This is a genomic window from Mixta mediterraneensis (assembly GCF_014946725.1).
Taxonomy (GTDB): domain Bacteria; phylum Pseudomonadota; class Gammaproteobacteria; order Enterobacterales; family Enterobacteriaceae; genus Pantoea; species Pantoea mediterraneensis.
This window is the reverse complement of record NZ_JACFXY010000012.1, coordinates 1-57,338: the sequence shown is the minus strand read 5'-3', so window position 1 is coordinate 57,338 and position 57,338 is coordinate 1. Positions and strand designations below refer to the sequence as shown.

Annotated in this window: 51 protein-coding genes, 4 tRNA genes, 2 other RNA genes, 5 pseudogenes and 1 other annotated feature (1 of these 63 running past the window's edge); of the genes and pseudogenes, 45 read left to right on the top strand and 17 right to left on the bottom strand. The window is 52.3% G+C overall.

What is annotated here, in order from left to right; genetic code table 11:
- Positions 1-213: the end of an IS21-like element helper ATPase IstB gene (istB, locus tag H2P46_RS18300; RefSeq protein ID WP_193403211.1), read on the top strand. 576 nt of this gene lie to the left of the window's left edge; only the last 213 of its 789 coding nucleotides appear in the window; its start codon lies beyond the left edge, outside the window; it ends in the stop codon at positions 211-213.
- 475 nt (positions 214-688) lie between these two features.
- Here the strand turns inward: istB (H2P46_RS18300) and xisR are convergent, their stop codons facing one another.
- Positions 689-970: an excisionase family protein gene (gene xisR / locus H2P46_RS18295; protein WP_193406296.1), complete on the bottom strand. Its 282-nt coding sequence runs from the start codon at positions 968-970 to the stop codon at positions 689-691.
- Positions 971-1,325: 355 nt separating this feature from the next.
- Here xisR and H2P46_RS18290 point away from each other — a divergent pair.
- Both H2P46_RS18290 and H2P46_RS18285 read left to right on the top strand, forming a co-directional pair.
- Positions 1,326-1,648: pseudogene (locus H2P46_RS18290) on the top strand (hypothetical protein).
- A gap of 71 nt (positions 1,649-1,719) precedes the next feature.
- Positions 1,720-2,325 (top strand): AlbA family DNA-binding domain-containing protein, encoded by a 606-nt coding sequence (locus H2P46_RS18285; protein WP_193406295.1) that lies wholly within the window; start codon positions 1,720-1,722, stop codon positions 2,323-2,325.
- Here H2P46_RS18285 and H2P46_RS18280 read toward each other — a convergent pair.
- Positions 2,262-3,067, bottom strand: a protein-coding gene (locus tag H2P46_RS18280) for an IS5 family transposase (RefSeq protein WP_193403474.1) whose coding sequence is annotated in 2 segments (ribosomal slippage) — positions 2,262-2,714 and positions 2,717-3,067 — 804 coding nt in all. Because the reading frame shifts where the segments join, the coding sequence is not laid out codon by codon here. The genes H2P46_RS18285 and H2P46_RS18280 overlap by 64 nt on opposite strands.
- Positions 3,068-3,161: 94 nt before the next feature.
- Positions 3,162-4,094, bottom strand: a complete 933-nt coding sequence (gene kdgK, locus H2P46_RS18275; RefSeq protein WP_193406294.1) for a 2-dehydro-3-deoxygluconokinase — start codon at positions 4,092-4,094, stop codon at positions 3,162-3,164.
- Between the two features lie 283 nt (positions 4,095-4,377).
- Here kdgK and pdeH point away from each other — a divergent pair, with 283 nt between their 5' ends.
- Together pdeH and H2P46_RS18265 are read left to right on the top strand one after the other, a co-directional pair.
- Positions 4,378-5,151 (top strand): cyclic-guanylate-specific phosphodiesterase, encoded by a 774-nt coding sequence (gene pdeH / locus H2P46_RS18270; protein WP_193406293.1) that lies wholly within the window; start codon positions 4,378-4,380, stop codon positions 5,149-5,151.
- 63 nt (positions 5,152-5,214) lie between these two features.
- Entirely contained in the window at positions 5,215-7,278 is a 2,064-nt protein-coding gene (locus H2P46_RS18265; RefSeq protein WP_193406292.1) for an AsmA family protein, read from the top strand.
- Here H2P46_RS18265 and ppiC read toward each other — a convergent pair whose 3' ends face one another.
- A complete protein-coding gene (gene ppiC / locus H2P46_RS18260) occupies positions 7,279-7,560 on the bottom strand; it encodes a peptidylprolyl isomerase PpiC (RefSeq protein ID WP_193406357.1) in 282 nt (93 codons plus the stop codon).
- Positions 7,561-7,735: 175 nt separating this feature from the next.
- On the opposite strand from ppiC, the gene rep reads away from it, so the two are divergent.
- Entirely contained in the window at positions 7,736-9,757 is a 2,022-nt protein-coding gene (gene rep, locus H2P46_RS18255) for a DNA helicase Rep (RefSeq protein WP_193406291.1), read from the top strand.
- Positions 9,758-9,821: 64 nt separating this feature from the next.
- Here the strand turns inward: rep and ppx are convergent, their stop codons facing one another.
- A complete protein-coding gene (gene ppx, locus H2P46_RS18250) occupies positions 9,822-11,306 on the bottom strand; it encodes an exopolyphosphatase (RefSeq protein WP_193406356.1) in 1,485 nt (494 codons plus the stop codon).
- A gap of 7 nt (positions 11,307-11,313) precedes the next feature.
- A complete protein-coding gene (gene rhlB, locus H2P46_RS18245; RefSeq protein ID WP_193406290.1) occupies positions 11,314-12,606 on the bottom strand; it encodes an ATP-dependent RNA helicase RhlB in 1,293 nt (430 codons plus the stop codon).
- A gap of 117 nt (positions 12,607-12,723) precedes the next feature.
- Between rhlB and trxA the strand changes: the two genes are divergently transcribed.
- From trxA to H2P46_RS18145, 20 genes and pseudogenes are all read left to right on the top strand, one after another.
- Complete coding sequence (trxA, locus tag H2P46_RS18240) at positions 12,724-13,056, top strand: thioredoxin TrxA (protein WP_003851963.1); 333 nt, start codon at positions 12,724-12,726, stop codon at positions 13,054-13,056.
- A gap of 345 nt (positions 13,057-13,401) precedes the next feature.
- Positions 13,402-14,661: a transcription termination factor Rho gene (rho, locus tag H2P46_RS18235; protein ID WP_193406289.1), complete on the top strand. Its 1,260-nt coding sequence runs from the start codon at positions 13,402-13,404 to the stop codon at positions 14,659-14,661.
- Between the two features lie 281 nt (positions 14,662-14,942).
- Positions 14,943-16,028 carry a UDP-N-acetylglucosamine--undecaprenyl-phosphate N-acetylglucosaminephosphotransferase gene (gene wecA, locus H2P46_RS18230; RefSeq protein ID WP_193406288.1) on the top strand — a complete coding sequence of 362 codons (1,086 nt, stop codon included), beginning with the start codon at positions 14,943-14,945 and terminating at the stop codon, positions 16,026-16,028.
- A 27-nt stretch (positions 16,029-16,055) separates the two neighbouring features.
- Positions 16,056-17,105, top strand: a complete 1,050-nt coding sequence (wzzE, locus tag H2P46_RS18225) for an ECA polysaccharide chain length modulation protein (protein ID WP_193406287.1) — start codon at positions 16,056-16,058, stop codon at positions 17,103-17,105.
- Between the two features lie 10 nt (positions 17,106-17,115).
- Positions 17,116-18,246 carry a non-hydrolyzing UDP-N-acetylglucosamine 2-epimerase gene (wecB, locus tag H2P46_RS18220; RefSeq protein WP_193406286.1) on the top strand — a complete coding sequence of 377 codons (1,131 nt, stop codon included), beginning with the start codon at positions 17,116-17,118 and terminating at the stop codon, positions 18,244-18,246.
- Complete coding sequence (gene wecC / locus H2P46_RS18215) at positions 18,243-19,502, top strand: UDP-N-acetyl-D-mannosamine dehydrogenase (RefSeq protein ID WP_193406285.1); 1,260 nt, start codon at positions 18,243-18,245, stop codon at positions 19,500-19,502. Before wecB ends, wecC begins: the two co-directional genes overlap by 4 nt.
- A pseudogene (rfbB, locus tag H2P46_RS18210) lies at positions 19,499-20,567 on the top strand (dTDP-glucose 4,6-dehydratase). Before wecC ends, rfbB begins: the two are co-directional and overlap by 4 nt.
- 18 nt (positions 20,568-20,585) lie before the next feature.
- Complete coding sequence (gene rfbA, locus H2P46_RS18205; RefSeq protein ID WP_193406284.1) at positions 20,586-21,467, top strand: glucose-1-phosphate thymidylyltransferase RfbA; 882 nt, start codon at positions 20,586-20,588, stop codon at positions 21,465-21,467.
- Positions 21,445-22,152 (top strand): dTDP-4-amino-4,6-dideoxy-D-galactose acyltransferase, encoded by a 708-nt coding sequence (gene rffC, locus H2P46_RS18200; RefSeq protein ID WP_193406283.1) that lies wholly within the window; start codon positions 21,445-21,447, stop codon positions 22,150-22,152. Before rfbA ends, rffC begins: the two co-directional genes overlap by 23 nt.
- The gene (gene rffA, locus H2P46_RS18195; protein ID WP_193406282.1) at positions 22,139-23,269 is read left to right on the top strand and encodes a dTDP-4-amino-4,6-dideoxygalactose transaminase; all 1,131 of its coding nucleotides are present in this window, start codon (positions 22,139-22,141) and stop codon (positions 23,267-23,269) included. The genes rffC and rffA overlap by 14 nt, the downstream gene beginning before the upstream one ends.
- Entirely contained in the window at positions 23,269-24,519 is a 1,251-nt protein-coding gene (gene wzxE / locus H2P46_RS18190; RefSeq protein WP_193406281.1) for a lipid III flippase WzxE, read from the top strand. The genes rffA and wzxE overlap by 1 nt, the downstream gene beginning before the upstream one ends.
- Entirely contained in the window at positions 24,516-25,583 is a 1,068-nt protein-coding gene (gene wecF / locus H2P46_RS18185) for a TDP-N-acetylfucosamine:lipid II N-acetylfucosaminyltransferase (protein WP_193406280.1), read from the top strand. The genes wzxE and wecF overlap by 4 nt, the downstream gene beginning before the upstream one ends.
- Entirely contained in the window at positions 25,580-26,923 is a 1,344-nt protein-coding gene (gene wzyE / locus H2P46_RS18180; protein ID WP_193406279.1) for an ECA oligosaccharide polymerase, read from the top strand. The genes wecF and wzyE overlap by 4 nt, the downstream gene beginning before the upstream one ends.
- A 37-nt stretch (positions 26,924-26,960) precedes the next feature.
- Positions 26,961-27,701: a lipopolysaccharide N-acetylmannosaminouronosyltransferase gene (gene wecG, locus H2P46_RS18175; protein WP_193406278.1), complete on the top strand. Its 741-nt coding sequence runs from the start codon at positions 26,961-26,963 to the stop codon at positions 27,699-27,701.
- Between the two features lie 158 nt (positions 27,702-27,859).
- Positions 27,860-27,936: transfer RNA gene (locus tag H2P46_RS18170), tRNA-Arg, on the top strand.
- Positions 27,937-28,038: 102 nt separating this feature from the next.
- Positions 28,039-28,114: transfer RNA gene (locus H2P46_RS18165), tRNA-His, on the top strand.
- Between the two features lie 16 nt (positions 28,115-28,130).
- A tRNA-Leu gene (locus H2P46_RS18160) sits at positions 28,131-28,217 on the top strand.
- A gap of 21 nt (positions 28,218-28,238) precedes the next feature.
- A tRNA-Pro gene (locus H2P46_RS18155) sits at positions 28,239-28,315 on the top strand.
- Between the two features lie 33 nt (positions 28,316-28,348).
- Positions 28,349-28,478, top strand: a non-coding RNA gene (locus tag H2P46_RS18150) — RtT sRNA.
- Positions 28,479-28,511: 33 nt separating this feature from the next.
- Positions 28,512-28,641: non-coding RNA, RtT sRNA (locus H2P46_RS18145), on the top strand.
- A gap of 539 nt (positions 28,642-29,180) precedes the next feature.
- On the opposite strand, the gene hemY is transcribed toward H2P46_RS18145, so the two are convergent.
- From hemY to hemC, 4 genes are read right to left on the bottom strand one after another with little or no spacing between them, the layout of a single operon-like run.
- On the bottom strand, positions 29,181-30,377 hold the full coding sequence (hemY, locus tag H2P46_RS18140) for a protoheme IX biogenesis protein HemY (protein ID WP_193406277.1): 1,197 nt from the start codon (positions 30,375-30,377) through the stop codon (positions 29,181-29,183).
- Between the two features lie 2 nt (positions 30,378-30,379).
- Positions 30,380-31,513 (bottom strand): uroporphyrinogen-III C-methyltransferase, encoded by a 1,134-nt coding sequence (gene hemX, locus H2P46_RS18135; protein WP_193406276.1) that lies wholly within the window; start codon positions 31,511-31,513, stop codon positions 30,380-30,382.
- 24 nt (positions 31,514-31,537) lie between these two features.
- Complete coding sequence (gene hemD, locus H2P46_RS18130; RefSeq protein WP_193406275.1) at positions 31,538-32,278, bottom strand: uroporphyrinogen-III synthase; 741 nt, start codon at positions 32,276-32,278, stop codon at positions 31,538-31,540.
- Positions 32,275-33,216 (bottom strand): hydroxymethylbilane synthase, encoded by a 942-nt coding sequence (gene hemC / locus H2P46_RS18125; protein ID WP_193406274.1) that lies wholly within the window; start codon positions 33,214-33,216, stop codon positions 32,275-32,277. Before hemC ends, hemD begins: the two co-directional genes overlap by 4 nt.
- Before the next feature lie 314 nt (positions 33,217-33,530).
- On the opposite strand from hemC, the gene H2P46_RS18120 reads away from it, so the two are divergent.
- From H2P46_RS18120 to H2P46_RS18080, 10 genes are all read left to right on the top strand, one after another.
- Positions 33,531-36,089, top strand: a complete 2,559-nt coding sequence (locus H2P46_RS18120; protein ID WP_193406273.1) for a class I adenylate cyclase — start codon at positions 33,531-33,533, stop codon at positions 36,087-36,089.
- Between the two features lie 147 nt (positions 36,090-36,236).
- The gene (lptM, locus tag H2P46_RS18115; protein WP_193406272.1) at positions 36,237-36,437 is read left to right on the top strand and encodes an LPS translocon maturation chaperone LptM; all 201 of its coding nucleotides are present in this window, start codon (positions 36,237-36,239) and stop codon (positions 36,435-36,437) included.
- Positions 36,438-36,466: 29 nt separating this feature from the next.
- Entirely contained in the window at positions 36,467-37,291 is an 825-nt protein-coding gene (dapF, locus tag H2P46_RS18110) for a diaminopimelate epimerase (protein WP_193406271.1), read from the top strand.
- Positions 37,288-37,992 carry a DUF484 domain-containing protein gene (locus tag H2P46_RS18105; RefSeq protein ID WP_193406270.1) on the top strand — a complete coding sequence of 235 codons (705 nt, stop codon included), beginning with the start codon at positions 37,288-37,290 and terminating at the stop codon, positions 37,990-37,992. Before dapF ends, H2P46_RS18105 begins: the two co-directional genes overlap by 4 nt.
- The gene (gene xerC, locus H2P46_RS18100) at positions 37,989-38,894 is read left to right on the top strand and encodes a tyrosine recombinase XerC (RefSeq protein WP_193406269.1); all 906 of its coding nucleotides are present in this window, start codon (positions 37,989-37,991) and stop codon (positions 38,892-38,894) included. The genes H2P46_RS18105 and xerC overlap by 4 nt, the downstream gene beginning before the upstream one ends.
- Complete coding sequence (gene yigB / locus H2P46_RS18095) at positions 38,891-39,607, top strand: 5-amino-6-(5-phospho-D-ribitylamino)uracil phosphatase YigB (protein ID WP_193406268.1); 717 nt, start codon at positions 38,891-38,893, stop codon at positions 39,605-39,607. The genes xerC and yigB overlap by 4 nt, the downstream gene beginning before the upstream one ends.
- 54 nt (positions 39,608-39,661) lie before the next feature.
- Complete coding sequence (gene uvrD / locus H2P46_RS18090; RefSeq protein ID WP_193406267.1) at positions 39,662-41,824, top strand: DNA helicase II; 2,163 nt, start codon at positions 39,662-39,664, stop codon at positions 41,822-41,824.
- A gap of 66 nt (positions 41,825-41,890) precedes the next feature.
- Positions 41,891-41,947: a YsgD/CorL family protein gene (ysgD, locus tag H2P46_RS23465; protein ID WP_419776112.1), complete on the top strand. Its 57-nt coding sequence runs from the start codon at positions 41,891-41,893 to the stop codon at positions 41,945-41,947.
- A 187-nt stretch (positions 41,948-42,134) separates the two neighbouring features.
- A complete protein-coding gene (gene corA, locus H2P46_RS18085; protein ID WP_193406266.1) occupies positions 42,135-43,088 on the top strand; it encodes a magnesium/cobalt transporter CorA in 954 nt (317 codons plus the stop codon).
- A gap of 98 nt (positions 43,089-43,186) precedes the next feature.
- Complete coding sequence (locus tag H2P46_RS18080; protein ID WP_193406265.1) at positions 43,187-44,245, top strand: AbrB family transcriptional regulator; 1,059 nt, start codon at positions 43,187-43,189, stop codon at positions 44,243-44,245.
- Here H2P46_RS18080 and rarD read toward each other — a convergent pair.
- Positions 44,210-44,815: pseudogene (gene rarD / locus H2P46_RS18075) on the bottom strand (EamA family transporter RarD); the annotation flags it as partial. The gene H2P46_RS18080 and the pseudogene rarD overlap by 36 nt on opposite strands.
- 49 nt (positions 44,816-44,864) lie before the next feature.
- Here rarD and tnpA point away from each other — a divergent pair.
- From tnpA to H2P46_RS18055, 4 genes are all read left to right on the top strand, one after another.
- Positions 44,865-45,500: an IS66-like element accessory protein TnpA gene (gene tnpA, locus H2P46_RS18070; protein ID WP_193406264.1), complete on the top strand. Its 636-nt coding sequence runs from the start codon at positions 44,865-44,867 to the stop codon at positions 45,498-45,500.
- Positions 45,497-45,844, top strand: a complete 348-nt coding sequence (gene tnpB, locus H2P46_RS18065; RefSeq protein ID WP_193403484.1) for an IS66 family insertion sequence element accessory protein TnpB — start codon at positions 45,497-45,499, stop codon at positions 45,842-45,844. The genes tnpA and tnpB overlap by 4 nt, the downstream gene beginning before the upstream one ends.
- 19 nt (positions 45,845-45,863) lie before the next feature.
- Positions 45,864-47,435: an IS66 family transposase gene (gene tnpC, locus H2P46_RS18060; RefSeq protein ID WP_193406263.1), complete on the top strand. Its 1,572-nt coding sequence runs from the start codon at positions 45,864-45,866 to the stop codon at positions 47,433-47,435.
- Positions 47,436-47,527: 92 nt separating this feature from the next.
- A complete protein-coding gene (locus tag H2P46_RS18055; protein WP_163789992.1) occupies positions 47,528-47,749 on the top strand; it encodes a hypothetical protein in 222 nt (73 codons plus the stop codon).
- 56 nt (positions 47,750-47,805) lie between these two features.
- Here H2P46_RS18055 and H2P46_RS18050 read toward each other — a convergent pair whose 3' ends face one another.
- Positions 47,806-48,177, bottom strand: a complete 372-nt coding sequence (locus H2P46_RS18050) for a hypothetical protein (protein WP_193406262.1) — start codon at positions 48,175-48,177, stop codon at positions 47,806-47,808.
- A 56-nt stretch (positions 48,178-48,233) separates the two neighbouring features.
- Here H2P46_RS18050 and H2P46_RS18045 point away from each other — a divergent pair.
- Together H2P46_RS18045 and H2P46_RS18040 are read left to right on the top strand one after the other, a co-directional pair.
- A protein-coding gene (locus H2P46_RS18045) for an IS3 family transposase (RefSeq protein WP_420846548.1) occupies positions 48,234-49,447 on the top strand; the annotation gives its coding sequence in 2 pieces (ribosomal slippage) (positions 48,234-48,522 and positions 48,522-49,447; 1,215 coding nt in all).
- Positions 48,515-48,631 (top strand) — a sequence feature (AL1L pseudoknot). Its footprint overlaps the gene before it by 117 nt.
- 37 nt (positions 49,448-49,484) lie before the next feature.
- Positions 49,485-49,793, top strand: a pseudogene (locus H2P46_RS18040) (IS1 family transposase); the annotation flags it as partial.
- A 788-nt stretch (positions 49,794-50,581) separates the two neighbouring features.
- Here the strand turns inward: H2P46_RS18040 and istB (H2P46_RS18035) are convergent.
- Genes istB (H2P46_RS18035) through H2P46_RS18025 form a run of 3 tightly spaced genes read right to left on the bottom strand, consistent with a single transcriptional unit; the run spans position 50,582 to position 53,140 of the window.
- Positions 50,582-51,370, bottom strand: a complete 789-nt coding sequence (gene istB / locus H2P46_RS18035; RefSeq protein ID WP_193404138.1) for an IS21-like element helper ATPase IstB — start codon at positions 51,368-51,370, stop codon at positions 50,582-50,584.
- Entirely contained in the window at positions 51,367-52,395 is a 1,029-nt protein-coding gene (istA, locus tag H2P46_RS18030) for an IS21 family transposase (protein WP_193403210.1), read from the bottom strand. The genes istB (H2P46_RS18035) and istA overlap by 4 nt, the downstream gene beginning before the upstream one ends.
- 25 nt (positions 52,396-52,420) lie before the next feature.
- The gene (locus tag H2P46_RS18025) at positions 52,421-53,140 is read right to left on the bottom strand and encodes a RepB family plasmid replication initiator protein (RefSeq protein WP_238939033.1); all 720 of its coding nucleotides are present in this window, start codon (positions 53,138-53,140) and stop codon (positions 52,421-52,423) included.
- 232 nt (positions 53,141-53,372) lie between these two features.
- Here H2P46_RS18025 and H2P46_RS18020 point away from each other — a divergent pair, with 232 nt between their 5' ends.
- The 3 genes from H2P46_RS18020 to H2P46_RS18010 are packed head-to-tail and all read left to right on the top strand — an operon-like array spanning position 53,373 to position 55,354.
- Positions 53,373-53,750 (top strand): S24 family peptidase, encoded by a 378-nt coding sequence (locus tag H2P46_RS18020; RefSeq protein WP_191919462.1) that lies wholly within the window; start codon positions 53,373-53,375, stop codon positions 53,748-53,750.
- 57 nt (positions 53,751-53,807) lie between these two features.
- A complete protein-coding gene (gene umuC / locus H2P46_RS18015) occupies positions 53,808-55,067 on the top strand; it encodes a translesion error-prone DNA polymerase V subunit UmuC (RefSeq protein ID WP_193406260.1) in 1,260 nt (419 codons plus the stop codon).
- A 29-nt stretch (positions 55,068-55,096) separates the two neighbouring features.
- Positions 55,097-55,354 (top strand): DNA polymerase III subunit theta, encoded by a 258-nt coding sequence (locus H2P46_RS18010; RefSeq protein ID WP_193406259.1) that lies wholly within the window; start codon positions 55,097-55,099, stop codon positions 55,352-55,354.
- Positions 55,355-55,359: 5 nt separating this feature from the next.
- Here H2P46_RS18010 and H2P46_RS18005 read toward each other — a convergent pair whose 3' ends face one another.
- Positions 55,360-56,679: a DUF1173 family protein gene (locus H2P46_RS18005; RefSeq protein WP_193406258.1), complete on the bottom strand. Its 1,320-nt coding sequence runs from the start codon at positions 56,677-56,679 to the stop codon at positions 55,360-55,362.
- A gap of 89 nt (positions 56,680-56,768) precedes the next feature.
- Positions 56,769-57,212: pseudogene (locus tag H2P46_RS18000) on the bottom strand (recombinase family protein); the annotation flags it as partial.
- Positions 57,213-57,338: the final 126 nt, after the last annotated feature.

Sequence of the window (57,338 nt, the reverse complement as noted above, 5' to 3'; positions counted from 1 at the left end):
TATGAGTCAGGCAGCGTGATCCTGACCAGCAACCTGCCGTTTACGCAGTGGTCCGGAACGTTTGGTGATGACGAGACACTGACGGCAGCGATGCTGGATCGGCTGCTTCACCATGCGCATATCGCCCAAATCAGCGGCCAAAGCTATCGACTGAAAGATAAGCTGAAAAGCGGTCAACTCCAGAAGAAAACGAAAGCAACAACGCTCGAATGATTCAAAGGGGGTGGGTCAGTTTTACTTTGGCAGGGTGGGTCAGAATTCGATCGGTATTGACATGATGATAATACGATCTCCTCCGTTAGCGCGCACGAATGATGCGTACTTTTCCTGCGCACCATCATGCGTACTTGAATCTGCGTACCTCTAATTACCTTTACATGCCGCGTCAAGGAATCGGCTTGAGTGCCTTGGCCTCTATGGCATTCATGCACACACTATCATTAACAAAGTAAAGGTGAATAAAAGTAAATGTGGGCTAAACGCACAACTGCGTTCGCGGATTCAGGGTGAGAACTAGTTGTTATGCTGGAAGCCGTTTTGGAAACCTCAGAATGGAAACCGGCTGTTTTGGTGGATACCGAAGTGGATGCTGCGCTGGTGGATACTTAGCAATTTAGCCGTAAGGGCATAGTAGGTAAGAATCTCTGCCTGTGTTGCCAACCTGCCAAGTGATTTTTAAGTCTCTACTTCATCCCACCTTTCTACCTTTTCGTTTCGCTCTAACCTCCTCATAAGGTTTCGATACAGGCAGCTTATCAATCCACAGATCGATTTCTTTCCAGTTATACATGCATGAACTATTTGGCGTTGGCTCACCTATGGGAGAGAAGTGCTTGTAATGCTTGCCTTCAAACCAAGAATTCTCACGAGCTCTTTTTATAGTTCCTTTCTTCAACCCGGTAATACCCATTAATACATGCTCAGTCACCCACTTCGCTGGCGTGAGAAAGATAGTTGGTTCGTCGCACATTCAGTAAACCCTTGAAGATAACAAGAACAACTTGTTTATGAGTTGAAACTTCTACGCTATGTAAGAAGGGTGCGAAGGTCAACAAATCGCCCCGCCCGTTCAGGGAATTATTTTAGCGCACCGCATTGATATGAATAGATCCCCTTTCGCACACGCATCATACACATACAAAAACATGTCGTTCAGTTGGTTCAGTTTGCAAAGATGGTTGTTTTAAAAGGATTAATTTTAAAAAAGTGAACCAACAAAACCACGAATTGAACCAACAAACCATGCCAGTTGAACCAACATAAGCAAGTGTCTTACACTGTCTTACGATGTTAAAATGCTCACTTTACTATGATACTGGTGGCCAATGAGCAAATCCCTTTCCGTTACCTTCCGTGTACCTGCTGAATTAAGCGAGGCTTTTACCGGTGCTGTGAGTGCTGCTGGTGGAGATAAAACCGCTTGGCTGCTTCAGCACTAATTGGCGGTAAGCAGGGCATACCCCCTTTGCCATATGACGAGCCTTCTGTGATTCGTATTGTCGAAGAGGCTATCGCTCAAGGGTTCGATAATGGGCGAATTATTGCAGAACGACTTAATGAAGCTGGATATCAGACTAGGGCAGGAAAGGCATGGGACAAGGATATTTATAGTGTCTGGAAGAGAAGACAGAATGCTGAATCTAGGTGAATAATAGTTCTAAGATTATTAGACTGGTAGTCTTCGCGTGATTTGATAACTCTTTCTTATGCCGGTGTGAAATGTCTAAGCCAATTGATGATCCCTACTTTCAGTCCTTACTCAGAGAGCTCACTTCTCTTCCTAAAGAAACCGAATGGGCTGGGTTCAAAAGTAACTCCATAAGGGCTGAGGATTTGGGCGAATATATTTCCGCTCTTGCTAACTCAGCAGCCCTTGAAGGTAAGACAAAAGCATATATGGTGTGGGGAGTCGATGACGAGACTCACCAAGTCAGTGGGACCGATTTTAAGCCATCCATAGAGAGGCATAAACAACAAGAGCTTGAAAGCTGGTTATTGCAAAACCTTGAGCCAAAGATTGATTTTACCTTTAACGAATTCCTTTCTATCGAACAAAAGCCCGTAGTTATCCTAGAAATACCAGCAGCGCAGCATACTCCTGTAAGATTTCTTGGTGTTGAATATATCCGCATTGGTTCTTATAAAAAACCCTTAGGAAAGCATGCTGAAAAGGAGCGATCTCTTTGGCGTGTTTTTGACAGAAAGCCATGGGAATTTCGCATTGCTAAGGAAAAATGCGGTATTGATGAGGTATTAAGAACCTATCCCAAAAGGATTTTATTCCAGACAATGATGCTGCAAGCAAAATGCAGCATCGCCTCGTAGTTTTCGACTTTCTTCTCCCATCGCGTCAGTATGCGGCGAAAGCGATTCATCCAGCTATGCGTTCTTTCCACAACCCAACGATGAGCCCTGAACTCGCTGTTTTTAATTGCCTCAGACTCCTCTTTCCCCGACTGGATATGAGGTTCATAACGACGAGCTTTCAAACAAATTTCCACCCATTCAGCCTCATAGCCTTTGTCCATACACAGATGCAGCCTGCGACCCGGCCTGCCGGTCTGTAGCGCGTCCAGCGTATCTTCAACCAGTTTTATGTCGTGGGTATTTGCCCCTGCGACAGCCAGCGAGAGCGGAAGCCCGTTCCCGTCGGTCATCAGGCTCCGCTTTACTCCCTGCTTCCCCCTGTCAGTCGGGTTGCGACCTGTTTTTTTGAGCCTGCAAGGGGCGATTTTGTCATGCAGCCATCCATCGACAACCATGACCAGTCAATGGCATCCCGCTTCTCGCAGGCAAGCAGCCCGTTTTGCCAGAAGCGTTCAAATACTCCAGCATCCCGCCATTCCTGAAAGCGGCGGTGGGCTGAGCTGGATGAGCAAATATCCGTGGCATTCAGGGCATTCCATTGGCAACCGGTTCTGAGCACAAAGAAAATGGCGTTCATTGCGGCACGATTATCAACACGTCTACGATGCGTGCCCAGCGGATGGTGGGTTTTATGTTCCGGGAGAAGTGGAGCCATTTTCTCCCAGAGTTCATCGCTGATCTGCCACTTGTTGCCCGCCATACTTCGCCCTCAAAAATTGCCATTATTTACGATCTGACAATTCCTTTTGGGATAGGTTCTAAGTAAAAAACGCCCCAGTAACTGGGGCGCTATATTATTTCGGCATAGCGTCCAGAGGAATAATGGCCCCGCGATGCTGAATCACCGTACTGGCGATAAGGTGACCGCGATCAGCGGCTGCTTCTGGCGATGCGCCCGTCAGACGTAGAGAGAGATACCCGGCGCTAAACGAGTCACCTGCCGCAGTGGTATCGATGATTTTTTCTTTTGCCAGGCGCACGGCTGCTACATCAATTAATGAATTATCATCAATGGCCACCAGACAAGATTCCGCGCCGCGCTTGATAACGATTTCGCTGACACCCGCTGCCCGTGTACGCGCGATCACCTCACTAAGCGGTTGCTCGCCCCACAGAAAATGCTCATCATCTAACGTCAAAAAAGCCATATCGGTACAGTTCAGCATGTTGCGATAAGCCGTCTGCGTTTCGGTTTTGTCGAACCACAAATGTGGACGATAGTTATTATCGAAAATGATCTTGCCGCCGTTAGCGCGACAACGCGCCAGCAATGCCATTAGCTTGTCACGGCTGGAAACGGGCAGAATCGCCAGACTGATGCCACTTAAATACAGATAATCGTAACGTTCTAGCTGCTGGCAAATCCTGTCACTCTCGGGGCTATCGAGCCAGTAACGGGCGGCGGCGTCGCTGCGCCAGTACCAGAAAGTGCGTTCGCCATGCGGGTCCGTTTCAATGACATACAACCCCGGCATTTTATTATCCAGCCGCTGAATCAGCCCGGTTTTGACTTTTTCCTGTTGCCAGGCAGCGATCATTTTATCGCTGAAGGTATCCGTACCCAGCGCGGTGACGTAATCCACGCTTAGTTGAGTGTCATCAACCTGGCGAGCCATGTATACCGCTGTGTTTAGCGTGTCGCCGCCAAAACCGCGCTTAATGTTTTCACCCTTTTCGGACAGTTCAATCATGCATTCGCCAATAATGGCGATTTTTTTTTGCGTCATGGTTTTCGGCCTATAGTGGAATATCGCCCTAGTCTTACGTCTGGTATGGCAGACGTCAATGATTTTAAAACGCCGTTTTAATTCCACTTAAGTCGTGATAGCACTCCTATCGGCCTGATAAAGCGAACAAGTTTCGGCTTGTTTTAGCGATTATCTCGGTAACCTTATTGGTACACTCAACGATTTATTATCGCTAAAAGATAAATAAAGTTATCCCGATTACGACCGATAATTGCCGCTGGGTTGCCGCATCCAGGCGCTTGCCCCCAACCAGGAAAATATCATGGTGATGAAGAGCATAAGTCCCAGGCTCCCTTCTTCGACTGACTACAATCCCTCGCAGAAAACGCGCCTTTTCTGGCAGCAGTGCCAGCGATTTTACACTTTTCAGCCGATATATCAGGTATCGGGACGGTTGCTGGCTATTGAACTGCTGGCCGCGATAACACACCCGTCCGCGCCGAAAAAGAAGCTGTCGTCGGAAAACTATTTCGCCGCACTTAATATTACGCAACGGCTGCATGTGATGCATGAGCAGCTGGAGTTATTAACCCAGTGGTCGGCCTTTTTTGAGCGAACAAATATTGTTGCGTCAGTAAATATTGATAGCCCTTCGCTGCTGTCGATTCAAAAACATCCATCAATCCGCCGCCTGATCGCACGTTTGCCGTGGGTGCGATTTGAGCTGACCGAACACCACGTGTTGCCGCAGAAAGAGATTGTGGCGCAGATGCCAGAGCTGGGCCCGCTGTGGCTGGATGATTTCGGTTGTGGTATGGCGAATTTCTCCGCGCTGACCGAGCTGAAGTACGATTATATTAAGCTGTCGCGCGAGCTGTTTATTTTGCTGCGTAAAACAGATGAAGGGCGCAGCTTGTTTTCCATGCTGCTGGCGTTAATCAACCATTATTGCAACGGGGTCATTGTCGAAGGGGTTGAAACGGAGGAAGAGTGGCAGCAAGTGCAATCCTCTCCAGCCATCGCGGCACAAGGGTATTTCTTTTCAAAGCCGGTTCCTTTTTCTGAGTTAAATCATCTTTCTGTCCAGCTTCTCTGATGTCGTTCCTCGCTGTCTCGTCTATCTTTAACGGAGACCGTGGCAGGGTAAGGAGAAAGCGAAATGACGCGTACGGGAAAAATTGTTAGCTGGATCGTCGGGATTTTTTTGTTGCTGGTTGTGGTGATTATCGTAGTGATTGCCACCTTTGACTGGAATCGTCTGAAGCCAACCAACAACCAGAAAGTCTCGACTGAACTGAATCGTCCTTTTGCCATTCGTGGTGATTTGGGCGTGGCCTGGGAGCGCAACCGCGAAGAACCTGGCTGGCGTAGCTGGGTGCCATGGCCGCATCTGCATGCGCAGGACATTATGTTGGGCAACCCGCCCGAAATTCCCGATGTGACTATGGTTCATTTACAGCGCGTGGACGCCACACTGGCACCGTTAGCCCTGCTGCATAAAGAAGTTTTTATCCCGTGGATTAAACTGGAGCAGCCCAATGCGCGCCTGATCCAAACAGCGGATAAGAAGAATAACTGGACGTTTAATCTTGCCAACAGCGGCAGTCAAAAAGATGAAAACGCTGCGCCGTCAGCATGGTCATTCCGCCTTGATAATATTTTGTTCGATCAGGGACAAATTCGTTATCGCGACGCCATTAACAAAGCGGACGTTACGGTGAAGATTAATCCGCTGGGTAAGCCGGTGCCTTATGCACAGATAGCCGGTGGCGACGATAAGCAAAAGGGCGCGGGTGATTTCGTCTTTGGCTGGCAGGCGAAGGGCACTTACAAAAATGAACGGTTGGATGGCGAGGGCAAAATTGGCGGCATGTTGTCGCTGCGCAGCCAGACGACTCCTTTCCCGATTCAGGCGGATGTACGCAACGGTACTACGCGTGTACAGATAACGGGCGGATTAACCGATCCCATGAACCTGGGCGGGCTGGATGTGCGCTTGCGCTTTTCTGGCGATACGCTGGCTAACCTGTACGGTTTAACCGGTGTGCTGCTGCCGGACACGCCGCCGTACGAAACAGATGGTCATCTGATTGCTAAATTCGCGGGTGAGAAGGGGCCGGTATTCCAGTATGAAAAATTCAACGGCCATATTGGCGACAGCGATATTCACGGGTCGCTGACGTACACCCAGGGTAAGCCGCGCCCTGGACTGAAGGGCGAACTGACATCAAACCAGCTACGAATGGCCGATCTGGGTCCGCTGATTGGCGTGAAGTCGGGTAAAGGCAGCGAGAAAACCGAGCAGGCTAAAGCACGACGCGGCGATAAATCAACGCAGCCAGCCGATCGCGTATTGCCGCATGACAAGTTCGATACTAAAAACTGGGACGTGATGGATGCCGATGTGAAGTTCAGCGGCAAGCGTATTGAGCACAGTAATTCGCTGCCGTTAAGCGATCTTTATACCCATTTGCAGCTTAAGAACGGTGACCTGCTGTTAGATCCGCTGCGCTTTGGCATTGCGGGCGGTAATCTGAATAGCACCATTCATCTGGCAGGCGATCATTCGCCGATGCGCGGTCGTGCAGATATTCACGCACGTAAACTGCGTCTGCGCCAGTTGTTCCCTGACGTTGAGGCCATGCAAAACAGCCTGGGGCAACTGAATGGGGATGCCAGCCTCACCGGCAAGGGTAATTCAGTGGCAGATTTACTGGCGACCAGCAATGGGCAGCTAAAACTGCTGATGAATGATGGTTTGATTAGCCGCAACCTGATGGAGATTGCCGGTCTGAATGTCGGTAACTACGTGGTTGGTAAACTGTTTGGCGACGATCAAGTACAGATTAACTGCGCGGCTACCGACATTAAACTGCAAAACGGCTTAGCAACGCCCAATCTGTTTGTCTTTGATACCGAGAACGCGGTGATCAATATTAGCGGTAACGCTAATTTCGCCAGTGAACGCATGGATCTTTCTATTAATCCAGAAAGTAAGGGCGTCCGCATCATCACGCTGCGATCGCCGCTCTATGTGCGTGGCACGTTCAAAAATCCAGACGCTGGTGTGAAAAGCGGGCCGCTGATTGCACGCGGCGCTGCGGCGGTGGCGTTAGGTGCCGTTGTGGCGCCTGCTGCTGCGCTGCTGGCACTGATTTCACCGAGCGATAACGAAGATAATCAGTGCAGCAATATTTTGCAGCAGATGAAAAATAAGAAGTGATCAGGTGCGGTAAAGCACTTTAATGATGTGATAACCAAACGCGGTTTTCACCGGTCCATAAGGCGTTAACAGTGGGCAGGTGAAAACCGCTTTATCAAAAGCCGGGACCATCTGTCCCTGGCGGAACTCACCTAAATCACCGCCATTTCGCCCGGAGGGGCAGGTTGAGTGTTTCTTTGCCAGTTGTTGGAAATTGCCGCCTTTTTCCAGTTTCGCCAATAACGCTTTAGCCAGCGCTTCCTCTTTCACGAGGATGTGTAAAGCCGCTGCGGTTTTCGCCATGTCGGTGTCTCGTTGTGTATAATCGTCGCCCATTATAACCCTATCTTTCGACCTGTAGGGGCGTGGGTTGCCTCTCCCGTGACTTATTAACGTCAGTTGCCAGAGCCTGTCTGGCTGCCGTCGTTCGAAAGCAGGTGTGATACCTTTTTCTCTGCCAACTGAGTGAATTTCCGTTATGCGTCTAAACCCCGGCCAACAACGTGCTGTCGAATTTGTCACCGGCCCCTGCCTGGTGCTGGCGGGTGCGGGATCGGGAAAAACCCGCGTCATTACCAATAAAATTGCGCACCTGATCCGGGAATGTGGTTATCAGGCACGTCATATTGCGGCGGTGACCTTTACCAATAAAGCCTCGCGTGAAATGAAGGAGCGTGTGGCGCAAACGCTGGGCCGCAAAGAAGCTCGTGGCTTGATGATTTCCACTTTCCATACTCTGGGTCTGGAGATCATTAAACGCGAAACGGCCGCGCTGGGCATCAAATCGAACTTTTCGCTGTTTGACGATCAGGATCAACTTGCCTTGCTTAAAGAGTTGACCAAACAGTGGCTGGAGGAAGATAAGTCCCAGCTGCAGCTGCTGATCTCTACTATCTCAGGCTGGAAAAACGATCTTGTCGATCCGCCACGTTCTGCTGCGCTGGCGCGTTCCGAACGCGATAATATTTTTGCCCATTGCTATGCCCTGTATGATCAACATCTGAAAGCCTGCAACATCCTGGATTTTGATGATTTAATTTTGTTGCCGACGCTACTGCTGCAGCGCAATGCGGAAGTGCGCGAACGCTGGCAGCAGCGTATTCGTTATCTGCTGGTCGATGAGTATCAGGATACCAATACCAGCCAGTATGAACTGGTCAAGCTGTTGGTCGGCGCGCGTGCGCGCTTTACCGTGGTGGGCGATGACGATCAGTCAATCTATTCGTGGCGCGGCGCACGACCACAAAATTTGGTGCTGTTAAAAGACGATTTTCCGGCGCTGGAAGTTGTCAAACTTGAACAGAATTACCGTTCATCACAGCGCATTCTCAAAGCGGCCAACATTCTGATCGCCAATAACCCGCACGTGTTTGAAAAGCGCTTGTTTTCCGAACTGGGTCCAGGAAATCAGCTAAAGGTGCTGACTGCGAATAACGAAGAGCATGAAGCGGAGCGCGTTGCGGGTGAGTTGATCGCGCATCACTTTATCCACAAGACAGCTTACAAAGATTACGCCATTCTTTATCGCGGCAATCATCAGTCACGCGTATTTGAAAAGCAGCTGATGCAGAACCGCATTCCGTATCGTATTTCGGGTGGTACTTCATTTTTCTCGCGCCCGGAAATCAAAGATTTACTGGCCTATTTACGCGTATTAACTAACCCCGATGATGACAGCGCGTTTCTGCGCATTGTTAATACGCCACGTCGCGAGATTGGTCCGGCTACGCTGCAAAAATTGGGCGAATGGGCCAGTCTTCGTAACAAAAGTCTGTTTAACGCCAGCTTTGACGTTGGGCTGGGGCAAACGCTGAACGGACGTGGACTGGAGCATTTGCAACGCTTTACGCATTGGCTGAATGAGATCATTCAACTTACCGGGCGCGAACCCGTCAATGCGGTGCGTGACCTGATTCGCGGTATTGATTATGAAAGCTGGCTGTTTGAAACATCTGGCAGTCCAAAAGCCGCTGAAATGCGCATGAAAAATGTTAATACGCTGTTCCAGTGGATGACCGAAATGCTGGAAGGTACCGATCTGGATGAGCCGATGACGCTGGCTCAGGTGGTGACGCGTTTTACCCTGCGCGACATGATGGAACGTGGTGAGAACGATGAAGAACTGGATCAGGTTCAGCTGATGACGCTCCATGCCTCAAAAGGGCTGGAGTTTCCGTATGTTTACCTGGTCGGCATGGAAGAAGGTTTACTGCCGCATCAGAGCAGCATCGATGAGAATAATATCGAAGAAGAACGGCGTCTTGCCTATGTAGGCATCACGCGGGCGCAGAAAGAGCTGACCTTTACCCAGTGTCGCGAGCGGCGTCAATACGGTGAGCTGGTACGGCCGGAGGTAAGCCGCTTTTTACTTGAGCTGCCGCAGGACGATGTGGTGTGGGAAACCGAGCGCAAAGCAGTGAGCGCCGAGGAGCGCATGAAAACGGGTCAGAGCCGCGTAGCCGGATTACGGGCAATGCTGGAAAAAGCAAAGAAAGCGTAAGGTGAGTTTATCGGACGATGGGCGTTGGGCATAGGCAGCCATCAGTAGAAACAGCGGGTTCGACTCAGGAAAGGGTGAGGAGCCAGTGAACATAGGATTGATAGTGGCTCTCTTGCTCAAGCAATTCAGCCCGCAACGGGTGTATATCCAGCCAGCCAGCCGGTAACGTCACATGCAGCGCATCATCATCCGCCTGCAATCGCACCGCGGGTAACGTATCGTCGCGTCGACGACTCGAAAAAATAATCGCTAACCGCAGTAAACGACACATACGCTCTGCTAAACGTGGCGGCACGGCGTTTTGCTGAGTCAGCAATGCCAGATCAATACTGCCGCTTTGATTTTGCAGCAGGCAGGCCAACAGTTTTTTCTGAGCGGGCGTAAAGCCGGGAAGGTCGAGATGACGAACGAGGTAAGCTGCGTGTTGAGGAGCCTGACGGAAATCGACGCTCAGGCCGATTTCATGAATGGCGCAGGCGCTAAGCAGTAAATCACGACAGCGCTGATTGAGTTTCCATGGCGTGCTGACCTGACGGAAAAAACTTTCCGCCAGCTGACGTACGCGCCCGGCCTGCTCAATGTCAATACTGAAGCGGCGTTGAACATTTTGCAGCGTACGAGTGCGAATATCGCGATCGATCGGCAAATGTAGCATACCGTAAACCAGCCCTTCCCGTAGCGCGCCGCCTGCCAACGTCATGCTTTCGATACGCAGTTCCTGGAAAATAGCGATCAAAATAGACAGGCCGCTGGGGAAAACCAATGCGCGTTCCAGCGTCAGGCCTTCAATCTCCAGCTCTTCTAACTTGCCACACTGAATGGCACGCTGTTTTAGCTGCTGAAGTTTACTCAGGGTGATGCGCTCATCCATCCCTTGTGCCACCATGATTTCCTGTAGCGCCTGAACGGTGCCCGACGCGCCTACGCAGGCTTGCCAGCCTTGTTCGCACAGTTGTGCCGCAACGGGCTGAATCATTTCGCGTGCCGCCTGTTCAGCCTGTGCAAAATTTTCTTTTGCCAGATGGCGATCGCTGAAAAAACGCTCCAGCCAGGTCACGCAACCCATCGGCAAGCTGAACAGCACTGTGGCGTGAGAGCCGTCGCCAGTCGCTAATTCGGTGCTGCCGCCACCAATATCCACAACTAAACGCCGATCGGAACCGCCAGTCGTATGCGCCACGCCCTGATAAATCAGGCGAGCTTCTTCTTCGCCGCTGATGACGTTGATGTCACAACCGAGAATTTGCTGCGCAGTTTCAAGGAACTGTTGTGCGTTGGCCGCAAGACGCAGCGTGGCGGTTGCCACGACGCGAATTTGATCAAAGGGAATATCCTGCAGCTGTTCAGAAAACAGCTTGAGACACTGCCAGCCGCGCGTCATCGCTTCGGCTGACAACTGGTTACTCTTATCCAGACCTGCAGCAAGGCGCACCTTGCGCTTAATTTTCGCGACGGTCTGAATACTGCCAGACACTTCGCGCACCACCAACATATGAAAGCTGTTAGAACCTAAATCAATCGCAGCATAAAGTGACGATGCGCTTAGCATGGTGAGCTTAACTCGAACGTTTACGGTTGTTGTTACGTGGCGCGCCGCGACGGTTGCTATTGTTGCCGCCACGACGAGGTCCGTTGCCCGAACGGCTACGCGCCAGACGTTTTGGCGGTGGCAATTCGCTCAGCAGTGCATTGCTGTTGTATTTGCTGACCGGAATATTGTAACCAATATATTCTTCAATGCCGGGCAGGTTCAGCGCATATTCTTCGCACGCCAGGCTGATGGAATGACCACTGGCACCGGCACGTCCGGTTCGGCCAATGCGGTGAACGTAGTCTTCGCGATCGTCCGGCAGGTCGTAGTTAAAGACGTGGGTGACAGCAGGAATATGCAGGCCACGTGCGGCAACATCGGTAGCAACCAGAATATCGACATCACCTTTGGTGAAGTCATCAAGGATACGCAATCGTTTTTTCTGTGCTACATCACCGGTTAATAAACCGACGCGATGACCATCGGCGGCCAAATGGCCCCAAATATCTTCACAGCGATGTTTGGTGTTAGCGAAAATGATTGCGCGATCGGGCCACTCTTCTTCCAGCAAGGTTTGCAGAAGACGCATTTTCTCTTCGTTAGACGGATAGAAAAGCTCTTCTTTGATGCGGTGTCCGGTTTTTTGCTCGGGTTCCACTTCGACATATTCGGCGTTGTTCATGTGCTCAAACGCCAGTTCACGCACGCGATAGGAAAGGGTGGCAGAAAACAGCATGCTCAGACGCTGGGTAGCAGCCGGCATACGGCGGAACAGCCAGCGAATATCTTTAATAAAGCCGAGATCGAACATGCGATCGGCCTCGTCCAGCACCATTACCTGAATAGCGCCGAGGTTAACGTGATTCTGTTTCGCGTAGTCGATTAAGCGACCGGTGGTGGCGATCAGAATATCAACGCCATTTTCCAGCACTTTAAGCTGTTTGTCATAGCCATCGCCGCCATAAGCCAGGCCGAGCTTCAGCCCGGTTGAGGAGGCCAGGGGTTCTGCGTCGGCATGGATTTGCACCGCGAGTTCACGCGTTGGTGCCAGAATTAATGCGCGTGGCTGATTGACCTGACGACCTTCCGCCGCAGGGTTTGAGAGAAGATGATGAAACGTTGACGTCAGAAACGCCATCGTTTTGCCGGTACCGGTTTGCGCCTGACCTGCGACATCACGCCCTGAAAGCGTAAAAGGCAGTGCTAACGCCTGAATCGGCGTACAGTTATGAAAGCCTTTCTTATCAAGGGCTTCCACCACCAGAGGGTGCAGGGCGAAGTCGGAAAACTTCTGGTCGGTTAAGTTTGTTTTGCTCATAGTGTGGTAGAATATCAGCTTATTATCGCTTTACGAAAGCGTATCCTATGAAATAAAGTCAACCTACATTGGTATATTTTACGCCAATTCGCCAGGCATAATCTTGTGGAGTAAAACATGAGCAGCGATAAAATCGTTCACCTGACCGATGACAGTTTCGACACCGACGTGCTAAAAGCTGACGGCGTTACACTGGTAGATTTCTGGGCTGAATGGTGTGGTCCTTGCAAAATGATCGCCCCGATTCTTGATGAAGTCGCAGAAGAGTACGATGGTAAACTGACCATTGCTAAGCTGAACATCGACGACAATCCAGGCACCGCGCCGAAATACGGTATTCGTGGTATTCCGACGCTGCTACTGTTTAAAAACGGTGAAGTCGCCGCGACCAAAGTGGGCGCTTTGTCCAAAGGTCAACTGAAAGAGTTCCTGAACGCCAACCTGGCCTAATCGGGGCCGAACGTTCAGCACGGGCGAATTTTTTCCCTGCCGCTGGACGTTCGCTTTCAGGTGTGCTAATTTACCAAAGCTGCATTACGCACTTACCTTGTAGTTAGCATCTAAAAGTTTTCCTTTGTTGAACCCTGTCGCACTGTACCTATAACAGCGGTTCTGCAATCTGACGGTTAGCTCCAACTTAGGCATCGCAATCGACCGTCTCCTCGCTTCCAGTCGCCATCCCTGACGATGATCGTCGAGAAGAGTCGAAAAGAGCCATTAACAGGCATGGATTATTTGCCATACTACTCACGACAAACATTCCGAGTATTACCCCGAGTTTAAGAACCCATCACTATGAATCTTACCGAATTAAAGAACACGCCGGTTTCTGAGCTGATTACCCTCGGCGAAAATATGGGGCTGGAAAACCAGGCTCGCATGCGCAAGCAGGACATTATTTTCTCAATCCTGAAGCAGCACGCGAAAAGCGGCGAAGACATCTTTGGTGATGGCGTGCTGGAGATATTGCAGGATGGATTTGGTTTCCTCCGCTCTGGAGACAGCTCCTACCTCGCCGGTCCCGATGATATTTACGTTTCTCCCAGCCAAATCCGCCGCTTTAACCTCCGCACTGGTGACACCATTTCTGGCAAGATCCGCCCGCCAAAAGAAGGTGAGCGTTACTTTGCCTTGCTGAAGGTTAACGAAGTCAACTATGACAAGCCGGAGAACGCGCGCAACAAGATTCTGTTCGAAAACCTCACGCCGCTGCATGCTAACAACCGTTTGCGTATGGAGCGGGGTAATGGCTCAACTGAAGACCTGACCGCGCGCGTCCTGGATCTGGCTTCGCCAATCGGTCGCGGTCAGCGTGGTCTGATTGTGGCGCCACCGAAAGCCGGTAAAACCATGCTGCTGCAGAATATTGCGCAGAGCCTGGCGTATAATTACCCGGATTGCGTACTGATGGTGCTGCTGATTGACGAGCGTCCTGAAGAAGTTACTGAGATGCAGCGTCTGGTTAAAGGTGAAGTGATTGCTTCCACCTTTGATGAACCGGCTTCCCGTCACGTTCAGGTTGCTGAAATGGTGATCGAGAAGGCCAAGCGCCTGGTCGAACACAAAAAAGATGTGATTATTCTGCTCGACTCCATTACGCGTCTGGCGCGTGCTTACAACACCGTAGTTCCTGCTTCCGGTAAGGTATTGACCGGTGGTGTGGATGCCAACGCCTTGCACCGTCCGAAGCGTTTCTTCGGTGCAGCCCGTAATGTGGAAGAGGGCGGCAGCCTGACTATCATCGCGACCGCGCTGGTTGATACCGGTTCGAAGATGGACGAGGTTATTTACGAAGAGTTTAAAGGCACCGGTAACATGGAGCTGCATCTCTCACGTAAAATTGCTGAAAAACGCGTCTTCCCGGCGATTGATTACAACCGTTCCGGTACGCGTAAAGAAGAGCTGCTGACCACGCAGGAAGAGCTGCAGAAGATGTGGATTCTGCGTAAGATTATTCACCCAATGGGCGAAATCGACGCAATGGAATTCCTCATCAACAAGCTGGCAATGACCAAAACCAATGATGAATTTTTCGACATGATGAAGCGTTCCTGATCTCGTCAAAAGTCATCTGACCGATTGTTTCAGCTTTTTTAGTTGAAATGAGCAGGAAATCGCACCTACGCCACGTCTTAACGTGGCGTTTTTCATTTCTGAGCTATAGGATTGAACTCTGACAGGAGTATTGATAATGACTGTGGTAGTGGTGGTGAATTATTGAACATTCACACACTTCTTGATGCAGAATTCGGATTCTGGCGCAGCGGTAGCAGTAGATTTTCGCGTATCGTTGTCCAAGATGTTAGCTGAGAGCGTTTAACGTGAATTTACTCACTATGAGTACTGAGCTTGGTTTAATTTTTCTCTTTTCTTTAATATTCCTCTTTTTTGCTCGTAAAGCAGCTAAAAAAATTGGTTTGGTTGACATGCCCAATTCGCGTAAACGCCATCACGGAGCGATTCCGTTGGTTGGTGGCATTTCTGTTTACGCCGGCATCTGTTTTACCTTCGCGATTACCAATTATTATTTGCCGCATGCGCTACTCTTTTTGGGCTGCGCGGGGGTTTTGGTGTTAGTGGGTGCACTGGACGATCGCTTTGATATTAGCGTCAAAATTCGCGCTGTCGTGCAGGCCATTGTTGCGGTGGTAATGATCGTTGGAGCCAAACTTTATCTGCTCAGCCTTGGCTTTATTATCGGTCCGGTGGAGTTGATTGTTGGGCCGTTTGGCTACGTCCTGACCCTGTTCGCCGTGTGGGCAGCGATTAACGCTTTTAATATGGTGGACGGCATTGACGGGCTGCTTGGCGGCCTTTCCTCCGTCACCTTTGCCGCGATGGGCATTATTCTCTATTTTGACGGCCAAACCAGTCTCGCCATGTGGTGCTTTGCGATGATTGCCGCCACGTTGCCTTATATCCTGCTCAATCTCGGTTTCCTCGGTCGTCGCTATAAAGTGTTTATGGGCGATGCAGGCAGTACGATGATCGGTTTCACCATCATCTGGATTTTGCTGGAGACGACCCAGGGATTGAGTCATCCAATCACGCCGGTTACCGCGCTGTGGCTAATCGCTATTCCTCTGATGGATATGGTCGCGATTATGTATCGCCGTTTGCGTAAAGGCATGAGCCCTTTTTCTGCCGATCGTCAGCATATTCATCATTTAATTATGCGTGCCGGGTTTTGCTCACGACAGGCATTTATGCTAATCACCATTGCTGCGGCGATTTTCGCTGGGATTGGTGTCCTGGGTGAATATCTTGCCTTTATCCCCGAATGGGTGATGCTGGTGCTGTTTCTGCTTGCTTTTATGGTTTACGGCTACTGCCTGAAACATGCGTGGCGTGTTGCGCGACGCATCCGGCGCATTAAACGTCGTATCCATAGCGCCCGAGACGCGAAGAAAAAATTACCCTGATAAGATCTTATAAAGGATACCCCTGTTATGCCCTCTGACGTTGTGGAGAACGAACTGGATATTCGCGGCCTGTGCTGCTGTTTATGGCGTGGAAAGCGTTGGATTGTCGGTTTTGCGCTGCTGTTTGCCGTGGTGGCCTGGCTGGCAACGCTATTGATGAAGCAGGTATGGAGCACCACAGCGATTACCGATCGCCCAACGGTAAACATGCTGGGTTCGTACTATGCCCAACAGCAGTTTCTTGGCAATCTCGATGTGCGCAATAACGCGCTTACGCTGAGCGCGCCTTCGCCCACCGTAATGGATGAGGTGTATCAGGAATTCACCATGCAGCTGTCATCGTGGGATACACGCCGCGAGTTTTGGCAGCAAACCAACTATTATAAAAGCCGCAAAACCGGTAATGCGCATAACGATGCGGCCCTGCTGGACGATCTGATCGGTAATATCCAGTTCACGCCTGGCGATACAGCGCGTAACACGTTTGATAACGTCAAACTGAAAGCCGAAACGGCCAGCGATGCCAATAACCTGCTGCGACAGTACATTGCTTACGCCAGCGAACGGGCAGCACGTCATTTAAACGCGGAGCTCAAAGGTGCCTGGCAGGCACGTGGCGCGCAGTTACAGGCACAGGTCAAACGTCAGGAAGATGTGGCAAACGCACAGTTCCAACGCCAGCAGCGCCGTTTACAGCAGGCATTAAAGATCGCCAGCCAGCAAGGAATTCATGAAAAGCAGCCGCGTGAAGCCGGAGAAAATCTGGCAGACAGCGATCTGTTTTTGCTGGGTCAACCGATGCTGCAAGGCCAGTTAGAGACATTGCAGGCGACCGGTCCGACTTACGATATAAGTTATGATCAGAACAGAGCCATGCTCACAACATTGCAGGCCGGTCTGACGCTGAACAATAAATTCCAGACCTATCGCTATTTGCGCACGCCGGAAGAACCTGTCTCGCGTGACAGCCCGCGTCGTCTGTTCATGATGATCATGTGGGGCGCCGTTGGCGCGTTGGTGGGTGCTGGTGTGGCGTTAGCGCGCCGTCCGCGTCCGATGTTAGAACCGCGTCATTGAGAGAAACAGTGTGAAAGTTCTGACAGTATTTGGTACTCGCCCAGAGGCCATCAAAATGGCGCCACTGGTGAAAGCACTGGCGCAAGATCCGGCCTTTGAATCCCGCCTGTGTGTGACAGCGCAGCACCGTGAAATGCTCGATCAGGTGCTGCGCCTGTTTAAGCTGCAGCCTGATTACGATCTCAACATCATGCGTCCTGAACAGGGTTTAACCGAGATCACCTGTCGCATTTTGCAGGGCATGAAAACCGTTTTACTCGACTTCAAACCCGATGTCGTCCTGGTTCATGGCGATACCACCACCACGCTGGCGGCGAGCCTTGCCGCGTTTTATCAGCAAATTCCTGTGGGTCATGTTGAAGCCGGTCTACGCACTGGCGACCTGTCATCACCGTGGCCGGAAGAAGCTAACCGCAAGCTGACAGGGCATCTTGCCAGCCTGCACTTCACTCCCACTTTGCGTTCCCGCCAGAATTTGCTGCGGGAAAACCTGGCGGATGCACGTATCTTTGTTACCGGCAATACGGTCATCGACGCGCTGTTGTGGGTGCGCGATCGGATCCTGGATGACAGCGATCTCAATGCCCAGCTGGCAGCGTCCTATCCGTTTCTCGACAACAGCAAAAAGCTCATCCTGGTCACCGGCCATCGCCGAGAAAGCTTCGGTGATGGCTTTGAACGCATCTGTAGTGCGCTGGCGCAAATCGCCCGCCAGCACCCCGATGCGCAAATTGTCTATCCGGTACATCTCAACCCTAACGTCAGCGAACCGGTAAAGCGCATTCTCAGCGGCATCGAAAACATCGTCCTGATCGAGCCGCAAGAATATTTACCGTTCGTCTGGTTGATGAACCGTGCCTGGCTGATTCTTACCGATTCTGGTGGCATTCAGGAAGAGGCGCCGTCGCTGGGTAAACCGGTGTTGGTGATGCGCGATACGACTGAACGTCCGGAAGCAATAGAAGCAGGAACGGTGAGACTGGTCGGCACCGATACTGAAAAAATCGTCAATGAAGTAAGTCAGTTGCTAACGGATGAAGCCGCCTGGCAGGCAATGAGCCACGCTCACAATCCTTATGGTGATGGCGAAGCCTGCAGACGCATTTTGCAAGCCTTACAAGATAGCAGAGTTGATTTATGAGTTTTGAAACCATTTCCGTGATTGGGCTGGGTTATATTGGGCTGCCCACCGCTGCCGTTTTTGCTTCAAAAGGAAAAAAGGTGGTGGGCGTAGATGTCAACGCGCGCGCTGTCGAAACCATCAACCGTGGAGCGATTCACATTGTCGAACCCGATTTAGACAGTGTGGTGCATGACGCCGTGACGCGAGGCGATTTGCGTGCAACCACGCAGCCGGAGGCCGCGGATGCTTTTCTGATCGCAGTCCCAACGCCATTTATGGCCGACCATCAACCCGATTTACGCTTCGTCAAAGCGGCGGCCGAATCGATCGCCCCGGTGCTGAAAAAAGGCGATCTGGTGATTCTGGAATCCACTTCGCCGGTTGGCAGCACCGAGCAAATGGCTGAATGGCTGTCGGCGGTCCGCCCTGATTTGCGCTTTCCCCAGCAGGATGATGCGCCGGATGTTTTTATCGCGTATTGCCCAGAGCGGGTATTGCCCGGTCAGGTGATGGTGGAACTGATAAATAACGATCGGGTGATTGGTGGCATGACGCCCGCCTGTTCCGCGCGCGCCAGCGAGCTATACCGCCTATTCTTAAAAGGCGACTGCGTTGAAACCAATGCACGCACCGCAGAAATGTGCAAGCTCACCGAAAACAGTTTTCGTGACGTTAATATCGCCTTTGCTAATGAATTATCGCTGATTTGTGCAGATCAGGGAATTAACGTCTGGGAATTAATCGCCTTAGCGAATCGCCATCCACGCGTCAATATTCTCCAGCCTGGCCCTGGCGTAGGCGGGCACTGTATCGCCGTCGATCCCTGGTTCATTGTGGCGCAAAATCCTGAACTGGCACGCCTGATTCGTACCGCGCGTGAGGTTAATGATGCCAAGCCGCATTGGGTGCTGGATCAGGTTAAAAAAGCATTGGCGGAGTGCCTGACCCAAACTGGCAAGCGTGCCAGCGAGTTAACCATCGCCTGTTTTGGTCTGGCATTTAAACCCAATATTGATGATCTACGCGAAAGCCCGGCGATGGGTGTCGCCCAGCTGATTGCTGAATGGCATAGCGGTAAAACCTGGGTAGTAGAGCCAAATATCAGCCAGATCCCTTCCACGCTGAACAAACACGCTAGGCTGGTCCCCTGTGAGCAAGCCATTGCTGAGGCCGATCTGCTGGTGATGTTAGTCGATCACCGTGAATTCCGCGCCATCGATGCGGCGCAGGTTACACAAGGCTGGATTGTGGATACTAAAGGCGTGTGGCGATGAAACAGTTTCTGATTACTGGCGGTGCCGGATTTATCGGCTCAGCACTGGTGCGTTATCTGATCAACGAAACCGATCATCGCGTATTGGTGGTAGATAAGCTCAGCTATGCGGGCAATCTTGCATCGCTGGCAAGCGTCTCTCAGAATACGCGTTTCGCTTTTGAACAGGTGGATATTTGCGATCGTCCAGAGCTGGATCGGGTATTGAAGCACTATAAGCCCGACTGCATTATGCATCTGGCGGCAGAAAGTCATGTTGACCGCTCAATTGATGGGCCGATTGCTTTTATAGAAACCAATATTGTAGGCGCTTATCAGCTGCTTGAAGCCGCGCGTTCTTACTGGAATACGATGGCGGACGAACGGAAAAAATCCTTTATTTTCCATCATATTTCTACTGATGAGGTCTTTGGCGATCTTCATGACGAGGCGTCATTTTACCGAAACCACGCCTTATGCGCCAAGCAGCCCCTATTCCGCAACTAAAGCCAGCAGCGATCATTTGGTTCGCGCCTGGCTGCGTACTTACGGCTTGCCCGTGGTCGTCACCAATTGTTCAAACAATTACGGCCCCTGCCACTTTCCTGAAAAATTGATTCCGCTCACCATCATCAATGCGCTGGCAGGTAAAGCCTTACCGGTTTATGGCAACGGGCAACAAGTTCGCGACTGGCTGTATGTTGAAGATCATGCGCGCGCGCTTTACGCCGTGGTAAACAGTGGCAAAGTGGGCGAAACCTACAATATCGGTGGCCACAATGAGCGCAAGAATATTGAGGTAATAGAAACGATTTGCGCGTTGCTGGAAGAGCTGGCCGCAGATCGTAAACCCGCCGGCCTGACAAATTATCGCGACCTGATCACCTATGTTGCCGATCGCCCTGGTCACGACCAGCGCTATGCCATTGATGCCAGTAAAATTGCCCGTGAGCTAGGCTGGACGCCACAGGAAACGTTTGAAAGCGGCCTGCGCAAAACGGTTATCTGGTATCTCGATAATCCCAACTGGTGGCAGGCAATTCTTGATGACCGCTATCATGGTGAGCGCCTCGGCTTGTCGCAATAACCCGCGTAAGGAGCAGAGATGAAAGGCATCATTTTGGCAGGCGGATCGGGCACGCGTTTACATCCGATTACGCGGGCCGTTTCGAAACAACTGCTGCCGGTTTACGACAAGCCGATGATTTATTATCCGCTGTCTGTGCTGATGCTGGCGGGGATCCGCGACATTCTGTTAATTACCACGCCGAACGATCGCACTCAATTTGAGTGTTTACTGGGCGATGGCAGTGAATTTGGCCTTCAGCTGACTTATGCGGTACAGCCCAGCCCGGATGGCTTAGCGCAGGCGTTTATTATTGGCGAATCGTTTATTGGCAACGATAGCTGCTGCCTGGTTCTTGGCGATAATCTCTATTTTGGTCAGGGGTTTAGTCCTAAACTGAAGAAAGTGGCGCAGCGCAATCAGGGCGCAACGGTATTTGGCTATCAGGTTATGGATCCCGAACGTTTTGGTGTGGTGGAGTTTGACGAAAACTTCAATGCACTGTCGATTGAAGAGAAGCCGAAGCAACCAAAATCACGCTGGGCGGTTACCGGCCTGTATTTTTATGATCGCCAGGTGGTTGAATTTGCGAAACAGGTTAAACCTTCTGAGCGCGGTGAGCTGGAAATCACCGCTAACAACCAAATGTACCTTGAGCGCGGAGCATTATCGGTTGAACTGCTAGGTCGCGGCTTTGCCTGGCTTGATACCGGAACTCATGACAGCCTGGTTGAAGCCAGCATGTTTGTACAGACGGTTGAGAAGCGTCAGGGTTTTAAAATCGCCTGTCTGGAAGAAATAGCCTGGCGCAATGGCTGGTTAAGTGACGATCAGCTTCGTGCCGCCGGTGAGACCTTAATCAAAACTGGCTATGGCCAGTATTTACTGGATTTGTTACATGCCCGTCCTCGTCAATATTAATCCGCAAGCCTGGGAAAGCCAGTTTTTCGGTGTTGACACCGTACGGCTGGATCTCAATGGCGAATTGCCGCTGGCAACGGCGGTGCAACATCCCTGCGCGCTGCTGCAAATGAAAGTACCTGCTGAGCAAACCGGGGTGCTGGACTCGCTCAGCCAGCATGGCTTCCAGCTGGTGGAAGGTGAGGCGGATTTAGCGCTCAATATCAAACGTACCGAACGCCAAACCGGTGTACGGATCGCGCGGGAATCACAAATCCCCGCTCTGCGCGACGCGGCTAGCCGGGCCTTTAGCCAAAGTCGTTTTCGTGCGCCCTGGTATGCTGCTAAAGACAGCGGCCGATTTTATGCGCAATGGATTGAAAATGCGGTACGCGGTACTTTCGATAATCAGTGCCTGATTGCCAGCGATGAAACCGGCGCATTGCAAGGATTTGTCTCGCTGCGTGAAGTTGAGGGCGCTGCGCGCATCGGCCTGCTGGCGGTGCTGCCAGATGCACAGGGTAACGGCATAGGCCAGCGTTTGATGCTTGCAGCGGCTGACTGGGGCCGGGTGCGACGGCTGGAGCAGCTGCGCGTCGCGACACAACTCAGCAATCTTACGGCGATGCGCCTCTATTTACGCAGCGGTGCGCGGCTGGAAAGTACCGCGTACTGGTTCTACAGGAAAGGTTATGATTCCATTTAATGCGCCCCCGATTGTGGGCACCGAAATCGACTATATGCAATCGGCAATGAGCAGCGGCAAACTGTGCGGCGATGGCGGTTTTACGCGTCGCTGTCAGCAATGGATGGAGCAACGTTTCGGGAGTAAAAAGGTCTTGCTGACGCCATCCTGCACTGCCTCGCTGGAAATGGCGGCGCTGTTGATCGATATTCAGCCTGGCGATGAAGTGATCATGCCAAGTTACACCTTCGTCTCTACCGCCAATGCGTTTGTGCTGCGTGGTGCAAAAATTGTATTTATTGACGTTCGCCACGATACGTTAAACATAGATGAAAGACTGATCGAAGCGGCCATTACTGATAAAACGCGCGCGATTGTGCCGGTGCATTATGCGGGCGTGGCCTGCGAAATGGACACGATTATGGCGCTGGCAGCGAAGTATGATCTGTTCGTGATAGAAGATGCGGCGCAGGGCGTGATGTCGGGTTATAAAGGCCGTGCGCTTGGCAGTATCGGGCATATTGGCTGTTTCAGTTTTCATGAAACTAAAAATTACACGGCAGGCGGTGAAGGCGGAGCAACGCTTATCAATGACGCCAGTTTGATCGATCGCGCAGAAATTATCCGTGAAAAAGGCACCAATCGCAGCCAGTTCTTCCGGGGACAGGTGGACAAATATACCTGGCGTGACATGGGATCCAGCTATTTAATGGCTGATTTACAGGCGGCGTATCTTTGGGCGCAGCTGGAAGCCGCCGACCGCATTAATCAGCAACGCTTGCGCTTGTGGCAACGTTATTACGACGCGTTACAACCGCTGGCAGCGAAAGGTCGTATCACGCTGCCAACCATCCCAGCCGACTGTAAACATAATGCGCATATGTTCTATTTAAAACTGCGCGATCAACACGATCGTCAGGCGCTGATCGACTGGATGAAAGAGGCAGAAATTCTTACCGTCTTTCACTATATTCCGCTGCACAGTTCACCCGCAGGGCAGCGTTTTTCACGCTTTTTCGGCGAGGACCGTTTTACCACGTCAGAGAGCGAATGCCTGCTGCGGCTCCCGCTGTTTTATAACCTGTCGGACAATAACCAAAGTACGGTTATCAGTTCCTTACTGAGCTTCTTTTCCTGATGTCCTTAGCCAAAGCCTCGGTGTGGACGGCATCGTCCACGCTGATAAAAATTATTGCGGGCTTGCTGGTGATTAAACTGCTGGCGGTGAGCTTTGGCCCGGAAGGCGTTGGACAGGCAGGAAACTTCCGTCAGTTAATTACCGTATTAGGCGTGCTCGCGGGCGCTGGCATTTTCAATGGTGTGACAACGTATGTGGCACAGTCACAGCAGCATCCAGAACGGCTACGTGCGGTAGTCGGCACCGCGTCGGCGATGGTCACCGGGTTCTCTACGCTGCTGGCGCTGGTGTTTTTGCTGGCCGCAGCGCCAGTCAGCGAAGCGCTGTTTGGTCATGTTCGTTATCAGGCGGTGATCCGCGCTGTCGCGTTTTTACAGCTCGGCATTGCCTGGGCTAATCTGACGCTGGCGCTGCTTAAAGGTTATCGCGATGCTCGCGGCAATGCGCTGGCACTGATCTTTGGTAGCGTAATCGGCGTGGCTGGCTATGTGTTGTGCTGGTGGCTGGGCGGGTATCAAGGCGCGCTGACTGGACTGGCGCTGGTGCCCGCGCTCGTGTTGCTACCGGCGATAGTGGTGCTGAAGCAGCGTATACCGCTGCCGCTGAGCTGGCTACGTCCGCAATGGCAACCGGATATTGCACGTAATCTGGCAAAATACACCGTAATGGCACTGATTACCGCCATTACATTGCCCGTCGCCTGGGTGATGATGCGTAATTTACTGGCAACGCAGGAAGGCTGGTCGCAAGTTGGCTTGTGGCAAGGTGTTATCAGCATTTCTGACGCTTATCTACAGTTTATTACCGCGACCTTTAGCGTCTGGTTATTGCCTACGCTGGCACGTCTGGAGCATAAGCGCGACATTGCCCGGGAAATTGCTCGTGCATTGCGCTTTGTATTGCCTGCCGTAGCCGCCGCCAGTTTCTGTGTCTGGCTGTTACGTGATGTGGCCATTGATCTGCTATTTTCTGATGCCTTTCGCGGTATGCGCGATCTGTTTGTCTGGCAGCTGTGTGGTGACGTGTTTAAAGTGGGCGCGTACGTTTTTGGCTATCTGGTGATCGCCAAAGCCTCGCTGCGTTTATATGTTTTGACGGAAATCAGCCAGTTCATCTTGCTAACGCTCTTTTCCCGTTGGCTCATTCCACAACATGGCGTTACGGGGGCTGCGCAAGCTTATATGTTCACCTATGTGTGCTATTTCGCCCTTTGCTGTGGCGCTTTCATTATTTATTGTCGGAAAAAATGACTTTGATTCACGTTTTGGGATCCGATATTCCCCATCACAATATAACGGTGCTGCGCTTTTTCAACGACATAATGAGCGTTGAGCAGCCGTCCGCATCGCTGCGTCATTTTATGGTCGTCACGCAGCAGCCGGAAAATATGCAGATGTTTAGCGCGTTGTATATCGAAACGTTCAGCAGTAAGAAAGCGCTGGCACAAGCGCTTATCCAACGGGCGAAATGTCGTCAGCAACGTTTTTTCTGCCATGGTCAGTTTAATCCGTGGATCTGGCTGGCGCTGTTAAGTGGTAAAGTGCGTCGCTCGCAGATTTTCTGGCATGTCTGGGGGGCCGATCTGTATGAGGATTCGCGCAGCCTAAAGTTTCGTCTGTTTTATCTGTTGCGTCGCATCGCGCAGGGCAGAGTCGCGCGGGTGTTTGCCACGCGCGGCGATTTACACCAATACCAGCAACGCCACGGCAGCGTTCCGGCATCGCTACTCTATTTTCCAACTAAAATGCCGGCTGCGGTGTTAAAAGCCGAACCGGAAGAGAATTTTACGATTCTGCTCGGTAATTCAGGTGATGCCAGCAACCGCCACACAGAAGGTCTAAACGCTATCCGCCAGCAGTTTGGCACGCAGGTACAGGTTGTGGTGCCGCTGGGGTATCCGCCGAATAATGATGCCTATATTGAACGCGTTAAAACGGCGGCGGAGGCACTGTTTCCGGCCGGGCAAGTGCGGTTATTGCGCGATAATCTGGCGTTTAAGGATTATTTAGCACTGCTTACACGCTGCCATTTAGGCTATTTTATGTTCGAACGCCAGCAAGGCATCGGCACTCTGTGTCTGCTCATTCAGGCTGGCGTGCCGTTTGTTATCAGTCGCAAAAACCCTTTTTGGCGGGATGTCGCTGAACAGCAACTTCCGGTACTGTTCAGCGAAGATGCGCTCAACACAGCCGTGGTGGCGGAGGCGCGGCGCCAGCTTGCGGACTGTGATAAACATACCATCGCTTTTTTTGCCCCAGGTTATCTGGCGGGGTGGCGGGCAGCGTTACGCCTTTGCGAAGAGGAACCGTCATGAACCTGACGCAGTTTAGCGGTCTGCTGGTGGTTTATCTGCTGTCACTCGGCTTTATTCTGACCTTAACCTGGCGGGAATTTAAGCGGGTGCGGTTTAACTTCCATCTGTTCTTTACCCTGTTATTTTTACTGACTTTTTATTTCGGTTTTCCGCTAACGTGTATATTGGTTTTTCGCTTTAATACCGAAGTGGTGCCGCCGGAATTTCTGTTGCAGGCGTTACTCTCAGCAGGCGCTTTCTACGCTATCTATTACATTGGCTATAAGGTGCGGCTCAAGCCGATCAACGCGCCACCTGCTAAACCCTGGTTACAGGTAAATCGGGTAGAAGCACATTTAACCTGCCTGATTCTGGCGTTAGTCGCATTGGGTACTGTCACGGTATTTTTCCTGCACAATGGATTTTTGCTGTTCAGGCTTACCGCGTATAACCAAATTTTTTCCAGTGAAGTATCCGGCGTAGCGCTCAAGCGCTTCTTTTATTTCTTTATTCCGGCGATGCTTATTCCCTATTTCCTGCGCCCTTCACAGCGCAACTGGCTGCTTTTCCTGATAGTGACCGTCGCGTTTGGCTTGCTGACTTACGCGCTAGTGGGCGGGACGCGTGCTAACATCATCATCGCTTTTGCGCTGTTTTTATTTATCGGCATTACCCGCGGCTGGATTACTTTATGGATGCTGGCAGCGGCGGGCGTGATGGCAATTTGCGGTATGTTTTGGCTGGCATTGCGGCGTTATAACCTTGACGTCATGGGCAATGAGGCGTTCTACACTTTTCTTTATCTGACGCGCGATACCTTCTCTCCGTGGGAAAATCTGGCGTTGCTGCTGGATAACTATCACAAGATAGAATTTCAGTTTCTGGCGCCATTATGGCGCGATTTCTATGTATTTATCCCGAGTTGGCTATGGCCAGAACGCCCGGCCACAGTGCTGAACAGCGCCAATTACTTTACCTGGGAAGTGCTTAATAACCATTCCGGGTTGGCAATTTCGCCAACGTTGATCGGCTCGCTGCTGGTGATGGGCGGCGTTTGGGCGATTCCGCTGGGTGCCATTGCGGTCGGTATGATTATTAAAGCCTTTGATGCGCTGTACACGCGAGGCTGCAACGAAACGAATCGCTACAGCGGCGCTATTTTGCAAAGCTTCTGCTTTGGTGCCGTGTTCAATATGATTGTACTGGCGCGCGAAGGACTGGATGCCTTTGGTTCGCGCGTGGTGTTTTTCTGCATTATTTTTGCTGCCTGTTTGGGCGTCGCAAAATTACTTTTTTGGTTACTGGATCGTGCTGGGTTAATTCGCAGCCGGGACGGGCGAGTATTACAACGTTCGTCCTGATTAGCCTTTGGGATTGAGGAAAAAAGATAAAACGACTATGACAAAGTTACCTGACACGCCGCAGTACTCTATTCGCGGCGTCGCGCTGTATGGTTTCGACAGCATGGCGTCGTTTGTTGATTTTCTCATGCCGGAAGAGGGCGTGCGTAGCGGCACATTAGTGGCGATTAATGCGGAAAAAATGCTCACTGCTGAGCATGATGAGCGGTTACGGACGCTATTGCAGCAAGCCGAATTTAACTATCCTGACGGCATCAGTATTGTGCGTTCAATCCACAAGAAATACCCAAACGCGGCGGTAGCGCGTATTGCCGGTGCGGATTTGTGGGAAGCATTAATGGAACGAGCCGGTCGCGAAGGCACACCCGTGTTCTTAATCGGCGGGCGACAAGCGGTACTGGATGAAACCTGCGACAAACTGCGTCGCCAGTGGAATGTGAATATTGTTGGCGCTCAGGATGGCTACTTTGCCCCTGCCGACCGTGAAGCGCTTTTTATGCGCGTTGCAGCCAGTGGCGCCCGGCTGGTGACGGTCGCGCTGGGATCGCCGCGTCAGGAATTGTTGATGCAGGATTGTCGGCAACACTGGCCGCATGCACTCTATATGGGCGTAGGCGGCACCTATGACGTTTTTACCGGGCGTGTGAAGCGTGCACCAAAAATATGGCAAAAATTAGGGCTGGAGTGGCTGTATCGTCTAATGACACAGCCGAGCCGCTGGCGCAGGCAGTTAAAGCTAGTGAAATATCTTCGCTATCACTGGCGGGGGGATCTCTGATATTGCTGATAAATGCTGCGTTTTTTTCAGCGCAAGTGAGATAAGCGCTGTATTTGTCGACGAAATGCACAAAGCGTAATCAAACGCGTTTTTTTATTTAAAAAGCACTAGACACGATGGGCGCTTATCTCTAGTATGCACATCCGCAACGGCGCTACGCGCCCGTAGCTCAGCTGGATAGAGCGCTGCCCTCCGGAGGCAGAGGTCTCAGGTTCGAATCCTGTCGGGCGCGCCATTGAGTTTGTGCGCAAGAGCTGCGGTGGTTTTATTACCGAGTTAGTAAGCAGTAAAGAATTAAATGCTGTAAGTTTTTTTACTTGCAACATTCAGTACAGTGGTGGCTATAGCTCAGTTGGTAGAGCCCTGGATTGTGATTCCAGTTGTCGTGGGTTCGAGTCCCATTAGCCACCCCAGATTTTGCTGGGATACGCGAAGGTGGCGGAATTGGTAGACGCGCTAGCTTCAGGTGTTAGTGTCTTAACGGACGTGAGGGTTCAAGTCCCTCTCTTCGCACCAGGCAAAACAAATTAAAAAAATCGGCGAGTAGCGCAGCTTGGTAGCGCATCTGGTTTGGGACCAGAGGGTCGGAGGTTCGAATCCTCTCTCGCCGACCAATTTTAGAAACCTGCCTGAAAAGGCAGGTTTTTTTTCGCCTGAAGTCAATGAGGACGAGAACCTCCGAAGGAGGTTTGAGCCGAGCGAAGCGAGACAACGTTGCTTCAGCAACGGCCCGCAGGGCGCTTCTCAGCGAGAAGCGTCATCCTCTCTCGCCGACCAATTTTAGAAACCTGCCTGAAAAGGCAGGTTTTTTTTCGCCTGAAGTCAATGAGGATGAGAACCTCCGAAGGAGGTTTGAGCCGAGCGAAGCGAGACAACGTTGCTTCAGCAACGGCCCGCAGGGCGCCTCTCAGCGAGAAGCGTCATCCTCTCTCGCCGACTAGTTTTAGGAATTGTTCTGAAAAGGCAGTTTTTCGGTCAGGTAAAATCTTAACAGATACTGTTGTTGATGTGAGACGATTAACCTATTGATTAAAATAGATTATTACAGGATTTATCAGGCTTGTCGTAAAATAGCGACAGTGATCTTCCTCTTCGTCGCTTAACACCGACACATGTCTGCGATGCGCGGTCTTATATATATTAAGCAACTTACTGAAAATAAATTTTTTTTAAGTCTAGTGCTACAATGGCACGCTTTATGCAATAATCTAACCGTAGATGCTCATTCCATTTCTTATGTCTGCGAATGCTACATAAACCCAGGAATGATGCAGAGCCAATTTTGGGTACCTGTTGTCTGGCTGCCTGTATCGCGCAAGCTTTACAGGGTTAACTGACACCACGTTGAGTCGGGTACCTTCCAGTTGTCTTACCGACCTGATCTTACACCTGCTTCTGGCAGGTGTTTTTTTGCCTGCCGTTTAACAAGTGGCAGGCAAAAAAAAGCCGGGCAAGCCCGGCGTGAAAAAAGTAATGATATTAAGCGTTAGGATTGTTCTTTAACGTCAGCAATAACCCCTCACGACGCATTTTCGCTGCTTCTTCCGGGCGACGCAGTCGATCATAGACATCCGCTAACAAGGCATAGTCAAAAGCATCCGGACGTTGTGCCAGCGCCTGATGTAGCGCGTCAGCAGCCTGTTGCCATTCCCCATGACGCATTAATAGCTGACCCAGTGTGCTGTGCAGCAGTGGTGTTGCACCGTGCTGTTTGATCTGCTGACGTAACGCTTTTTCCAGCGCTTCTGGATTATCACTTTTAATGCGTGGCATCAGCAGCACCAGACGATCGTCGTAATGCCGTTTCAGACCATCCAGTATAATTTCCTGCGCGGTAGCGTGGTCATTACACTCAATGAGATGATCCGCCATCGCTGCCTGCAGCGCCGTTTCCTGTCTGGTTTTACGGCTCAGGTTATGCCACCAACGCTTCAGGCCATCACTGCCTTGATCGGCCATCGCCTGATTCATCAAACCCAGCCAGGCTTGCTGTTGCAGCGCTGTCTGATGAGCTTCATCGCCTACCTGCGCTTTCTGCATGGCAGGCAGAATATCCAGCAACGCGCTCCATGCACCAGTGCGAACGTACGCCTTTTCGGCAAGACGCAGCACTTCAGGGTGACGGGGTGCAACTTCCAGCAGGCGATCAATGCCGTGACGGGCAGCATGGTCTTCATTACGGGCCAGCTGAATACGTGCGCGGGTAATTTCCACTGGGATCACATCGTTGTCAGACAGTTCAGACGCGCGTTCCAGATGCTGATTCGCTCGAATTTCATCGCCCCGCTGCTGCGCTGCTTCTGCCGCCAGCAGATAATTAGCGACCGGCACATCTGCATGGTCGGCATCTTTCGCTAACAGCTTTTCGGCCTGCTTGTGATCGCCTTCAGCTAACTTCATCATCGCTGACTGGGTATGGCGCTGGGCACGACGACGCTTGCGTCCGGTAAACCAGCCGCGTGTACGCGCGCCGGTGCGGAACAGACGACGCAGTAGCCATTCCACACCCAGAATCACCAACAGGCTGATAATTAAGATAATCACCAAACCGGTTACACTGGTTTCTACGTTCCAGTTACCGGTTTGAATAAGGACGTAGCCCTGATGATCGGCGATCATCGGGCCAAAAACCACGCCAGCAATTAACAGCACAAACAGGATAAATACCTTGAGCATATTTAGCCTCCCTGCTGATTAGCAGCGACGGAAGGCTGTGCTAATAGGTTTCGCACGCGAGTTTGCATCAACTGTTCCAGCAATGGCTGGCTTTCCAGGTTATCAGGCAGATCCATGTGGATATTTTGCTGGCTTAACTCGTCCAGCTGGGCAAGAAATGCTTTGGTCGCGGCGTCATTAGTGTCGTACCAGGCACGGACCCACGTCGAAACAGTATCAATTGATTGCCTGTAAATTTCGTCCTGATGACGTGGCACGGCTTGCGCGGCGATCAACAGACGCGACCGGATATTTTCACGCAGATAAACGTCCTGATTCGGTGCCAGTAGCGGCTGTGCCGTGTTGTCGCGGCGGCGGATGGTAATGAAATCATCCATAAAGTTGTGCCAGCTTTTCACCAGGTTTTGACGCCACTCGCGCACCGAACTGGAAAGCTCGCCATTATCACTATCCATCGGCGCATCATCGCTATCATTGTCGGCCAGACGCAGATTATCGACGCCGTTTGATAGCTGGTTCAGCTTGAGAATAATGCCATCATAATCAACCTGGCTTACGGCTGACAGTGTACTGATGTCCTGTGTGAGCGCACGACGAACATTCATTACGCTCGGGTCGTTCATATCTGCCAGGCTGGCATCTGCGCTTTTCAGCAGCGCAGCCGCGGTGGTCACATCCTGATCGCTCCACAATTTTCGGCCTGCCAGTTTAACCAGATAATCTGCCTGCGCCAGTAACCAGCTACGCACGTCATTACCAGAAATTACCGCCATTTTTTCACGTAGCGTTTCCAGCTCCTTTGCGGAACTGGCCTGCTGTGTCTGCGCGGCTTGTAGCGCGCTTTCGGCGCTGGTTAGCTGCTGCGTAAGCTGCTGTTTATCGTTATTCGCCTGTTGTTGCAGGGCGTTTAATTGTTCGCTCAGGCGTTGGTTGGTTTGTGCCTGTAAATCGGTCTGATGTTTCCCATTAAGGTATAAACCGGCACCCATCGCCAGCGCGATCGCTATCGCCACTGCGCCCAGCACCAGAGCACCGTTTTTATGATTACGCGGCGACTTGTTGCTGGAGGAAGGAGAGTGATCAACCGCTGGGGTGGTTTCTTCAACCATGGCGGAGGAGTCTTTTTGTTCCGTCATATGTGGCACATCCCATTGTTAAGTTCAGCGTAACGCACGCAGCAGCGCGTCGTTATCGGCACCATCGGCTACCTGAATATCCTGCCAACCCAAATTTGCGGCCAGAGTAGCCAAACGTTCACTGACGACCAGTAGTCGACAGTTAAGCAACCATTCCTCACGATCAATTGCGGGGAACAGCGAAAAAAGCTGTTGCAGCATTTCACCGCTGGTCACGACTAAAGTTGTAATACCGCGCTCGCGCCAGCGTTTACCTTCAATCGCGCCGTCGTACTGTTTCTCACAGCGCTGATAACATTCGCTAAACGTGACTTCTGCCCCTCGGCTGCGTAGCGTCGAGGCCAGCAATTCGCGGCCAGGATTGCCACGTAAAATTAAGGCACGTTTGTGCTCGACCTGCTGTAACGCATTCAGCTGAATGAGTTCTTCACTGGTTTCCTGGGCATGAGGATAAGTCACATGCAAACTACTGATGGTATGAAACGCCAGCGCAGTGCTACGTCCAATTGCATAATAGACTACGTCAGCCGGCCATGCTGCGGCTGCATGCTGCATCGCCGGATGAGCAAAATGGATAACCTGTTGTGAAAGCATAAAAACCAGGTCACCAGGGCGTAAATCAGCTAGCTGTTGGGGCAAGCGATCGAGATCGCCGCCTGGGGCGAACTCAATTAGCGGCAAGCTCCACGCCTGTTTTCCCAGCGCATGCAGACGCGTCACTAACTCTGCCGCTGCGGGTTCCGGGCGAGTCACCAGGATGGTCATGCGGAAGGCTGCCCTTGATAAACAGCCTGCAAAATTTCGCGCGCGCCGCCGTCAAGTAACTCTTCCGCCAGCGAAATGCCCATTTGTTCCGCTTGATCGCGTGAGCCACGACGCTCACCGCTAACCATTGCGCTGCCGTCTGGAGCGCCGACCATGCCGCGCAACCAAAGCTGGTCGCCTTCTAACAGCGCGAAACTGCCGATCGGCACCTGACAACCGCCTTCAAGGCGCGTATTCATCGCGCGTTCAGCTTTGACACACACAGCGGTATCTTCATGATTCAGCGCCTGTAGCAACCCGATCAGCGTGCTGTCATCAAGGCGACATTCAATGCCTACCGCGCCCTGGCCGACAGCAGGCAAAGAAATTTCTGCTGGCATTGGCTGGCGAATACGCTCTTCAAGCCCTAAACGTTTTAATCCCGCAGCGGCAAGGATAATCGCGTCATATTCACCGGCGTCCAACTTGCCCAGACGCGTTCCCACATTACCGCGCAGCGATTTAATGACCAGATCAGGCCGACGTGCACTGATTTGGCATTGGCGGCGCAGGCTGGATGTACCCACAACCGCGCCCTGCGGCAGTTCGTCAATCGATTCGTAATGATGAGAAACAAACGCATCACGGGGATCGTCGCGTTCACAAATGGTCACCAGTCCTAAACCTGCGGGAAAATCTACCGGCACATCTTTCATAGAGTGCACCGCCAGATCGGCGCGATTTTCCAGCATAGCGAGTTCGAGTTCTTTAACAAACAGGCCCTTACCACCAACCTTAGCCAGTGGTGTATCGAGGATGATGTCACCTTTGGTGACCATTGGGACCAGCTCAACGCGCAAGCCGGGGTGAGCGCTCATAAGGCGCTGCTGTACATATTGTGCCTGCCACAAAGCGAGAGGGCTTTGTCTTGTAGCAATTCTGAAAATTTTGTCTAACATGCTGTTAACCATTTTGATCGTTCATCGAATATCCTATCATCGATAGGGGAATGCTGACAGTTTCAACGGATTGAAAACGGTTCGCTGCTGGATTTCCCCGTATTAACCGAGGGAAACCGAGGGTGAGAGTCCGAAAAGGCGGGACGCTAGCAGGAACGTGCTAAACTGTTAAGTAGCGCAACTTTCTTTACGGTCAACCTGTCGAGTGATAGATTGATCACGTTTCCAGCAATAATCTGCACGACATCTTTATTATTAAGCGGCAGAGTTTGGAAACAAGTTGCTTAAACACTGGGACAATCAGGCGAAACGTCTTGTACCTCTACATTGAGACACTGAAACAGAGACTGGATGCCATCAATCAGCTGCGAATTGATCGTGCGCTGGCTGCCATGGGACCCGCTTTCCAGCGCGTCTACAGTCTGCTGCCAACCTTATTACATTATCAACATCCGCTGATGCCGGGTTACCTTGAAGGTAACGTTCCACATGGCATCAGCTTCTTCACGCCTGAAGAAAATCAGCTTCGATTACTGACTGATTTGACGGGCGATCGCGACTTCGCGCTGGCGGATGCGCCTAAAGGCGAAACGCCCATTACCGGCATCTATTCAATGGGCAGCACGTCGTCCGTGGGCCAAAACAGCGTATCAGATCTTGATATTTGGGTTTGCCATCAATCCTGGCTCGACAATGAAGAACGCCTCAATTTGCAACGCAAGTGTACTTTGTTGCAGAAATGGTGCGTGTCGATGGGTGTTGAAGTCAGCTTCTTTCTGATTGATGAAAACCGTTTCCGCCATAACGAAAGCGGTAACCTCGGTGGCGAAGATTGCGGATCTACCCAACATATTTTGTTGCTGGACGAGTTCTACCGCACGGCGGTACGCATGGCTGGCAAGCGTATTCTGTGGAATATGGTGCCGGGCGAAGAAGAGCACCATTACGACGAATACGTGATGTCGCTTTATGCTAAAGGGGTGTTAACGCCCAACGAATGGCTGGATATAGGCGGTCTCGGCACTCTGTCAGCGGAAGAGTATTTCGGGGCCAGCTTGTGGCAACTCTATAAAAGTATTGATTCGCCGTACAAAGCAGTGCTGAAAACCCTGCTTCTGGAAGCATACAGCTGGGAATATCCCAACACACAACTGCTGGCTATGGATATTAAACAGCGCCTGCATGATGGTGAAATTGTCTGCTTCGGTCTTGATCCCTATTGCATGATGCTGGAACGCGTCACGCATTATTTGACCAGCGTTGACGACCAGGCGCGACTCGACCTGGTTCGTCGCTGTTTCTACCTCAAAGTATGCGAAAAACTCACCAGTGAAGAGCATTCTCATCGCTCTGGCTGGCGGCGTGAAATTTTGTCGCAGCTGGTGAAAGAGTGGGGCTGGGATGAAGAAAAACTCGCGATTCTGGATAACCGCGCTGAGTGGAAAATTGAGCGTGTCCGCGAAGCCCATAATGAATTGCTGGATGCGATGATGCAAAGCTATCGCAATCTGATCCGCTTTGCCCGCCGCAACAATTTAAGTGTCAGCGCCAGCCCGCAGGATATTGGCGTGCTGACACGTAAACTGTATGCCGCATTTGAAGCTTTGCCGGGTAAAGTCACCCTGGTGAACCCGCAAATCTCGCCTGACCTGTCGGAAGAGAACCTGACCTTTATCCATGTGCCGCCGGGTCGTGCAAACCGTTCCGGCTGGTATCTGTATAATCAGTCACCGGATATGAGTTCGATTATTAGCCATCAGCCGCTGGAATATAACCGCTATCTGAACAAGCTGGTGGCATGGGCGTGGTTTAATGGTTTGTTAACCAGCAAAACGCGCCTGCATATTAAAGGGAATGAAATCTGTGATTTGGCGCGTTTGCAGGAGCTGGTAAACGATGTCTCCAGCCATTTCCCGCTGCGAGTGCCTTCACCGACGGCAAAAGCGTTGTATAGCCCCTGTGAAATTCGCCATTTGGCCATTATCGTTAACCTCGAATACGATCCGACCTCAGCGTTCCGTAATCAGGTGGTGCATTTTGATTTCCGTAAGCTGGATGTCTTCAGCTTTGGCCAACAGCAGCAATGCTTAATTGGCAGCATCGATCTGCTGTATCGCAACTCGTGGAATGAAGTCCGTACTCTGCATTTCAGCGGCGAACAGGCGATGATCGAAGGTCTGAAAACGATTCTGGGCAAAATGCATCAGGATGCGTCACCGCCAGATACAGTGGAAGTGTTCTGTTACAGTCAGCATCTGCGCGGTTTAATTCGTACCCGCGTACAACAGCTGGTGTCGGAATGCATTGAGCTGCGTCTTTCCAGTACGCGTCAGGAACCGGGGCGTTTTAAAGCGCTGCGCATGGCGGGCGAGACATGGGGTCTGTTCTTTGAACGCATGAGTGTTTCGGTGCAAAAATTAGAAAACGCCGTTGAATTTTATGGGGCGATTTCTAATAACAAACTGCATGGTTTATCGATCAAAGTGGAAACCAACCAAACGCCGCTGCCGCCGGTCGTTAACGCCTATGCAAGTGAAGGGATTATCCAGTTCTTCTTTGAAGATACGACCAACGATCGCGGCTTCAATATCTATATTCTGGATGAAACCAACCGGGTTGAGGTTTATCACCACTGTGAAGGCAGCAAAGAGGAGCTGGTACGCGACGTCAGCCGCTTCTATTCCTCTTCGCACGATCGCTTCACCTACGGTTCTAGTTTCATTAACTTTAACCTGCCGCAGTTTTATCAAATTGTGAACACGGGTGAGCGTTTTCAGGTGATCCCTTTCCGCAGTCAGACGCTGGCGCAGCTGTGCGCTTCTCAACCGGATAACGACCACGGCGACTATCAGCCGCGTTACCAGGTACACTAATCCCGGCAGGTTGCCCGTTCTGAACGGGCAACCGCCAACTTCACAGCTTGTCACAACGCTCACGCTATTTGCGGGCATTTCCTGTTGCTTTTCCAACTTCAACTGCGATGATAAGCATCCAGGTAAAGGACATGAAGAGCATAAAGAATGAAGAGAGTAATTAGCCTGTTGGGAATCGCCTTGGCGCTAACAAGCCTTGCAGGCTGTGGCTTGAAAGGACCGCTTTACTTCCCGCCGCAGACACAGCCGAAAACACAAAAAGCACCAACGGAGGCGCAAAAAGCAGCCGCGACTAAAGCGGATGTTGGCGGTTTAGTGAGCGGCGATTCGGGCGTTCAGGCGAACTAATTTCTATGGCGTATCCGGCGGAGCAAAAAATGCAGTTCTCCAAAATGCACGGCCTTGGCAACGATTTCATGGTTGTGGACGCAGTCACACAAAACGTCTTTTTTTCGCCTGAACTGATTCGCCGGTTGGCCGATCGTCATCTGGGGATCGGCTTTGATCAGCTACTCATTGTCGAGCCGCCTTACGATCCCGATCTCGATTTCCACTATCGTATCTTCAATGCCGATGGTAGCGAAGTCTCACAATGCGGCAATGGCGCGCGCTGTTTTGCCCGTTTTGTGCAGCTGAAAGGCTTGACCAATAAGAATGACATTCGCGTCAGCACCCAGGCCGGACGCATGGTACTGAGCGTCACGCCAGACGATCAGGTGTGCGTCAATATGGGCCAGCCGAATTTTGAACCGCAGCAGGTGCCGTTCCGTGCGAATAAAGCGGAAAATCTCTACCTGCTGCGTGTGGCCGAACAGACAGTGATGTTTGGTGCGGTATCGATGGGGAATCCACATTGTGTGATTCAGGTCGAAAGCGTTAAAACACCGCAAGTTGAAGTCTTAGGCCCGGTCCTGGAAAGCCACGAACGCTTCCCGGAACGCGTTAATGTTGGCTTTATGGAAGTGGTCAATCCTGAACACGTTCGCCTGCGCGTTTATGAACGCGGCGCGGGTGAAACTCAGGCGTGCGGCAGCGGTGCGTGTGCTGCGGTTGCCTGCGGCATTCAGCAGGGGATTTTGGCGCCGAAAGTTCGGGTCGATTTGCCTGGCGGTACGCTGCATATCGCCTGGAAAGGCGCTGGACAACCGTTATATATGACGGGTCCAGCCACACATGTTTACGATGGGTTTATTCATCTATGAAAATTATCGAAGAGCAAGCCGACAATACGGTCTTGCTGGACGATCAGGCCGTAAGCGATTATCTGCGTCAGCATCCCGATTTTTTTATTCGCAACGCCCGCCAGGTCGAACAAATGGCGGTGCCGCATCCGGTGCGTGGCAGCGTATCGCTGGTGGAATGGCATATGGCGCGCCAGCGTAATCATATCCAGCAGCTGGAAGAAGAGATCACTTTACTGATGGAGCAGGCCACCAATAATCATCAGCTGTTTGATCGCCTGCTGTCATTGCAAGGGCATTTGGCGGCGGCCGACTCGTTACAGGAAATGTTGAGTCGCCTGCATCGCTGGGCGCGCGAGCTGGGCCTGGCAGGCGCGAATGTTCGTCTGTTCAGCGATAAATGGCATGTTGGCGCACCTTCCGACTTTATCCAGCTGGGGCTGTCGCGTCAGGTGTTTGAGCCATTACGTATCCAGCGCTTTGGCAATGCGCATCATTATCTGGGCAGCCTTAATGGCCCGGAATTGCTGCTGCTGTTGCCGCAGGCTAAAGCAATTGGCTCGGTAGCGATGTCTTTAATGGGCGATAACGGCGATTTAGGCGTGCTGATTTTCAGCAGCCGCGACAGTCAGCACTATCAGTCTGGTATGGGCACCTTGCTGTTGCAGCATCTGGCACAAATGATGCCTGATTTGCTGATGCGCTGGATAGAACGCGCATGAGCAGCCCGCTGCAGAGTGCCATCGACGAGTTTCTGCGCTACCTGAAAGTGGAGCGCCAGCTTAGTCCGCTCACACAAAGTAACTATGCGCGACAGCTTGCGGCACTGGTGATTATTGCCGATGAGATGAAAATCAGTGCCTGGACGCAGCTGGAACCTACGCAAGTGCGAACTATGGCTGCGCGTAGTCGCCGCACCGGCCTGTCGGCCAGCAGCCTTGCGCTGCGCCTTTCCGCGTTACGCAGCTTTCTCGACTGGCAAGTCAGCCAGGGCATGTTATGTGCTAATCCAGCCAAAGGGATTGCGACTCCCCGCAAAACGCGTCACCTGCCAAAAAATATTGATGTCGATGAAGTAAATCAGCTGCTGGAAATTGATTTTGACGACCCGTTGTCGGTGCGCGATCGCGCCATGCTGGAAGTCATGTACGGCGGTGGATTACGTCTTTCTGAGTTGGTGAACCTGGATTGCCGCCATATTGATATGGCCTCGGGTGAGGTATGGGTAATGGGTAAAGGCAGCAAAGAGCGCCGCGTACCGATTGGCCGCACTGCCGTAACCTGGCTTGAACACTGGTTGCCATTACGCGTCAGTTTTGGCTGTGAGGATGATGCATTGTTCTTGTCCACGCGTGGTCATCGTATCTCGGCGCGTAATGTGCAAAAACGCTTCGCACAGTGGGGCATCAGACAGGGCGTCGCCAGCCATATCCATCCGCATAAGCTTCGCCACTCTTTTGCGACCCATTTACTGGAGTCGAGTGGCGATCTCCGGGCGGTGCAGGAGTTGCTGGGGCATGCCAACCTCGCCACCACGCAAATTTATACCCATCTCGATTTCCAGCATCTGGCTTCGGTGTATGATGCTGCGCATCCCCGCGCCAAACGAGGAAAGAAAACATGAAGTTTTATCGCCCCCTGGCAGCGATCAAAGCCATTACCTTTGACCTTGATGACACGCTTTACGACAATTATCCGGTGATCCGTAAAACCACAGCTGAATCCCATGCTGCGCTGCAGGGATTTCATCCCGCATTACAGGAATTCACCCAGGAAGCCTATCAGGCGCTGCGTGACGAGCTGCTACGACGTGAACCAGAAATTTATCACGATGTCTCAGAGTGGCGTCGCCGTTCGGTAGAGCTGGCAATGTTGAATGCCGGATTGCCTCCTGAGCAGGCTTTTTCCGGCGCAGCGCAGGTAATGGCGGTTTTCCATCAATGGCGCAGCGAAGTTGAGATGCCGGAAGAGACACACCAAACCTTAAAATTGCTGGCTGAAAAAGTGCCGCTGGTGGCGATCACCAATGGCAATGCGCAGCCAGAAAAAATGGGCATTGCCGATTACTTCCAGTTCGCGCTGCGTGCCGGTCCCGATGGACGCGCCAAGCCGTGGCAGGATATGTATCACCTGGCGGCTGAACGCCTCAACATCGCGCCGCAGCATATTCTTCACGTGGGCGACGATCTCACTACCGACGTGGCTGGATCGTTGCGCTGCGGCATGCAGGCCTGCTGGATTAATCTGCGTCAGGGCAATTTGATGCACATCAATGATGCACGCTTGCTGCCGCACGTTGAAATTTCACAGTTGGCATCCCTTACCTCGCTGCTATAATGGCTGTGAATTTATCCAGTATTTTGCTTTATCTTCTCTGACTTATTGGTGCTTATGGACGTTTCTGATCTGCTCGATGGCTTGAATGACAAACAGCGCGATGCCGTGGCGGCACCGCGCAGTAACCTGCTGGTGTTGGCAGGCGCGGGCAGCGGAAAAACGCGCGTTCTGGTGCATCGTATTGCCTGGCTACTGTCGGTAGAGAATTGCTCGCCTTACTCGATTATGGCGGTGACATTTACCAACAAAGCGGCGGCGGAGATGCGCCACCGTATCGATCAGCTGATTGGCACCAGTCAGGGGGGAATGTGGATCGGCACCTTCCACGGCTTAGCACACCGTTTGTTGCGTGCGCATCACCTTGATGCCGGTTTGCCGCAGGATTTCCAAATTCTCGACAGCGAAGACCAGCTGCGTCTGCTAAAACGCCTGATCAAAGCCATGAACCTTGATGATAAGCAATGGCCTGCACGCCAGGGCATGTGGTACATCAACGGTAAAAAAGACGAAGGGCTGCGACCCCAACACATTGAGAACTATGGCAATCCAGTTGAGCAAACCTGGCTGCGTATTTATCAGGCCTATCAGGAAGCCTGTGACCGCGCCGGGCTGGTGGATTTTGCCGAGCTGCTGTTGCGCGCCCACGAGCTTTGGCTCAACAAGCCGCATATTCTGAATCACTATCGCGAACGCTTTACCAACGTGCTGGTGGACGAATTTCAGGATACCAATAACATTCAGTACGCCTGGATACGCATGCTGGCAGGTGACAGCGGTCGCGTAATCATCGTTGGCGATGACGATCAGTCGATTTACGGCTGGCGTGGCGCCCAGGTCGAAAATATCCAGCGCTTTTTGCAGGATTTTCCTGGCGCAGAAACCATTCGTCTTGAGCAAAACTACCGCTCTACCAATAATATTCTGAAGTCGGCTAACGCCTTGATTGCCAATAATAATGGTCGCCTCGGTAAAGAGCTGTGGACCGATGGCAGCGACGGCGAGCCGATCTCCATTTACTGTGCCTTTAACGAACTGGATGAAGCGCGCTTTGTGGTGAATCGCATCAAGGCCTGGCATGAAAACGGCAACGCGCTGGCGGACTGTGCAATTCTGTATCGCAGCAATGCCCAGTCGCGTGTGCTGGAAGAAGCGCTGTTGCAGAGCAGCATGCCGTATCGCATTTATGGCGGCATGCGCTTTTTCGAACGTCAGGAAATTAAAGATGCGCTGGCTTATTTGCGCTTAATGGCCAATCGTAACGACGATGCTGCCTATGAACGCGTGGTGAATACGCCGGTGCGCGGCGTCGGCGATCGTACGCTGGACGTGGTGCGTCAAACCGCGCGTGAAAAACAGCTGACTCTGTGGCAGGCGACACGTGAGTTATTACAGACGCGAGCACTGGCAGGTCGTGCCGCCTCTGCGCTGCAACGCTTTTGCGAGTTGGTTGATTCACTGGCAACAGAAACTGCCGACATGCCGCTGCACGTACAAACCGATCGGGTGATCAAAGATTCAGGTTTGTGGCTGATGTATGAGCAGGAGAAAGGCGAAAAAGGCCAGGCACGTATTGAAAACCTTGAGGAACTGGTCACGGCAACGCGCCAGTTCAGCTATCAGGATGAAGACGAAGATCTTATGCCATTGCAGGCATTCTTGTCGCACGCCGCGCTGGAAGCTGGCGAAGGCCAGGCGGATAAATGGCAGGATGCAGTACAGTTAATGACGCTGCATTCGGCAAAAGGGCTGGAGTTCAGCCAGGTATTTATCGTCGGTATGGAAGAAGGTATGTTCCCCAGCCAGATGTCGCTGGAAGAGGGGGGGCGCCTGGAAGAAGAACGTCGTCTGGCCTATGTGGGCGTGACGCGTGCGATGCAAAAACTGACGCTGACCTATGCGGAAACCCGTCGTTTATATGGTAAAGAGGTGTATCACCGTCCTTCGCGCTTTATTGGCGAACTGCCCGAAGCCTGCATAGAAGAAGTGCGCCTGCGCGCCAGCGTAAGCCGCCCGGTCAGTCATCAACGTATGGGTACACAGGTGACGAAAAACGACAGCGGCTTTGCCCTTGGTCAGCGGGTAAAGCATGCTAAATTTGGTGAAGGCACCGTCGTCAATCTGGAAGGCAGCGGTGAACACAGCCGACTTCAGGTCGCGTTTCATGGGCAGGGAATCAAATGGTTAGTGGTCGCCTACGCCAAACTGGAAACGCTTTAGCGCCTGTTGACGACATTTTCGTCTCAGCGTAACATGCGCCCACTATTATCATGAGAGGACAATGCTTTGGACACGCCCAGTCGATGCTGGCTCGATTACCTGGTTAACAGGAATAACATCTAAGGCTACCTCTTTACGCGGGTAGCCTTAGCGGTTATCAGCGACCTCCCTTTTTAATCCCGTCGCATGAGTCAGCTTTGATTTCTTCTTGAAACGCGCGTTTCCGTGTTCAGGTGTTAGCCGTGCCCGTTTTGAGTCGCAGAACGGCGTACAGCCTTGTCCCATTAAGTCTGCAATGGGGAGTATTGCTATGCTGAGCGCATTTAAACTTGATCAAAGCCGTCTGACGCGCCTGGAACTTGAAGACGAAACGCATAAACTGACGACGTCGGTCTGGGTTGATTTGATCGAACCGGAAGAGGGCGAACGTGAGCGTGTACAAACCGAGTTAGGCCAAAGCCTGGCAACGCGTCCGGAACTGGAAGACATCGAAGCATCCGCCCGTTTCTTCGAGGATGAAGATGGCCTGCACATTCACTCTTTTTTCTTTTATGAAGATGCTGAAGACCATGCCGGAAACGCCACCGTAGCCTTTACCATCCGTGAAGGTCGCCTGTATACCTTGCGTGAGCGCGAACTCCCGGCGTTTCGCCTGTATCGCATGCGCGCCCGTAATCAAACCCTGATTGACGGCAACGCTTATGAACTGCTGCTGGACCTGTTTGAAACCAAAATCGAACAGCTTGCGGATGAAATCGAGAACATCTACAGCGCGCTGGAAAAACTCAGCCGGGTGATCATGGAAGGCCAACAGGGCGAAGAGTATGATCAGGCCCTTTCGCGTTTGGCCGAGCTGGAAGATATTGGCTGGAAGGTGCGTTTATGTTTGATGGATACCCAGCGAGCGCTGAATTTTCTGGTGCGTAAGGCGCGTTTGCCGGGCAACCAGTTAGAACAGGCGCGTGAAATCCTGCGCGATATTGAATCGCTGTTACCACACAACGAATCGTTATTTCAGAAGGTGAACTTTCTGATGCAGGCAGCAATGGGCTTTATCAACATTGAGCAGAACCGCATCATCAAAATCTTCTCGGTAGTTTCAGTGGTATTCTTGCCGCCGACACTGGTGGCATCAAGCTACGGCATGAACTTTGATTTTATGCCAGAGCTGAAATGGAGCTTTGGTTATCCGGCAGCCATTGGCCTGATGATCCTTGCCGGTCTGGCACCGTATCTCTATTTCAAGCGTAAAAACTGGTTATGATTTTTTGTTACGGGCCGTTTAACGCGGCCCGTTTTGCTGGCTCCCGCTGGCAAATCTGCGTAATCTGAAGCCTCTTTTTCTCAATATATCCAACCTTTATGGACTCTCTCTCGTTGCGCACACAATGGATGTTGCTGCTGGTGGCATCGGTTTTGTTAGGTGTGTTGTTCCAGTCTTTTCACGTTCCTGCCGCGCTGTTACTGGGGCCGATGATTGTCGGTGTTGTGATGGGGCTGTCAGGTGCGTCGCTGCGCATTAATAAGCGTTTTTTTCTACTGGCGCAGGCGGTATTGGGCTGCATGATTGCACAAACCCTGTCGCCATCAATCCTGACGCCGCTGCTACAAGACTGGCCGGTAGTGGTAGCCGTGCTGATGCTCACGCTGGCTGCCAGCGGCTTATCCGGTTTTTTGCTGGTGCGCTTCAGCGATCTGCCTGGTCCGACTGGCGCATGGGGATCCTCGCCAGGCGGCGCATCGGCCATGGTCGCGATGGCTGGTGACTTTGGTGCCGACGTTCGTTTAGTGGCGTTCATGCAATATTTACGCGTTTTGTTTGTTGCGACAGCGGCAGCCATTGTGGCGCGCATCGGTCTGGGAGACCCGGCGCACAGCGTTTCGCAGGTGTGGTTTCCGCCGCTGAATCAGGGCTTTCTGATAACGTTAGGCGTGATGTTTGCGGGCGCATGGCTCGGCACCAGGCTGCGGATACCTTCTGGCGCCTTGCTGTTGCCTGCACTGGTGGGCGCGGGATTACACTCTTCCGGCGTTGCGCTGTTGCAGGTGCCAGAGTGGCTACTGGCGCTGGCTTACGCGTTAATTGGCTGGAGTGTCGGCCTGCGCTTTACTCGCCCGGTATTTTTGTTAGCGCTGCGGACATTGCCACAAATGATCGTCTCAATCATTGGCCTGATGCTGTTATGTGGCGGTTCAGCGTGGTTACTGACGCGGGTATTGCACATTGATTTGATGACGGCTTATCTCGCCACTAGCCCAGGTGGTCTGGACACGGTGGCGATCATTGCGGCGGGCAGCCGGGTGGACATTGCATTTGTGATGGCGCTGCAAACGCTGCGCCTGTTCATCATTTTGCTGACGGGCCCAGCCCTGGCGCGCTTTATTTCACGCTATGCTCACCCGCGAGCGGGCGCGAACTGAATGGTAGACGGCATCGAAAATAAACACGATTAACGCCAGCCAGATAAAGCCAAAGGTCACCATTTTATCTGAGGTAATGGTTTCGCCATAAAACAGCACCGCCAGCAGAAACATCAGCGTTGGGCCAAGATACTGAAAGAAGCCCACTGTTGAAAGACGCAGGCGTGTGCAGGCCGCCGCGAACAGCATCAGCGGAATGGTCGTGACAATACCGGCCGCGATCAGCTTGAAATTCAGGCTCATCGGGTTCGCACTTAAATGACTGGTGCTACTGTCGGCAAAGCCAAACAGATAGAGGGCAGCCAGCGGAAACAGCCACATTGTTTCAATTAACATGCCGCTCTGCGCATCGACCTGGATTTTTTTACGTATCAGGCCGTAAAAGGAGAAGCTCAATGCCAGGCCAAGGGCGATAACGGGCAGCGATCCAAACTGCCAAAGCTGCACCAGTACACCTAATGTCGCCAGCAGCACCGCCAGCCATTGCAGGCGGCGGAAGCGTTCCCGCAGAAACAGCATGCCGCACAACACATTAATGAGCGGATTGATAAAATAGCCGAGACTGGCTTCGTAAGCGTCTCATCCAGACCGTCTTTTATTTTTGCCCGCGTTTCCTACCATGGACACTTTCGCGAACATGGACACTACCGTGGACAAAAATACGCCTTACACCAGAAGACCATGGATCTTCACAGCGCTGAGCCTGCGCTTTAATGAGGCTCTGACTTACCGTGAAATAGCAGAACAACTGAACCTTAGCTCATCTGCCATACATAAAATGTTCACGCGTTTTCGACGAACCGGAATTAACTGGCCATTGTCGGAAGAATACACGCCTGCACGCCTGGAGGAAGAGCTCTATGCCTTCAATCTTGAGACAAATCTTCCTGTAAAAAAACGCCGGCCGGACTGGCCTCTGGAATTCAAAATTCGCATGGCGGAGCTGACCCTGCAGCCGGACGCCTGTGTGGCTCAAATTGCCCGTGAGCATGGCATTAACGATAATCTGCTGTTCAACTGGCGCAATCTGCATCGTCAGGGGCTACTGGATCCGGCCAACAGAGCGACTCTGATTCCGGTTACTATGGAGCCTGTTGTCCCTCCGCCCAGGCAAAACGGCGTCGTATCAGCAGACCTGCCACCGGTCATCAGCTGCAGGCTGACGTTGCCAGGTGGAAGCCTCAACCTGACTGGCCCGCTGACGCCTGAACTTCTGCGCGCACTGGTCAGCGAACTCAGGGAGGGTGAGTCATGATTAGCTTTCCGGCAGGTTCGCGGATCTGGCTGGTTGCTGGCGTGACAGATATGCGCTGTAGCTTCAACGGGCTGGCAGCGAAAGTGCAGAACACGCTTCGCACCGATCCGTTCAGCGGTCATCTGTTTATCTTTCGCGGTCGTCGCGGCGACATGATAAAGGTGCTGTGGGCCGACCGGGACGGCCTGTGCCTGTTCACCAAACGACTGGAGCGGGGGCGCTTCGTCTGGCCGGTGACCCGTGACGGAAAAGTGCATCTGACGCCTGCGCAGCTCTCCATGCTGCTGGAAGGCATTAACTGGAAGCACCCACAGCGGACTGAACGGCCTGGCCTGCGGATATAACCTGCTGTAAAATGGGGTTATGGACGCATCCCTTCCCGATGAAAACGCCCGGCTCAGGGCGCTGCTGCTGGAGCAGCAGACCACCATCCGCAAAATGGCGGAGTATAACCGCCTGCTCTCACAGCGGGTGGCGGCGTACGCCAGCGAAATCAACCGGCTGAAGGCGCTGATCACTAAGCTTCAGCGCATGCAGTTCGGCAAAAGCTCCGAAAAGCTGCGTGAGAAAACGCAGCGCCAGGTGCGCGAGGCTGAAGAGCGCATCGGCGCCCTGCAGGAGGAGATGGCTGAGGCGCTGGGTGAGCAGCATGACCCGGTGGTTCCGCAACCGCTGCGCCAGTCTTCTGCCCGTAAACCATTACCGGCCACACTCCCCCGCGAAACCCGCACGCTGTCGCCGGCAGAAACCGCCTGCCCGTCGTGCGGCGGAGAGCTCAGCGCGCTGGGCTGCGACGTATCGGAGCAGCTGGAGCTCATCAGCAGCGCCTTTAAGGTTATCGAAACGCAGCGGCCAAAACTGGCCTGCTGTGGATGTGACCACATCGTTCAGGCGACCATGCCGGCAAAACCCATAGAGCGCAGCTACGCGGGTCCCGGGCTGCTGGCGCGCATCGTCACGGCAAAGTTCGCAGAGCACACGCCTCACTATCGTCAGTCAGAGATATACCGGCGTCAGTGCGTGGAGCTGAGTCGTGCCACACTGGGGCGCTGGTCCGGTGCGGTCAGCGAACTGCTGGAGCCGCTGTATGACCTGCTGCGCCAGTACGTGCTGATTCCGGGCAAGGTGCATACCGACGATATCCCTGTGCCGGTTCAGGAGCCGGGCAGCGGTAAAACCCGCACGGCCCGGCTGTGGGTCTACGTGCGGGACGACCGTAACGCGGGCTCACCGCTTCCCCCGGCGGTGTGGTTCGCGTACTCGCCGGACCGTAAGGGGATACATCCGCAGCAACACCTTGCCGGATACAGCGGTATCCTGCAGGCCGATGCTTACGGCGGCTACAACGCACTGTACGAAGACGGCCGGATCGCCGAAACGGCCTGCATGGCGCACGCCCCGCGCAAAATCCATGACCGTCACGTCCCCACACCGACCGACGGCACAACCGAAGCGCTGAAGCGCCCCGGGAAACCGTATGCCACCGAGGCGGGGGTACGCGGCAGCCCGGCAGAGGAGCGGCTGGCGGTCCGGAAAGAGCAGACGGTCCCGCTGATGCAGTCGCTGTACGACTGGGTACAGGCACAGATGAAGGTGCTGTCGCGCCACTCGGATACGGCGAAGGCGTTCTCGTACCTGCTGAAGCAGTGGGATGCGCTGAACCTGTACTGCAGCAACGGCTGGGCCGAGATAGACAATAACATCGCAGAGAACGCGCTGCGTGGCGTTGCCCTGGGGCGGAAAAACTGGCTGTTCGCGGGTTCAGACGCGGGCGGGGAACGTGCTGCGGTACTGTACTCGCTGATCGGCACCTGCCGGCTTAACGGCGTGGAACCGGAGGCGTGGCTGCGTTACGTCATCGGTCATATCCAGGACTGGCCGGTGAACCGGGTCCGTGATCTGCTGCCCTGGAAGGTCGATCTCACTTTTGTCTGAGCGTCAATACGGTCTGGATGAGACGCTTACTGATGACTTGCGCCTCCATGCTCTTCGCGCATAATCCCTTAATCCGAATGGGAGAGTTACTGATGCAGAACGCTGAAGATGACGAAATCGAATCGACTTACTGGAGAGCCTGCAGACTCACCGGCATGATCTGTCTGAGCAGAGCTGCGGATGGCCTGGAAATCAGCCGAGAGATGATTAAACGCGAGCTCGTGCTATTGCTTAAGGAACAGGTTAATAGAACAGAGGAAGCTGAACCGGCGCTCATCTTTGCTATCGAGCAGTTGATGGAACCGCCAGCTTAATATGGTAAGAAGCACTACAGTGGGCATAAAGCTGGAAGACGCTGGGAGCGTCAAAATCAGACGTTGTGCTCTGCCAGCAGTTTGTTTATCTCTTTTCCCTTTCCTGCTCGAAAATCGAATGCGTACGTACAGCCCTTAGCAGACAGAACTCGATACAGCTCGTAGATTAGATCCCGGTTAGGTCCTTCACAAATTTCAGCTTTTTCCAGCGCCAGCGGTGAGGCGCTGATGAATACCACATGGTGAGGGTAATCGAGCTGCAGTACAGCATCGATCATGCCCTGGATCTGGCTGCGCTTATAAGTAGTGTCTTCATAATTAAAGATAACTGGCGTTTTCCGACTGTCCTGTTCTATCAGGACACGTGCGAAACCTTTTCGGGTATGCGGGTTACCGCTGCCTATTACATAGATGTGAGCTGTATTCACTTTGAACCGCCCCGGGAATCCTGGAGACTAAACTCCCTGAGAGAGAGGTAAACAGGATGACTAAAAATACACGTTTTTCCCCCGAGATACGGCAGCGCGCCGTCCGCATGGTTCTGGAATGCCAGGACGGATATGACTCACAGTGGGCAGCCCTGAGTTCCATCGCCCCTAAAATCGGCTGCACGCCGGAGACCCTGCGTATCTGGCTGCGTCAGTATGAACGTGATGCGGGTGGCGGTGAGGGTGGTCTCCCCCCCACTGAGCGCCAGCGCCTGAAAGAGCTGGAGCGTGAGACCCGCGAGCTGCGGCGCAGCAATGATACCCTGCGGCAGGCCTCAGCTTATTTTGCGAAGGCGGAGTTCGACCGCCTCTGGAAAAAATAGCCCTCCTGGTGGATACCCTGAGCGATGAATACGGGGTCGGACCGGTATGCCATGAGCTGGATATCGCCCCGTCGTCATACTACCGCTACCGTGAATATCAGCTGCATCCTGACAGACGTAGCCATCGCGACCAGCGTGATGAGAAACTGAAGCAGGAGATACAGCGCGTGTACGACGAAAACTACGGCGTCTATGGTGTTCGCAAGGTCTGGCGCCAGCTGCTACGGGAGGGCTTCAGCGTGGCCCGATGCACCATCGCGAGGCTGATGAAGTCCATGGGCCTAACCGGCGTACTGCGAGGTAAAAAGGTGCGAACCACCGTCAGCCGTAAGACCCCTGCCGCGCATGACCGGGTGAACCGTCAGTTCGTGGCTGAACGCCCTGACCAGCTGTGGGTGGCAGACTTCACGTACGCCAGCACCTGGCAGGGCTTCGCATACGTAGCGTTCATTATCGACGTGTTCGCCGGTCGCATCGTGGGCTGGCGGGTGTCATCGTCGATGGAGACGACGTTCGTGCTGGATGCGCTGGAGCAGGCGCTGTGGGCCCGTCGGCCATCAGGAACCATCCATCACAGCGACAAAGGTTCACAGTACGTGTCGCTGGCCTACACACAGCGGTTGCAGGAGGCGGAGCTTCTGGCTTCAACGGGAAGCACGGGTGACTCTTATGATAACGCGATGGCCGAAAGCATCAACGGCCTGTACAAAGCGGAGGTGATACACAGGCAAAGCTGGAAAAACCGCGGCGAAGTGGAGCTGGCGACGCTGGCGTGGGTGGACTGGTACAACAATCGCCGGCTGCTGGAAAGGCTGGGGCACATCCCACCGGCAGAAGCCGAACGGGCATATTATGCTTCCATCGGGAATAAGGATCTGGCAGCCTGAGTTCCCAACTAAAATACTCTCCCGGAAAACCGGGGCGGTTCAGAGGACGGTTGTGGCACACGTCTTCGGTGAACGCACTCTGGCCACACTGGAGCGTCTTCTGAGCCTGCTGTCGGCCTTTGAGGTCGTGGTATGGATGACGGATGGCTGGCCGCTGTATGAATCACGCCTGAAGGGAAAGCTGCACGTTATCAGCAAGCGTTACACTCAGCGCATTGAGCGACATAACCTGAATCTGAGACAACATCTGGCAAGGCTGGGACGGAAGTCACTGTCGTTCTCAAAATCGGTGGAGCTGCATGACAAGGTCATCGGACATTATCTGAACATAAAACACTATCAGTAAGTTGGAGTCATTACCCAGGATATTAAACCCCCCATCTCTGCTGGGTTTATTTTTCTGCTTTAAAACTCTTTAATAGTGTTCTATGGCTAAACACCTAAATTTATTAAAGCTATGAATATAAATTACCTAAATAACAGGTGTCTGGTTATTCTCTTAGCAGCACAGGCTTGTGATTGATTAAACGTTAACTGTCACGTCGTGGTAAAATAGTGCTTTATTAAAACTGGCTTTTATGTATGCATAAAAATAAAGCGCATTGCAATTTCTCAGCAGAAGCCAGAGAGAATATTCTCGTTTCCTATGACTCCATTCGGCTTGGATATGTCAGTGATTAAGCTATAATGCTCTGCTGGCAAAGGATGAGCAATAGTTCCTCAGTGATTTTACCCGGAGTCGTATTGCCTTGGGTATCGCTGGACTAAATCTGCCTGTGCCTGTGCGTGGAAGAGCACAGTTCTCTGCTGGGTAGAACATTACCTGTTAAGGTTTAGATTAACAGAACGTGACAAAAACCGGTTAAAAATAGAGGGGCGTGATAATTACAAGCGTCTGGCAGACAAACACTTATGCACTGCGCCATTATTTCTGTATCGCCACCCGTGCCATAACAGACAGGAATGAAATACAGCATTCTGAATGATAGGGTTGTTTTCTTAATTTTTTGTTTTCTCATATAGCGTACCCGTACTCTATTTTCAGCAACTTTTTAAAACGTAAATAGGATGGTGTCAATACCGATCGAATTCTGACCCACCCTGCCAAAGTAAAACTGACCCACCCCCTTTGAATCATTCGAGCGTTGTTGCTTTCGTTTTCTTCTGGAGTTGACCGCTTTTCAGCTTATCTTTCAGTCGATAGCTTTGGCCGCTGATTTGGGCGATATGCGCATGGTTAAGCAGCCGATCCAGCATCGCTGCCGTCAGTGTCTCGTCATCACCAAACGTTCCGGACCACTGCGTAAACGGCAGGTTGCTGGTCAGGATCACGCTGCCTGACTCATACCGTTTAGCGACTACCTGGAAGAACAGGTTCGCCTCCATTTTACCGAACGGCAGATATCCCACTTCGTCGATGATCAACAGCTTAGGTTTACCTACGACGCGGTTCAGGTAGCCCTTCAGGTCACCCTGACGATGTGACGCCATCAGTTGCAGCATCATGTCGGCGGCGGTAATGAACCGAATGCTTAAACCCGCCATCGCGGCCTTATAGCCAATGGCGGTCGCCAGGTGCGTTTTGCCGACGCCAGAAGGCCCGAGCAGGACAACGTTCTCCTGACGTTCGATAAATGTCAGACCCGCCAACTCCTGGATCTGACTTCGTGGAACGCCACTGGCATAGGCGTAATCGAACTGCTCCAGTGTTTTTATCACCGGCAGGCCTGATAACCGCAAAATGGTCTGGCGACGCCGTTCGTTCTGGCCATCATGCTGGAGCTGCAAAACGGCTTCCAGGAAGTCGGCATGCGTGCCGCTGTTGTCGATGGTCGCCTGTGCCACACCCGGCCACTCTGCCGGCAGGCGGTCGAGCTTGAGTTGCTCGCAGAGCGCGGCAATACGATCATGTTGAAGGTTCATGCTGGCACCTCGAGCAAGGCCTGGTACGTTGCCAGAGGATGTTGCAGGCTCTCGGTCGGCACCGGACGCTGGCTGAGCGCTGGGACAGGTGCAGGCAATGCCAACGTGACCTTCGGTAACGGCAATAGCGCAGCACGCTCGCGCGGCATGCGCTGCTCAGGCGGTACGCCTGTGGTGCCATGCACTCGTGTGTTCGCGACGGTGACCAGCCACTCGCCGATGCGTGTGTTGGCAGCAGGTACATCCAGTACCAGCCCGGCCTGCCGGAAGGTCGCGGTAAGAGGCACGATAAAGCTGTTCTTGAGGTAATGGTTAAACCGCTCAACCTTACCCTTGGTCTTGGCGCGATAGGGTCGGCAGACCTTGGGAGTAAAGGCATACTTCTCGGCGACGTGCATCAACTGCGGGTTCCAGCGATGCTTACCGGGGCCGTAGACATCGCGCTCAATGATGATGGCCTTGGCGTTGTCGAACAGCAGCTGATGCGGCGTCCCGCCGAAGAACCTGAGCGCAGACTCAATGCCGTCACACCAGGCAGCGGAGTCCTGGTTGCTGTAAAACTTGACGAAAGTCGCGCGGCTCCAGCCCAGCGTGGCGACAAAGGCCAGCAATGGGTTATGACCGAGTCTGATGATGGTGAAATCAACTTGCATCTGAAAGCCAGGCTCGGTCTCGAAGCGTGTTACCTCTTCAGTGACGGGCTGCTTAATGGGGTGCAGGAAAGCGGTCAGCATGCTGTAACCACCCTCGTAACCACGCTGACGGATCTCGCGCAGCAGCACACTGGCGGGTATCCAGAGGGGCCTGGCAGCGGCCACGCGCTCAAGGATATAGGTCTTGAACGGGTCAAGCTTGCAGGGGCTGGGTGCGCGAGGCTTGTAGCGCATATCCGCTACGGGCAGCGGGCTACGAATATATCTGCGAACGGTCTCACGAGAGCATGAAAGCTGGCGCGCGATGGCGCGTATCGACATGCCCTGACGGTGTAAAACACTAATCTCCACTCTGGTCTCCAATGTCATCATTGGCAGTGCCTTAAAACTGCCATTTTTACCCTAGGTGGGTCAGATTTACATCGGCAGGTGGGCCAGTTTTACATCGGTAGCGACACTGAAGCAATACCTGGTTATCTATACGGTAGAGTTCCCAGAGAGATTCGTCAGCCTGAAGCCTGATTGTATCGGCTTCGGTATCATATTGGCCACGCTGGAGTAAGCCAGTAACTGTATGTTTGGCTTTGTTTTTTGAGGAAAGACTTATGGTTGTGCCGCGTAAGCGAGTTAAAGACTCAGATATTCGGTTACGAAGAACTGTTGTTTTCTCTTTGTCAGGATAACCCGCGAACGATGCAAATTGCGTGAACGGCAGCTCAATAGAGTTACTCGTTGCACCGTAACGACTGAATGAAACTATGATAGCCACCCATACCTTAAAATCAGTCTCCATGGACAAACGCGGGCCAGAAATACGGATATCTGTATAGCCTTCAGCCTGTGCGATTTCTAACTCTGAAAGCTCATTAGAGGCATCAATAGTCACGCTTCCAGAATCACTCCCCTTACGTTTCAAAGTAGGCACAAATAGACCAAGACGCATAAGCGCAACGGGTTGTACCGTGCTATTGCTGCTTGGGGTTAACTTTTTTCCACCGTTACTTACACTCAGCACATCGATTAGGTATAAGTCACTGTTATTACTATTCATAATTAACTTTTCCACAAGCTGAAGAGTGGTGTGAATGGTGGAAGCCTTCATCCAGTTTACAAACATTTTCCATCCTGTTTATAAACATTCAACCTCTTCTTCAGGCTTTGCTGCATAAGGGTTTCAGGGCTCCTGGATCTATAGGTTCTATAGGGATCTACATGGATAATCTATTGGATCTATCCTGTGGAAATGTGGATAAACCAATGTAGTAGGACTTATTTCTACCGCTGAGCTAAAGGCTCTCTTTTGTCTTGTTAAACTGTCGAATAGAACAATGAATCCGAAGGTACTACACATGGCATTTCAGAATCCTGCACAAAATTTTGCAGAACAGCGGCTCAGTCTGGGCGACTTAGTCTCGTTATCACCTCATTCAACGTTCCTTGTTAGAAGCGACAGCAATTACCCTGAAGCTGGCATTATGCAGGGGTCAGTTCTCGCAATTGATCGTGCACTTACACCTCAGCACAGGCACATCATAGTGGCTGAAGTTGATGGAGAACTTGTGCTTCGCAGACTGCTTATAAACCCTGTTCCGGCTCTTCAGGAGCTCAGAGGCGATGAGACCATTACCCTGCTGGACGAAAGCCAGGAGCTGCCGGTATGGGGTGTTGTGGCCTATGCGCTGAACGATATCGCCGGACTCGGTTTCACTCATCCACTCAGTGAATGAATAACTTCCTCAGATACACTATGGTGCGTATAAGCTCTGATAAGCCGGAGGCAAAGCATGTTTGCACTTGCTGACGCCAATAATTTCTATGCGTCCTGCGAAACCGTGTTCAGACCCGATCTGCGCGGGAAACCTATCTGTGTCGTTTCTAATAATGATGGCTGCGTCATTGCACGCTCAGCTGAGGCAAAGCGGCTGGGCATAAAAATGGGAGCTCCGCTTTTCAAAAACGAACGTTATTTCCGGGATAATGGCGTTCATATTTTCAGCTCGAATTACGCGCTTTATGGCGACATGTCTGCAAGGATGATGGCTATCCTGGGCGACATAGCACCCGGACAGGAAATCTATTCGATTGATGAATCTTTTCTGGATGTCAGCGGCATAGCCGCTTATATGCCGCTGGAAGAATACGGGCATCAGATGCGTGACAGGGTAAGGAAGGAGATAGGGCTAACTATAGGCGTGGGGTTCGGCCCTTCCAAAACACTTGCCAAACTGGCCAATTTTGCCGCTAAAAAATGGACCCAGACAAATGGTATAGTCGATCTTTCAAGCCCCGAACGACAACGTAAGCTTATGGCGCTGGTAAACGTGGATGATGTCTGGGGTATAGGTAGCAGGCTCAGCAAACGCCTGCATACAATGGGTATCTCTACGGCTCTGCAGCTGGCTGACAGTAACATCAGCATGATCCGTAAGAGTTTTGATGTGATAGTTGAGCGGACAGTTCGCGAACTCAATGGAGAATCCTGCCTGGCACTGGAAGACGCACCTCCGCCGAAACAACAGATTGTAGTGAGCCGCAGTTTCGGGCAGCGAGTGACCAGCATTGACGAGTTACAGCAGGCCATTGTCACGTATGCCACCCGCGCTGCAGAGAAACTGCGTGAGCAGGGTTCTAAGTGCCGTCACATCAGTGTTTCTGTCGCCACAGGCCGATATGGAACTGAGCCTCAGTACGCTAATACGGCTGCGATGACATGTGAATATCCCACCAGTGACACTCGCGATATTATCGGCTTTGCCCTGCGAGCTCTTGAAACTGTATGGCGGGACGGATACCGGTACGCAAAAGCTGGCATCACGCTGGGGGATTTTTATCAGTCAGGAGTAGCACAGCTTGATATGTTCAGTCAGCAGCTGCCGCGCGCAAATGCTGATGCGCTGATGTCTGCTGTAGACCAGATAAATCGGTCCGGGCTGGGTAAAGTCTGGTTCGCCGGTCAGGGGACTGATAATGCCTGGCAGATGAAACGTGAGATGCTATCGCCACGGTATACCACCTGTCTTACAGAAATACTGACAGTGAAATAGCGCGATTACGTGGCAAAGAGGATAAACGTATGACAGAACATCGTGAAAATAATATTGCTAGACGCTCTACAGAAGAACGGGAACGGGTGAATATTGATCTCGCAGCATCCGGCGTGGCTTATAAAGAGCGCATGAATATGCCGGTCCTGGCCGCTGAGGTAGAGCGTCAGCAGCCAGAGCATTATCGGGATTATTTCCGTGAGCGACTGACTTTCTACAGGGAGCTGTCCAGACAGTACCTTTCAGGAAATGATGCGGTTTATGCAAAAACTGAAAATGATAAATAGTTGAATCAGCCTTTTTTCGGGAAAGCAGGAATGTTATCTGATGCGCCTGCTAAATGGGCATCCCAGCTCCACCAGTTGCCCTCGCCATACTCTTCACGGTAGTGCGCAAGCTTAACTGCCTTACGTGCGAGATAATCAGGTGTGTTCATACCGAACACCTCCAGCGGCACAATGTCCCGACCCGGAACGTCTTTCAGCAAAAAGTCAGGGAATACGTCCGCCTCACCGTCATAGCGCAGGGGCTTAACGAACTGACGTTTCTCCTGCCAGAGCTTTTCTTCGATCACGCCTTCCCATGACGAGTCGAGAGGAATAAATCTGGGGCTGACGGTCATCAGGGCCGCGTCAATGACATTGCAGGTGCTGTAAGGCACAGGCTTACCGTCCCGCTGCCTGAATTTTTTAATCGGTGGATCGGTCTCGGCTATCAGCATGACTTTCTGCCCGCGCCGCCAGTCGCTAAGTTCACGGGCAAAACTCCGGTTAAGGCGGCTGATTAAGTCAGCCGGTACGTCGAGGGATGGAAAGCCTGCAGCCTGACCCAGCGGCAGCATGCCATTCAGTTGACCTTCCTCCTCACTCCCACAGATCTTCAGATAAGTAATCATCACCAGGCGTTTGCCTGACGCAGCTGCTGAATCAACCGTAACCCAGTTGTTTTTGATTTCCTGTGTACCCGGGCGCGCCATAACGACCAGGACAGACTTGAGGGGAGTTTTCCCCACGCTGATTTTTTCGGCAACCTGCTTCAGGCGCCATGCTGCCCATGCATCGTCACGGTTACGTTTGTCAAAATTTGGATGCCAGTGATTAATTTCAGCCTGTTCCCACATGAAGTGAAGCAGGCCCAGAAGACGCATTACAGGCTGGCGGCGGCGCTTGCTTCCGGTTTCCGAAGTTGCCGAATGCGGCGGCGCAACGCGCTCTGTAGCTTCTTTTTTTTGCAGACCGGTAGGCAGCTTTATACGGAAATAGCCAGGAGAGACAGCTTTAACTACATCTGAGGTGTAAATTTCGCTCTGCTTTTCATCCGCCCATACAGAATAGAAACGGCAGTCTGGTGCATGTTCTGAACCACTATAGGACCAGCGAGCAAGCCAGTAGTTGTCATGTGTGGAGGAATAGCAGGCTTTCAGTTTACGGCGATTTTCACTTTCTCCCCCTTTCATGCACTGGCAGGTGATAAGTGTGGTTGCCTTGTTCTGTCGGGCAAAACGGATATAACGCCGGAAGGTGTCAGCATGATCCTTCTGAAAAGCCGCGTCGCACTCAACAGTCTTTAGCTGACCGGTGAACGCGACAGGATAGGTTTTAATGTCTGACATAAATTCGTCCTTTCTGAATCATGGCGCGGCGACATAAAACAAACCAGGGAAGACCTGCTCACCTGCCATCTTAATTATTTACGATGTCCCTACGGGGTATCCCCTGTCGGCCGGGATGCCCTGACCCTGAGTATGGTCTGTCGGGTCGTATCAAAATCACGGGCTATAGAACTGATGCTGGCCCCGGCGTCAATACGTTCAAGCACAGCCTGCTTCTGCTCATCGCTCAAAGCCGGGGGACGGCCAAAACGTTTCCCTGCAGCTCTCGCACGTGCAAGACCTGAATGTGTTCGCTCAATCAGCAGGTCCTTTTCGAATTCAGCAACAGCCGAAATAACTTGCATGGTCATCTTCCCGGCCGGACTGGTGAGGTCAACGCCTCCCAGCGCGAGACAGTGAACACGGATATCTGACATGGCCAGCTGCTCCACAGTCTTCCTTACATCCATTGCATCACGACCCAGCCGATCCAGTTTGGTTACTATCAGCACATCGCCGTTTTCCATGCGATCAAGCAGCCTGGCAAAACCTGGATGTCGCTACCGATGTAAAACTGGCCCACCTGCCGATGTAAATCTGACCCACCTAGGGTAAAAATGGCAGTTTTAAGGCACTGCCAATGATGACATTGGAGACCAGAGTGGAGATTAGTGTTTTAC

Excerpts from the sequence above, each read along its gene's own strand:
- xisR (WP_193406296.1), bottom strand. The coding sequence starts at position 970 with ATGTGCGACGAACCAACTATCTTTCTCACGCCAGCGAAGTGGGTGACT.
- H2P46_RS18285 (WP_193406295.1), top strand. The coding sequence starts at position 1,720 with ATGTCTAAGCCAATTGATGATCCCTACTTTCAGTCCTTACTCAGAGAG.
- kdgK (WP_193406294.1), bottom strand. The coding sequence starts at position 4,094 with ATGACGCAAAAAAAAATCGCCATTATTGGCGAATGCATGATTGAACTG.
- pdeH (WP_193406293.1), top strand. The coding sequence starts at position 4,378 with ATGGTGATGAAGAGCATAAGTCCCAGGCTCCCTTCTTCGACTGACTAC.
- H2P46_RS18265 (WP_193406292.1), top strand. The coding sequence starts at position 5,215 with ATGACGCGTACGGGAAAAATTGTTAGCTGGATCGTCGGGATTTTTTTG.
- ppiC (WP_193406357.1), bottom strand. The coding sequence starts at position 7,560 with ATGGCGAAAACCGCAGCGGCTTTACACATCCTCGTGAAAGAGGAAGCG.
- rep (WP_193406291.1), top strand. The coding sequence starts at position 7,736 with ATGCGTCTAAACCCCGGCCAACAACGTGCTGTCGAATTTGTCACCGGC.
- ppx (WP_193406356.1), bottom strand. The coding sequence starts at position 11,306 with ATGCTAAGCGCATCGTCACTTTATGCTGCGATTGATTTAGGTTCTAAC.
- rhlB (WP_193406290.1), bottom strand. The coding sequence starts at position 12,606 with ATGAGCAAAACAAACTTAACCGACCAGAAGTTTTCCGACTTCGCCCTG.
- trxA (WP_003851963.1), top strand. The coding sequence starts at position 12,724 with ATGAGCAGCGATAAAATCGTTCACCTGACCGATGACAGTTTCGACACC.
- rho (WP_193406289.1), top strand. The coding sequence starts at position 13,402 with ATGAATCTTACCGAATTAAAGAACACGCCGGTTTCTGAGCTGATTACC.
- wecA (WP_193406288.1), top strand. The coding sequence starts at position 14,943 with ATGAGTACTGAGCTTGGTTTAATTTTTCTCTTTTCTTTAATATTCCTC.
- wzzE (WP_193406287.1), top strand. The coding sequence starts at position 16,056 with ATGCCCTCTGACGTTGTGGAGAACGAACTGGATATTCGCGGCCTGTGC.
- wecC (WP_193406285.1), top strand. The coding sequence starts at position 18,243 with ATGAGTTTTGAAACCATTTCCGTGATTGGGCTGGGTTATATTGGGCTG.
- rfbA (WP_193406284.1), top strand. The coding sequence starts at position 20,586 with ATGAAAGGCATCATTTTGGCAGGCGGATCGGGCACGCGTTTACATCCG.
- rffC (WP_193406283.1), top strand. The coding sequence starts at position 21,445 with ATGCCCGTCCTCGTCAATATTAATCCGCAAGCCTGGGAAAGCCAGTTT.
- rffA (WP_193406282.1), top strand. The coding sequence starts at position 22,139 with ATGATTCCATTTAATGCGCCCCCGATTGTGGGCACCGAAATCGACTAT.
- wzxE (WP_193406281.1), top strand. The coding sequence starts at position 23,269 with ATGTCCTTAGCCAAAGCCTCGGTGTGGACGGCATCGTCCACGCTGATA.
- wecF (WP_193406280.1), top strand. The coding sequence starts at position 24,516 with ATGACTTTGATTCACGTTTTGGGATCCGATATTCCCCATCACAATATA.
- wzyE (WP_193406279.1), top strand. The coding sequence starts at position 25,580 with ATGAACCTGACGCAGTTTAGCGGTCTGCTGGTGGTTTATCTGCTGTCA.
- wecG (WP_193406278.1), top strand. The coding sequence starts at position 26,961 with ATGACAAAGTTACCTGACACGCCGCAGTACTCTATTCGCGGCGTCGCG.
- hemY (WP_193406277.1), bottom strand. The coding sequence starts at position 30,377 with ATGCTCAAGGTATTTATCCTGTTTGTGCTGTTAATTGCTGGCGTGGTT.
- hemX (WP_193406276.1), bottom strand. The coding sequence starts at position 31,513 with ATGACGGAACAAAAAGACTCCTCCGCCATGGTTGAAGAAACCACCCCA.
- hemD (WP_193406275.1), bottom strand. The coding sequence starts at position 32,278 with ATGACCATCCTGGTGACTCGCCCGGAACCCGCAGCGGCAGAGTTAGTG.
- hemC (WP_193406274.1), bottom strand. The coding sequence starts at position 33,216 with ATGTTAGACAAAATTTTCAGAATTGCTACAAGACAAAGCCCTCTCGCT.
- lptM (WP_193406272.1), top strand. The coding sequence starts at position 36,237 with ATGAAGAGAGTAATTAGCCTGTTGGGAATCGCCTTGGCGCTAACAAGC.
- dapF (WP_193406271.1), top strand. The coding sequence starts at position 36,467 with ATGCAGTTCTCCAAAATGCACGGCCTTGGCAACGATTTCATGGTTGTG.
- H2P46_RS18105 (WP_193406270.1), top strand. The coding sequence starts at position 37,288 with ATGAAAATTATCGAAGAGCAAGCCGACAATACGGTCTTGCTGGACGAT.
- xerC (WP_193406269.1), top strand. The coding sequence starts at position 37,989 with ATGAGCAGCCCGCTGCAGAGTGCCATCGACGAGTTTCTGCGCTACCTG.
- yigB (WP_193406268.1), top strand. The coding sequence starts at position 38,891 with ATGAAGTTTTATCGCCCCCTGGCAGCGATCAAAGCCATTACCTTTGAC.
- uvrD (WP_193406267.1), top strand. The coding sequence starts at position 39,662 with ATGGACGTTTCTGATCTGCTCGATGGCTTGAATGACAAACAGCGCGAT.
- corA (WP_193406266.1), top strand. The coding sequence starts at position 42,135 with ATGCTGAGCGCATTTAAACTTGATCAAAGCCGTCTGACGCGCCTGGAA.
- H2P46_RS18080 (WP_193406265.1), top strand. The coding sequence starts at position 43,187 with ATGGACTCTCTCTCGTTGCGCACACAATGGATGTTGCTGCTGGTGGCA.
- tnpA (WP_193406264.1), top strand. The coding sequence starts at position 44,865 with ATGGACACTTTCGCGAACATGGACACTACCGTGGACAAAAATACGCCT.
- tnpB (WP_193403484.1), top strand. The coding sequence starts at position 45,497 with ATGATTAGCTTTCCGGCAGGTTCGCGGATCTGGCTGGTTGCTGGCGTG.
- tnpC (WP_193406263.1), top strand. The coding sequence starts at position 45,864 with ATGGACGCATCCCTTCCCGATGAAAACGCCCGGCTCAGGGCGCTGCTG.
- H2P46_RS18055 (WP_163789992.1), top strand. The coding sequence starts at position 47,528 with ATGCAGAACGCTGAAGATGACGAAATCGAATCGACTTACTGGAGAGCC.
- istB (WP_193404138.1), bottom strand. The coding sequence starts at position 51,370 with ATGAACCTTCAACATGATCGTATTGCCGCGCTCTGCGAGCAACTCAAG.
- istA (WP_193403210.1), bottom strand. The coding sequence starts at position 52,395 with ATGATGACATTGGAGACCAGAGTGGAGATTAGTGTTTTACACCGTCAG.
- H2P46_RS18025 (WP_238939033.1), bottom strand. The coding sequence starts at position 53,140 with ATGTTTGTAAACTGGATGAAGGCTTCCACCATTCACACCACTCTTCAG.
- H2P46_RS18020 (WP_191919462.1), top strand. The coding sequence starts at position 53,373 with ATGGCATTTCAGAATCCTGCACAAAATTTTGCAGAACAGCGGCTCAGT.
- umuC (WP_193406260.1), top strand. The coding sequence starts at position 53,808 with ATGTTTGCACTTGCTGACGCCAATAATTTCTATGCGTCCTGCGAAACC.
- H2P46_RS18010 (WP_193406259.1), top strand. The coding sequence starts at position 55,097 with ATGACAGAACATCGTGAAAATAATATTGCTAGACGCTCTACAGAAGAA.
- H2P46_RS18005 (WP_193406258.1), bottom strand. The coding sequence starts at position 56,679 with ATGTCAGACATTAAAACCTATCCTGTCGCGTTCACCGGTCAGCTAAAG.